General features: G+C 69.1%; 49 protein-coding genes (1 of these 49 running past the window's edge). 28 read left to right on the top strand and 21 right to left on the bottom strand.

The features are described 5' to 3' along the window. The 3 genes from G6048_RS10770 to G6048_RS10760 form a co-directional block, all read left to right on the top strand. A protein-coding gene (locus G6048_RS10770) for a LysR family transcriptional regulator (RefSeq protein ID WP_165339259.1) crosses the window boundary here: on the top strand, positions 1-328 show its 3' end. It extends 608 nt beyond the left edge of the window; the window shows 328 of its 936 coding nt (coding positions 609-936); its start codon lies off the left edge, out of view; the stop codon is at positions 326-328. Positions 329-707: 379 nt separating this feature from the next. Further along, a complete protein-coding gene (locus G6048_RS10765; RefSeq protein WP_165339258.1) occupies positions 708-2,240 on the top strand; it encodes an acyl-CoA synthetase in 1,533 nt (510 codons plus the stop codon). 99 nt (positions 2,241-2,339) lie between these two features. Next, on the top strand, positions 2,340-4,358 hold the full coding sequence (locus G6048_RS10760; RefSeq protein ID WP_165339257.1) for a sulfatase-like hydrolase/transferase: 2,019 nt from the start codon (positions 2,340-2,342) through the stop codon (positions 4,356-4,358). 24 nt (positions 4,359-4,382) lie between these two features. On the opposite strand, the gene G6048_RS10755 is transcribed toward G6048_RS10760, so the two are convergent. Continuing rightward, a complete protein-coding gene (locus G6048_RS10755) occupies positions 4,383-6,002 on the bottom strand; it encodes an acyl-CoA synthetase (RefSeq protein WP_165339256.1) in 1,620 nt (539 codons plus the stop codon). Positions 6,003-6,216: 214 nt separating this feature from the next. Here G6048_RS10755 and G6048_RS10750 point away from each other — a divergent pair, with 214 nt between their 5' ends. The 6 genes from G6048_RS10750 to G6048_RS10725 all read left to right on the top strand — a co-directional run bounded on the left by G6048_RS10750 (position 6,217) and on the right by G6048_RS10725 (position 11,717). Continuing rightward, positions 6,217-7,017, top strand: a complete 801-nt coding sequence (locus G6048_RS10750) for a crotonase/enoyl-CoA hydratase family protein (RefSeq protein WP_165339255.1) — start codon at positions 6,217-6,219, stop codon at positions 7,015-7,017. Positions 7,018-7,195: 178 nt separating this feature from the next. Then, complete coding sequence (locus G6048_RS10745; RefSeq protein ID WP_165339254.1) at positions 7,196-8,140, top strand: Zn-ribbon domain-containing OB-fold protein; 945 nt, start codon at positions 7,196-7,198, stop codon at positions 8,138-8,140. Continuing rightward, entirely contained in the window at positions 8,140-9,186 is a 1,047-nt protein-coding gene (locus G6048_RS10740; protein WP_206341435.1) for a thiolase domain-containing protein, read from the top strand. Before G6048_RS10745 ends, G6048_RS10740 begins: the two co-directional genes overlap by 1 nt. Then, positions 9,183-10,349 carry a thiolase domain-containing protein gene (locus G6048_RS10735; RefSeq protein WP_165339252.1) on the top strand — a complete coding sequence of 389 codons (1,167 nt, stop codon included), beginning with the start codon at positions 9,183-9,185 and terminating at the stop codon, positions 10,347-10,349. The genes G6048_RS10740 and G6048_RS10735 overlap by 4 nt, the downstream gene beginning before the upstream one ends. Positions 10,350-10,431: 82 nt before the next feature. Beyond that, entirely contained in the window at positions 10,432-10,674 is a 243-nt protein-coding gene (locus G6048_RS49380) for a DUF397 domain-containing protein (protein WP_165339251.1), read from the top strand. Between the two features lie 125 nt (positions 10,675-10,799). Further along, positions 10,800-11,717, top strand: coding sequence for a universal stress protein (locus G6048_RS10725; RefSeq protein ID WP_165339250.1), 918 nt, complete (start codon positions 10,800-10,802; stop codon positions 11,715-11,717). Positions 11,718-11,723: 6 nt separating this feature from the next. On the opposite strand, the gene G6048_RS10720 is transcribed toward G6048_RS10725, so the two are convergent. After that, a complete protein-coding gene (locus G6048_RS10720) occupies positions 11,724-12,449 on the bottom strand; it encodes a leucine-rich repeat domain-containing protein (protein WP_165339249.1) in 726 nt (241 codons plus the stop codon). 288 nt (positions 12,450-12,737) lie between these two features. Here G6048_RS10720 and G6048_RS10715 point away from each other — a divergent pair, with 288 nt between their 5' ends. Beyond that, a complete protein-coding gene (locus G6048_RS10715; protein WP_165339248.1) occupies positions 12,738-13,235 on the top strand; it encodes a hypothetical protein in 498 nt (165 codons plus the stop codon). A 301-nt stretch (positions 13,236-13,536) separates the two neighbouring features. Next, complete coding sequence (locus G6048_RS10710; protein WP_165339273.1) at positions 13,537-15,774, top strand: glycoside hydrolase family 95 protein; 2,238 nt, start codon at positions 13,537-13,539, stop codon at positions 15,772-15,774. Positions 15,775-16,021: 247 nt separating this feature from the next. On the opposite strand, the gene G6048_RS10705 is transcribed toward G6048_RS10710, so the two are convergent. Further along, on the bottom strand, positions 16,022-17,191 hold the full coding sequence (locus tag G6048_RS10705) for an aminoglycoside phosphotransferase family protein (RefSeq protein ID WP_165339247.1): 1,170 nt from the start codon (positions 17,189-17,191) through the stop codon (positions 16,022-16,024). Positions 17,192-17,424: 233 nt separating this feature from the next. On the opposite strand from G6048_RS10705, the gene G6048_RS10700 reads away from it, so the two are divergent. Continuing rightward, positions 17,425-18,921, top strand: coding sequence for a DNA-binding protein NsdB (locus G6048_RS10700; protein ID WP_165339246.1), 1,497 nt, complete (start codon positions 17,425-17,427; stop codon positions 18,919-18,921). A 40-nt stretch (positions 18,922-18,961) separates the two neighbouring features. On the opposite strand, the gene G6048_RS10695 is transcribed toward G6048_RS10700, so the two are convergent. From G6048_RS10695 to G6048_RS10685, 3 genes are all read right to left on the bottom strand, one after another. Continuing rightward, entirely contained in the window at positions 18,962-20,395 is a 1,434-nt protein-coding gene (locus G6048_RS10695) for a PP2C family protein-serine/threonine phosphatase (RefSeq protein ID WP_165339245.1), read from the bottom strand. A gap of 344 nt (positions 20,396-20,739) precedes the next feature. Then, the gene (locus G6048_RS10690; RefSeq protein WP_165339244.1) at positions 20,740-22,347 is read right to left on the bottom strand and encodes an alpha/beta hydrolase; all 1,608 of its coding nucleotides are present in this window, start codon (positions 22,345-22,347) and stop codon (positions 20,740-20,742) included. 128 nt (positions 22,348-22,475) lie between these two features. Then, on the bottom strand, positions 22,476-23,606 hold the full coding sequence (locus tag G6048_RS10685; protein WP_165339243.1) for an acyltransferase family protein: 1,131 nt from the start codon (positions 23,604-23,606) through the stop codon (positions 22,476-22,478). Positions 23,607-23,807: 201 nt separating this feature from the next. Here G6048_RS10685 and G6048_RS10680 point away from each other — a divergent pair, with 201 nt between their 5' ends. Beyond that, positions 23,808-24,587, top strand: a complete 780-nt coding sequence (locus G6048_RS10680; RefSeq protein ID WP_165339242.1) for a GNAT family N-acetyltransferase — start codon at positions 23,808-23,810, stop codon at positions 24,585-24,587. A 72-nt stretch (positions 24,588-24,659) separates the two neighbouring features. On the opposite strand, the gene G6048_RS10675 is transcribed toward G6048_RS10680, so the two are convergent. The 4 genes from G6048_RS10675 to G6048_RS10660 all read right to left on the bottom strand — a co-directional run bounded on the left by G6048_RS10675 (position 24,660) and on the right by G6048_RS10660 (position 27,173). Beyond that, positions 24,660-25,541, bottom strand: a complete 882-nt coding sequence (locus G6048_RS10675) for a GNAT family N-acetyltransferase (protein WP_165339241.1) — start codon at positions 25,539-25,541, stop codon at positions 24,660-24,662. A 119-nt stretch (positions 25,542-25,660) separates the two neighbouring features. Beyond that, the gene (locus G6048_RS10670) at positions 25,661-25,924 is read right to left on the bottom strand and encodes a GlsB/YeaQ/YmgE family stress response membrane protein (protein ID WP_165339240.1); all 264 of its coding nucleotides are present in this window, start codon (positions 25,922-25,924) and stop codon (positions 25,661-25,663) included. A gap of 71 nt (positions 25,925-25,995) precedes the next feature. Further along, positions 25,996-26,562: a GNAT family N-acetyltransferase gene (locus G6048_RS10665; RefSeq protein WP_165339239.1), complete on the bottom strand. Its 567-nt coding sequence runs from the start codon at positions 26,560-26,562 to the stop codon at positions 25,996-25,998. Between the two features lie 170 nt (positions 26,563-26,732). Continuing rightward, positions 26,733-27,173, bottom strand: coding sequence for an SPW repeat protein (locus G6048_RS10660; RefSeq protein ID WP_165339238.1), 441 nt, complete (start codon positions 27,171-27,173; stop codon positions 26,733-26,735). 302 nt (positions 27,174-27,475) lie between these two features. On the opposite strand from G6048_RS10660, the gene G6048_RS10655 reads away from it, so the two are divergent. Together G6048_RS10655 and G6048_RS10650 are read left to right on the top strand one after the other, a co-directional pair. Continuing rightward, the gene (locus G6048_RS10655; RefSeq protein WP_165339237.1) at positions 27,476-27,829 is read left to right on the top strand and encodes a YciI family protein; all 354 of its coding nucleotides are present in this window, start codon (positions 27,476-27,478) and stop codon (positions 27,827-27,829) included. Beyond that, positions 27,826-29,013: an RNA polymerase sigma factor gene (locus G6048_RS10650; protein WP_165339236.1), complete on the top strand. Its 1,188-nt coding sequence runs from the start codon at positions 27,826-27,828 to the stop codon at positions 29,011-29,013. Before G6048_RS10655 ends, G6048_RS10650 begins: the two co-directional genes overlap by 4 nt. On the opposite strand, the gene urtE is transcribed toward G6048_RS10650, so the two are convergent. From urtE to G6048_RS10620, 6 genes are all read right to left on the bottom strand, one after another. After that, positions 29,003-29,695, bottom strand: coding sequence for an urea ABC transporter ATP-binding subunit UrtE (gene urtE / locus G6048_RS10645; RefSeq protein ID WP_165339235.1), 693 nt, complete (start codon positions 29,693-29,695; stop codon positions 29,003-29,005). The genes G6048_RS10650 and urtE overlap by 11 nt on opposite strands. Continuing rightward, positions 29,695-30,483 (bottom strand): urea ABC transporter ATP-binding protein UrtD, encoded by a 789-nt coding sequence (urtD, locus tag G6048_RS10640; protein WP_165339234.1) that lies wholly within the window; start codon positions 30,481-30,483, stop codon positions 29,695-29,697. Before urtD ends, urtE begins: the two co-directional genes overlap by 1 nt. Next, a complete protein-coding gene (urtC, locus tag G6048_RS10635; protein ID WP_235989589.1) occupies positions 30,480-31,607 on the bottom strand; it encodes an urea ABC transporter permease subunit UrtC in 1,128 nt (375 codons plus the stop codon). Before urtC ends, urtD begins: the two co-directional genes overlap by 4 nt. After that, the gene (gene urtB, locus G6048_RS10630) at positions 31,604-32,500 is read right to left on the bottom strand and encodes an urea ABC transporter permease subunit UrtB (RefSeq protein WP_165339233.1); all 897 of its coding nucleotides are present in this window, start codon (positions 32,498-32,500) and stop codon (positions 31,604-31,606) included. Before urtB ends, urtC begins: the two co-directional genes overlap by 4 nt. A 98-nt stretch (positions 32,501-32,598) precedes the next feature. Then, a complete protein-coding gene (urtA, locus tag G6048_RS10625) occupies positions 32,599-33,822 on the bottom strand; it encodes an urea ABC transporter substrate-binding protein (RefSeq protein ID WP_165339271.1) in 1,224 nt (407 codons plus the stop codon). A gap of 381 nt (positions 33,823-34,203) precedes the next feature. Next, positions 34,204-35,226, bottom strand: coding sequence for a TerC family protein (locus G6048_RS10620; protein ID WP_165339232.1), 1,023 nt, complete (start codon positions 35,224-35,226; stop codon positions 34,204-34,206). Between the two features lie 410 nt (positions 35,227-35,636). Here G6048_RS10620 and G6048_RS10615 point away from each other — a divergent pair, with 410 nt between their 5' ends. Together G6048_RS10615 and G6048_RS10610 are read left to right on the top strand one after the other, a co-directional pair. Next, the gene (locus G6048_RS10615) at positions 35,637-37,109 is read left to right on the top strand and encodes a glycoside hydrolase (RefSeq protein ID WP_165339231.1); all 1,473 of its coding nucleotides are present in this window, start codon (positions 35,637-35,639) and stop codon (positions 37,107-37,109) included. A gap of 347 nt (positions 37,110-37,456) precedes the next feature. Beyond that, entirely contained in the window at positions 37,457-37,807 is a 351-nt protein-coding gene (locus tag G6048_RS10610) for a VOC family protein (protein ID WP_165339230.1), read from the top strand. Between the two features lie 22 nt (positions 37,808-37,829). On the opposite strand, the gene G6048_RS10605 is transcribed toward G6048_RS10610, so the two are convergent. Then, positions 37,830-38,696 carry an aldo/keto reductase gene (locus G6048_RS10605; protein ID WP_165339229.1) on the bottom strand — a complete coding sequence of 289 codons (867 nt, stop codon included), beginning with the start codon at positions 38,694-38,696 and terminating at the stop codon, positions 37,830-37,832. 862 nt (positions 38,697-39,558) lie between these two features. Here G6048_RS10605 and G6048_RS10600 point away from each other — a divergent pair. Then, a complete protein-coding gene (locus G6048_RS10600; protein WP_165339228.1) occupies positions 39,559-40,059 on the top strand; it encodes a GNAT family N-acetyltransferase in 501 nt (166 codons plus the stop codon). A 123-nt stretch (positions 40,060-40,182) separates the two neighbouring features. Here the strand turns inward: G6048_RS10600 and G6048_RS10595 are convergent, their stop codons facing one another. Beyond that, positions 40,183-41,901 (bottom strand): IlvD/Edd family dehydratase, encoded by a 1,719-nt coding sequence (locus tag G6048_RS10595; protein WP_165339227.1) that lies wholly within the window; start codon positions 41,899-41,901, stop codon positions 40,183-40,185. A gap of 324 nt (positions 41,902-42,225) precedes the next feature. After that, a complete protein-coding gene (locus tag G6048_RS10590; protein WP_165339226.1) occupies positions 42,226-43,152 on the bottom strand; it encodes a LysR family transcriptional regulator in 927 nt (308 codons plus the stop codon). Between the two features lie 176 nt (positions 43,153-43,328). On the opposite strand from G6048_RS10590, the gene G6048_RS10585 reads away from it, so the two are divergent. From G6048_RS10585 to G6048_RS10575, 3 genes are all read left to right on the top strand, one after another. Continuing rightward, the gene (locus G6048_RS10585; protein WP_165339225.1) at positions 43,329-44,684 is read left to right on the top strand and encodes a CitMHS family transporter; all 1,356 of its coding nucleotides are present in this window, start codon (positions 43,329-43,331) and stop codon (positions 44,682-44,684) included. 53 nt (positions 44,685-44,737) lie between these two features. Further along, on the top strand, positions 44,738-46,303 hold the full coding sequence (locus tag G6048_RS10580; RefSeq protein WP_165339224.1) for a CocE/NonD family hydrolase: 1,566 nt from the start codon (positions 44,738-44,740) through the stop codon (positions 46,301-46,303). A gap of 150 nt (positions 46,304-46,453) precedes the next feature. After that, entirely contained in the window at positions 46,454-47,827 is a 1,374-nt protein-coding gene (locus G6048_RS10575) for a PI-PLC domain-containing protein (protein ID WP_165339223.1), read from the top strand. Between the two features lie 6 nt (positions 47,828-47,833). Here the strand turns inward: G6048_RS10575 and G6048_RS10570 are convergent, their stop codons facing one another. Both G6048_RS10570 and G6048_RS10565 read right to left on the bottom strand, forming a co-directional pair. Next, entirely contained in the window at positions 47,834-48,544 is a 711-nt protein-coding gene (locus G6048_RS10570) for a dienelactone hydrolase family protein (RefSeq protein WP_165339222.1), read from the bottom strand. 86 nt (positions 48,545-48,630) lie between these two features. Continuing rightward, positions 48,631-49,530 carry a LysR family transcriptional regulator gene (locus G6048_RS10565; RefSeq protein ID WP_165339221.1) on the bottom strand — a complete coding sequence of 300 codons (900 nt, stop codon included), beginning with the start codon at positions 49,528-49,530 and terminating at the stop codon, positions 48,631-48,633. Between the two features lie 120 nt (positions 49,531-49,650). Here G6048_RS10565 and mgrA point away from each other — a divergent pair, with 120 nt between their 5' ends. The 7 genes from mgrA to G6048_RS10530 all read left to right on the top strand — a co-directional run. Continuing rightward, positions 49,651-50,640 carry an L-glyceraldehyde 3-phosphate reductase gene (mgrA, locus tag G6048_RS10560; protein ID WP_165339220.1) on the top strand — a complete coding sequence of 330 codons (990 nt, stop codon included), beginning with the start codon at positions 49,651-49,653 and terminating at the stop codon, positions 50,638-50,640. Positions 50,641-50,918: 278 nt separating this feature from the next. Continuing rightward, a complete protein-coding gene (locus G6048_RS10555; RefSeq protein ID WP_165339219.1) occupies positions 50,919-51,329 on the top strand; it encodes a hypothetical protein in 411 nt (136 codons plus the stop codon). Between the two features lie 92 nt (positions 51,330-51,421). After that, positions 51,422-53,764 carry an ABC transporter ATP-binding protein/permease gene (locus G6048_RS10550; RefSeq protein ID WP_165339218.1) on the top strand — a complete coding sequence of 781 codons (2,343 nt, stop codon included), beginning with the start codon at positions 51,422-51,424 and terminating at the stop codon, positions 53,762-53,764. 5 nt (positions 53,765-53,769) lie between these two features. Next, positions 53,770-55,170 carry a hypothetical protein gene (locus tag G6048_RS51330; protein ID WP_328825735.1) on the top strand — a complete coding sequence of 467 codons (1,401 nt, stop codon included), beginning with the start codon at positions 53,770-53,772 and terminating at the stop codon, positions 55,168-55,170. Beyond that, entirely contained in the window at positions 55,170-56,168 is a 999-nt protein-coding gene (locus tag G6048_RS10540) for a serine/threonine-protein kinase (protein ID WP_165339217.1), read from the top strand. The genes G6048_RS51330 and G6048_RS10540 overlap by 1 nt, the downstream gene beginning before the upstream one ends. A 189-nt stretch (positions 56,169-56,357) precedes the next feature. Continuing rightward, positions 56,358-56,996, top strand: a complete 639-nt coding sequence (locus G6048_RS10535; protein ID WP_235989588.1) for an antibiotic biosynthesis monooxygenase — start codon at positions 56,358-56,360, stop codon at positions 56,994-56,996. A gap of 28 nt (positions 56,997-57,024) precedes the next feature. Continuing rightward, positions 57,025-57,671 (top strand): anthranilate synthase component II (locus tag G6048_RS10530; protein ID WP_165339216.1); only part of this gene is annotated, 647 nt, incomplete at its 3' end.

The following is a 57,671-nucleotide window of genomic DNA, read 5'->3' as shown; positions in this document are numbered from 1 at the left end:
CGACGCCCCCGCCGCCCGCCAGATTGCCACGCTCGGCATCGAGCCGCGCGTGGCGGTCTCCGTCGACAGTTTCCAGCTGATGCCACTCCTGGTCGCGGGCACCCGCCGGGTAGCTCTCCTTCAGAGGCGTCTCGCCGACGAGTTGGACGGACTCGTACACGTCCGCATCATGGAACCGCCCTATGACGCCGTGCCGATCCAGCAGGCCTTGTGGTGGCATCCGGTCCACATGCACGACGCGGCGCACATGTGGCTGCGGGAGACGATGGCCCGGGTCGCCGAGATGATGGAGGCCGGGCGGCCCATGATCTCCAGTCCGTCGAGTTGAGGATGGCTGGGCCCTGCGAGGGCGAAGACACTGCCGTACTCCGCCGCTGCCCTGTGACTGCCGACGAGTGGGAGCCCTGGCGCGACGCCCGCGGGCTGTCGGGGTCTTGCCCTGGCATCACGGCCCATCACGAAGTCAGCGGCAGGGACGGCTGTTCAACGGTGGATGCACGACTCCACGGTCGACATCGCCGCGATTGCCGAGACGTTCACGCGGATGCTGGTGCCGGTGGCCGACTCGAGGCAGGATGCCAAGTCGGTTGACTGACCGGGTTCGACCAGATGCAGGGACGGAGCCCGGCACTCGCAGGGGCGCTGTCAACTTATCGAGTGCGTCGTCGGGTGAAGGTGTGCCGGGGCAGTGGGACGAAGGAGCGGGCATGGCGGAGGCGGCGGGACCCAACGTGACGGTCGACGGGGTGCTGCGGCGCAGTGCCGGCCGCACCCCGGCCCGCGTCGCGGTCCACTACGGCGAACGGACCTGGACCTACGAGGAGCTGGACGATGCCGTCTCCCGTGCCGCCCAGGTGCTGCGTGATACGGGGCTCGCCGCCGGCGACCGGGTCGGCGCCTACGGTCACAACTCGGACGCGTACCTGATCGGATTCCTGGCCTGCGCGCGGGCCGGTCTGGTGCACGTACCGGTCAACCAGAACCTGACCGGTGACGACCTCGCGTACATCGTCGGCCAGTCCGGCAGCACGCTGGTCATGGCCGACCCGGACCTCGCCGGTCAACTGCCCGACGGCGTACGGGTGTTGCCGCTGCGGGATGCCGACGACTCGCTGCTCGCGCGGCTGGCCTCGACGCCGCCGTACGACGGTGATGAGCCGCGTACCGAGGACCTGGTGCAGTTGCTCTACACCTCGGGCACCACGGCCGCGCCGAAGGGCGCGATGATGACGCACCGCTCCCTGGTGCACGAGTACCTGAGCGCGATCGCCGCCCTCGACCTGAGCGCCGGCGACCTGCCCGTGCACTCGCTGCCGCTCTACCACTCGGCGCAGATGCATGTGTTCCTGCTGCCGTATCTCGCGGTCGGCGCCCGGAACACCATCCTCGACGCGCCCGACGCCGAGCAGATCTTCGACCTGATTGAGACCGGACGCGCGGACAGCCTGTTCGCCCCGCCCACCGTGTGGATCGGGCTGTCGAACCGCCCCGACTTCGCCACCCGCGACCTGAGCGGGCTGCGCAAGGCCTACTACGGCGCGTCGATCATGCCCGTGCCCGTACTGGAACGCCTGAAGGAGCGGTTGCCGAAGCTGGCCTTCTTCAACTGCTTCGGGCAGAGCGAGATCGGGCCGCTGGCCATGGTGCTCGGGCCGCACGAGCACAAGGGACGGATGGATTCCTGCGGGCGTCCGGTCCTGTTCGTGGAGGCGCGGCTCGTGGACGAGTCCGGCAAGGACGTGCCCGACGGGGAGCGGGGCGAGATCGTCTATCGCTCACCGCAACTGTGCGAGGGCTACTGGGACAAGCCCGAGGAGACGGCCGCGGCCTTCCGTGACGGCTGGTTCCACTCCGGGGACCTCGCCGTGCGCGACGCCCACGGGTACTTCACCGTGGTCGACCGGGTGAAGGACGTGATCAACTCCGGTGGCGTTCTGGTCGCTTCACGGCAGGTCGAGGACGTGCTCTACACGCATGACGCGGTGGCCGAGGTCGCGGTGATCGGGCTGCCGGACGAGCGCTGGATCGAGGCCGTGACCGCGGTGGTCGTCCGCCGGGGCGAGGTGACGGAGGAGGAGCTTCTCGCCTACGCCCGTGAGAAGCTCGCCGGTTTCAAGGCGCCGAAGCGAGTCCTGTTCGTGGACGAGTTGCCGCGCAACGCGAGCGGCAAGATCCTCAAGCGCGAGCTGCGAGACCGGTTCCGTGACGAGACCGCCCGAACCATCGCCCCAGGTGATTGAACGGTCGAGACCGACGAGCCGTACACATTTCGGCGGACCCGACCACCCGGGCCCGGTTCGCCGTGCCACCAGCGGGAAACGCAAGGAAGGACCTCCGGGTTGTCGAGCACCACGAACTCACCTCAGCTGTCGGACACGGACCGGACAACCCCGGACAAGGACGAGACGCCGGAGGTTCCTCCTTCGGCGGAAACGCCTGATGACGTCGTTGCCGAGGCCTCTGGCGAGGACAGTGCGGCCGACGAAAGCCCGGCCGCCTCGAAGATCACCGCTGAGGTCGCAGCCGAACCGGCTGAACCCATCGAGGCCGACACCGAAGAGAAAGCCCCCGCTGAATGCGCCGAACCAGCTGAAGCCGCCACCGACGAGAAGGCCCCCGCGAGCGACGCCGAAGCCCCTGAGGAAGCTCCGGCCGACGCGACTCCCGATGCCCCGTCCGACGCCCCGGAAGAACCCGCCACCCCCCGCCGCTGGCGCGACAGAAACCCGATCGCCGCACGCTACGTCGGCTGGACGATCACGGCCCTCTCCCTCGGCCTCGTGTGCTTCGCGCTCCTCATGCCGACCTCGATGGAAGCCTTCCGGCCAGGAATTTTCGTACGCATCCCCGTGGAGGCGATCCTCGGCGCCGGCGTCCTGATCTTCCTGCCGCGCAAACCACGGATGGTCGCGGCCACCCTCGCCGGTCTGGGCCTCGGCGTGCTGACCGTGCTGAACCTCCTCGACATCGGCTTCAACATGTTCCTCGGCCGAGGATTCAACGTGGTCCTCGACTGGGTCCTGTTCGACGACACGAAGGCCTATCTCGAGGATTCGATGGGCAGCGCCGGCACGATCGCCGCCGTCATCGGGGTCGTCGTACTCATCATCGTCCTGCTCGCCGTGATGACCCTGGCGGTGCTCCGGGTGAGCAATGTCCTGGCCCGCGACCGCGACAAGGCCACCCGTACCACCGTGCTGATCGGAACCGCCTGGGTCACCTGCGCGGCTCTCGGCCTCCAGCTCGCCGGCACGCCGCTCGCCGCCAGAAGCACGTTCGCCCTGGTCGAGGACCGTGCGAAGCGGGTGCGCGCCACCATCAAGGACGAGGCGGCGTTCGCCAAGGAGGCCAAGAAGGACAAGTTCGGCAACACGCCGGGCGACCAGTTGCTCACCGATCTGCGCGGCAAGGACGTCATCTTCACCTTCATCGAGAGCTACGGCCGCAGCGCGATCGAGGACGATGACATAGCCCCCGGAGTCAACGCGACCCTCACCGCCAAGAACGAGGAACTGACCAAGGCCGGGTTCGCCGCCAAGAGCGGCTGGCTCAAGTCGTCGACCTACGGCGGCAACAGCTGGCTCGGCCACTCCACGTTCCTGTCAGGCCTGTGGATCAACAACCAGAACCGCTACCGCGTCGTCACCGCCGGCGAGCACCTGACCCTCACCGGTGCCTTCCAGCGCACCGGCGACTGGCGGACGGTGGGCGTCATGCCGGGCGTCCAGAAGAACTGGCCGGAGGGCAAGTTCTACGGCCTCGACCAGGTCTACGACTCCCGGGAACTCGGCTACAAGGGCCCCAAGTTCAGCTGGTCGACGATGCCCGACCAGTACGCCCTGAAGGCCTTCGAGCAGCTGGAGCACGGCAAGAAGCAGGACAAGCCGCTGATGTCGCAGATCATCCTGACGTCCAGCCACCAGCCCTGGGCGCCCCTGCCCGAGACGGTTCCCTGGGACCAGGTCGGCGACGGCTCCGTCTACAAGGACATCCAGAAGGCCGGCAAGAAGCCCGGGGACGTCTTCTACGACTCCGAGAAGGCGAAGGAGGAGTACGGCAAGTCCATCCAGTACTCCGTGACCAGCCTGATCGACTACGTGACGAAGTACGGCAGCAAGGACACCGTGCTCGTCTTCCTCGGCGACCACCAGCCGATGGCCAAGGTCAGCGGCAGCAAGGCCAGCCGGGACGTGCCGATCTCGATCGTGGCCCAGGACAAGTCCGTACTGAGCAAGATCGACGACTGGAACTGGACGGACGGCCTCAAGCCCGACACGGATGCCCCGGTCTGGCGGATGGACTCCTTCCGCGACCGCTTCCTGACCGCGTACGGCTCACAGCCCAATCCCTCCAAATAGGCCCTCCAAGCAGCGACCGGAGGCTCAGCGGTTCGCCTCCACCGCCACGTTCCGTGCCCACCGGTAGTCCGCCTTGCCGCTCGGGGAGCGTTGGATGGAGGCGGTGACCACCAGTTGGCGGGGGATCTTGTAGCCGGCGAGGCGGGCGCGGCAGTGGGTCTGGATGTCGTCCAGGGACACGGGCTTCGCGCCGTCGCGCAGTTGCACGACCGCCGCCACGTGGTTGCCCCACTTCTCGTCGGGGACTCCGGCCACCAGAGCGTCGTACACGTCCGGATGGGCTTTGAGGGCCTGCTCGACCTCCTCCGGATAGACCTTCTCGCCGCCGGTGTTGATGCACTGGGAGCCGCGGCCGAGGACGGTGACGATGCCCTCTTCGTCGACGGTCGCCATGTCGCCGAGGAGGACCCAGCGCTCGCCGTCCTTCTGGAAGAAGGTCTCGGCGGTTTTCTTGGGGTCGTTGTAGTAGCCGAGCGGGACGTGTCCGCGCTGTGCGACGCGGCCCGGTTCGCCGACCGCGACCGGCTCGTACGTCGCCGGGTCCACCACCTGCGTACAGGAGTTGACGCGCACCCTGAAGCCCTTGTCCGGGCCGGAGTCCTCGGTCGCCGTGCCGTTGAAGCCGGACTCCGAGGAACCGAAGTTGTTGAGCAGCATCACGTTCGGCATGAGCGCCTGGAACTGTTCGCGCACCGTGTCCGACATGATCGCGCCGGAGGACGAGACGCTGAACATGGACGAGCAGTCGGTCCCCTTCATGGGGCCGTTGAGGGCGTCGATCAGCGGTCGCAGCATCGCGTCGCCGACCAGCGACATGCTGGTGACCTTCTCCTTCTCGATGGTGCGCAGCACTTCCTCGGGTACGAACTTGCGGTGGATCACCACGCGTTGGCCGAAGTTGAAGCCGATGAAGGCGGTGAGGGTCGACGTGCCGTGCATCAGCGGGGCGGCGGGGAGGAAGGTGATTCCGTCTCCGCCGGCCGCGACCCGCTCGGCCAGTTCCTCGGCCTTCTTGACCGGCTCTCCGGTCGGGGCGCCGCCGCCCAGGCCCGAGAAGAAGAGGTCCTCCTGACGCCACATCACGCCCTTGGGCATGCCGGTCGTGCCGCCGGTGTAGATGATGAACTGGTCGTCGGCCGAACGTGGCGCGAAGCCCCGCTCGGCGGACGCGGAGGCCTCGGCCTTGGTGAAGTCCACCGCGGACAGCGGCGGAGCGTCCGGCGCGGGGGGCCCCACCCGTACCAGATGCCGCAGCTTCTCCGCCCGCGGCAGCGCCCCCGCCACCCGCTCGGTGAACTCCGCGTCGAAGACCAGGGCCACCAGATCCGCGTCACGGTAGAGGTAGACCAACTCCTCTTCCACGTAGCGGTAGTTGACGTTGACCGGCACGATCCGTGCCTTCAGGCAGCCGAGCACGGTCTGCAGATATTCGACGCTGTTGTAGAGGTGCAGCCCGAGATGCTCACCGGGGCGTACACCGTTGTCGATCAGGTGGTGCGCGATGCGGTTGGCCGCCGCGTCCAGTTCGGCGTACGTGAGGCGGCGCTCCGCTCCCGTGCCGGGGTGGTCGATGTACACGAGCGCCTCGCGGTCGGGCACCACGTCGACGATCGACTCGAACAGGTCGGCAAGGTTGTACTCCACCGCTCCTCCTGACCCCGGCAAACGATCGATAAGACGACTCAGCGACTGGACGACTAAGAGATGCGCGCGTCCTTCGGTTCGACGGTCATCAGAGCAAAGCCCGCCCCAACTGTGAAGGGCCCGCGCAGAAGAAATCTGACTGCGTGTCAGAAAACCCTTGAACTGCCCCGGCACCTACTGCAACCTGTTCTCGTCCCGAGACAGGAGGACCGCCATGGGTGGGACGGAACACCTCACTGTGCAGCGCGAAGGCGCCACACTGGTACTCACGCTCAACAGGCCCGAGGCCAAGAACGCCCTCTCGTTGCCGATGCTGGTCGGTCTGTACGACGGTTGGGTCGAGGCCGACGAGGACGACGCGATCCGCTCGATCGTGTTCACCGGCGCGGGCGGCGCGTTCTGCGCGGGCATGGATCTCAAGGCCCTGGCCGGCAAGGGCATGGACGGGCAGCAGTACCGCGACCGGCTCAAGGCCGACCCCGATCTGCACTGGAAGGCGATGCTTCGCCATCACCGGCCGCGTAAGCCGGTGATCGCCGCGGTTGAGGGCCACTGTGTGGCCGGCGGTACGGAGATGCTTCAGGGGACGGACATCCGGGTCGCGGGGGAGTCCGCCACGTTCGGTCTCTTCGAGGTGAAGCGTGGGCTGTTTCCGATCGGTGGCTCGACGGTGCGGCTCCAGCGGCAGATTCCGCGGACGCATGCGCTGGAAATGCTGCTCACCGGGCGGCCGTACTCCGCACGGGAGGCCGCCGACATCGGCCTGATCGGGCATGTCGTCCCCGACGGGACGGCCCTGGATAAGGCCCTTGCCATCGCCGAGCAGATCAACGCGTGTGGGCCGTTGGCCGTCGAGGCCGTCAAGGCGTCCGTGTACGAGACCGCCGAGATGACCGAGGTCGATGGGCTGGCTGCCGAGCTGAAGCGGGGGTGGCCGATCTTCGATACGGCTGATGCGAAGGAGGGCTCGCGCGCTTTTGCCGAGAAACGGCAGCCGGTTTATCGACGGGAGTAGCTCCTCTCGGAGCTGCTCCCGCGACCAGCTGCGCTGGAAGGCCGGTTCGACGCTGCGGGTCCGTTGTGGCTGGTCGTGCCCACGCGGCGGAGCCGCATATCGATACAGCCCCGCCCCTAAAGGGGCACTGGTCGCACCCCACGTTTCACAGCACCCCCCGTTCCCCCGAGGAGACCCCGTGCCCGAAGTGCTCAAAGCCCCCCTCGTCGTCGAGTTCCCCTTCACCCGTTCCCTCGGCCCCGTCCAGAGCGCCTTCCTCACCGGCCTGCGCGAACGCGTCGTCCTCGGAGTGAAGACCGGCGACGGCCGGACCCTCGTCCCGCCCGTCGAGTACGACCCCGTCACCTCCGAGGAGATCCGGAACCTCGTCGAGGTGGCCCCTACCGGCACCGTCACCACCTGGGCCTGGAACCACGCCCCCCGCCGCGGCCAGCCCCTGGACACCCCCTTCGCATGGGTCATGGTGAAACTCGACGGCGCCGACACCTCCTTCCTGCACGCCCTGGATGCCTCCGGCCCCGACGCCGTCTACACCGGTATGCGCGTCCGTATCCGGTGGGCAGAGGAACGCTCCGGCGCCATCACGGACATCGCCTGCTTCGAGCCGTACGACAACCTCGAGACGCCTGAACTCGCAGGCCATGACGGGCAGTTCGAGGACATGGTGACCGGCATCGTCGCCCCCGCCCGCCTCGACTACACCTATTCGCCCGGCCGCGCCCAGTCCGGCTACATCAACGCGCTCTCCGACCGGCGGATCGTCGGCGAACGCTGCCCGTCCTGCCGCAAGGTGTACGTCCCGCCGAGGGGTGCGTGCCCGACCTGTGGCGTGGCCACGGTGGAAGAGGTCGAGGTGGGGCCGGGCGGCACCGTCACCACGTACTGCATCGTCAACATCAAGGCGAAGAACCTGGATATCGAAGTCCCGTATGTCTACGGGCACATCGCGCTTGACGGCGCCGACCTCGCCCTGCACGGCCGGATCGGCGGCATCCCCTACGACCAGGTGCGCATGGGGCTGCGCGTCGAGCCGGTGTGGACGGACGGCGGCCGTTACCCCGACCACTACCGGCCGACCGGCGAGCCCGACGCGGACTACGAGACGTACAAGGAGCTGGTGTGATGCGTGAGATAGCCGTGGTCGCCTTCGGGCAGACCGATCACCGGCGCACCAGCGACGAGTTCTCCGAGGTGGAGATGCTCATGCCGGTCCTGCACGACGTTCTCGACCGGACCGGCATGAAGACCAGCGACATCGGCTTCACCTGCTCCGGCTCCACGGACTATCTCGCGGGCCGCGCCTTCTCCTTCACCATGGCGCTGGACGGGGTCGGCGCCTGGCCGCCGATCTCCGAGTCGCATGTGGAGATGGACGGGGCGTGGGCGCTGTACGAGGCCTGGACGAAGCTGCTTACCGGGGACGCCGACACGGCGCTCGTGTACTCGTACGGAAAGTCCTCGCCCGGCTCCGTCCGGGATGTGCTGACCCGGCAGCTCGATCCGTACTACGTGGCGCCCCTGTGGCCGGACTCCGTAGCGCTGGCCGCCCTTCAGGCGCAGGCGCTCATCGACGCGGGAGAGGCGGACGAGCCCGCGCTCGCCGGGGTCGCCGCCCGCAGCCGCGAAGACGCGCGCGTCAACTCCCATGCCCAGCTGAGGGGTTCGGTGCCGCAGGGGGAGTACGTCGTACGTCCGCTCCGTACCGGCGACTGCCCGCCCATCGGCGACGGGGCGGCGGCCGTGATTCTCGCGGCGGGGGAGCGGGCCCGTGAGCTGTGCGAGCGGCCCGCCTGGATCCGGGGGATCGATCACCGCATCGAGGCGCACGGTCTCGGCGTGCGCGATCTGACCGACTCGCCGTCCACGCGGCTCGCTGCCGAGAAGGCGGGTGCCTTCGAACGGCCGGTCGACACCGCCGAGTTGCACGCGCCCTTCACCTCCCAGGAGGTGGTCCTGCGCAAGGCGCTACGGCTGGGCGGGGACGTGGCGGTCAACCCCTCCGGGGGAGCGCTCGCCACCAACCCGATCATGGCCGCCGGCCTCATCCGCATCGGCGAGGCCGCCGCCCGTATCCACCGCGGCGAGTCCGAGCGCGCGCTCGCACACGCCACCTCAGGACCCTGTCTGCAGCAGAACCTGGTAGCCGTACTCGAAGGGGAGGCCCGATGAGCAAGGAGCCCGTGGCCGTCGTCGGGGTCGGCCAGACCAAGCACGTCGCTGCCCGCCGGGATGTGTCCATCGCGGGACTCGTCCGCGAGGCCGCCCAACGGGCCCTCGATGACGCGGAGTTGACGTGGGCGGACATCGACGCCGTCGTCATCGGCAAGGCGCCCGACTTCTTCGAGGGCGTCATGATGCCCGAGCTGTACCTCGCCGACGCCCTCGGTGCCGTCGGCAAACCCATGCTGCGCGTGCACACCGCGGGCTCCGTCGGCGGCTCCACCGCGCTCGTCGCCACGAACCTGATCGCGGGCCGCGTCCACGGCACCGTCCTGACCCTGGCTTACGAAAAACAGTCCGAGTCGAACGCCATGTGGGGCCTGTCCCTGCCGATCCCCTTCCAGCAACCGCTGCTGGCCGGCGCGGGCGGCTTCTTCGCCCCGCATGTACGCGCGTACATGCGGCGCACCGGCGCCCCCGACACGGTCGGCTCCCTCGTCGCGTACAAGGACCGCCGCAACGCGCTCAAGAACCCGTACGCGCATCTGCACGAGCACGACATCACGCTGGAGAAGGTTCAGGCCTCGCCCATGCTGTGGGACCCGATCCGCTATTCCGAGACCTGCCCGTCCTCGGACGGCGCCTGTGCGATGGTGCTCACCGACCGTGCGGGGGCGGCCCGTTCACCCCGGCCGCCTGCCTGGCTGCACGGCGGCGCGATGCGCTCCGAGCCGACCATGTTCGCGGGCAAGGACAGCGTCTCGCCGCAGGCCGGCAAGGACTGCGCGGCCGACGTGTACCAGCAGGCCGGGATCACGGACCCGCGCCGGGAGATCGACGCCGTCGAGATGTACGTGCCGTTCTCCTGGTACGAGCCCATGTGGCTGGAGAACCTCGGCTTCGCCGCCGAGGGCGAGGGCTGGAAACTCACCGAATCCGGGGCGACGGAACTCGACGGGGACCTGCCCGTCAACATGTCCGGCGGCGTTCTTTCCACCAATCCGATCGGCGCGTCCGGCATGATCCGGTTCGCGGAAGCGGCCCTCCAGGTGCGCGGCCAGGCGGGAGAACACCAGGTCGACGGGGCGCGCAGGGCGCTGGGGCACGCCTACGGCGGCGGTTCCCAGTTCTTCTCGATGTGGCTGGTGGGGGCCGAACCGCCCGCCTCCTGAACTGTGGCCCTCACGTGGCCTGTGCCTGGCGGGACCCGATCGCTAGGCTGGCCGCGGACGACGAACCGGGAGGAGCACGGACGTGGCCGAGAGCACCATCCAGCATCATCCGCTTGCAGGCTGGGACAAGCCCGAGCTTGACCTCAGCAATGCCGACTGGCGCTCCAGCAGCCGTGGGCTGGGGGATGTCCAGATCGCCTTTGTCGAGGGCTTCATCGCAATGCGCAACAGTGGCCGCCCCGAAAGCCCTTCCCTGATCTTCACGCCCGCGGAGTGGGGCGCGTTCGTGTCGGGGGCACGGGAGGGGGAGTTCGACCTCACCTGACGCACGGCAGAGGGGGGTTTTCCTCCTCTTTCCCGGACACGCGGTCTTCTCTCCTGTTCCGGGGCCACGCCTGAGCGAGGCTGGCTCCGGAGAACAGAAGGCGTTGTTCCGGAGGCGAGGATCCCATGAGCACCCTGCCCGTCATCGCGGCGGTCGACGGTTCGGACGACAGTCTGCGCGCTCTGGAGTGGGCGTTCGACGCCGCCCGGATGCGCGGGGCGCCGTTGTGCGTCGTCCATGTGCGGCAGTACGCGCCCTGGGCCACGCCCGAGGTCCTGCCCGCCTCTCCGCCGGAGCCGGACGAGGACCCGGTCCTGCAACAGGTACGCACCCGCCTGGAGAGCCGGGCCGAGCGGCCGGCGACGGAGTACGCCGTACTGGAGGGCGCCCCCGCGGCGGTACTCCCCGAACTGGGCTCCGCCGCCCAGCTGTTGGTGCTCGGCTCGCGTGGCCGCGGCGGCTTCGCCAGTCTGCTCCTCGGCTCGAACAGCATGGCCGCCGCGCGTGACGCGGAGTGCCCCGTCGTCGTGGTGCCCCGGCCCGGACGCCAGGTGGACGCGAACGGTCCCGCCGAACCGGGCCCGCGCGTGGTGGTCGGTCTGCACGTCGACGGCCCCGACGAGGCGAGCCTCGCCTTCGCGTTCGCCGAGGCCGCCCGCCGCGCGGCCCGCGTGCAGGTGGTCGCGGCCTACGCGTGGCCGCTCCAGATGTGGGCCGTCCCCGGCGACTTCATCACGACGTCGACCGTCGACCAGGAGGCCATCGAGACCAGCACTCGAACACTGGCCGACGGCTTCGTGGGCCCGCATCGCGAGCGCCACCCCGACGTCCGCGTCGAGGTACAGGTGCCCCCGGGCGACGCCGCCGGACACCTGGTCGCGGCCTCCCAGGACGCCGACCTCGTGGTGGTGGGCCGCCACCGCCGACGCCTGCTGGCACCCATCCGCATGATCGGCTCGGTCACACAGGCGGTCCTGCTGCACGCGGCGAGCCCGGTGGCGGTGGTGCCGCCGGGCGGCGAGCCGACCGGCGAGGAGAGCTGAGCCGCCTCACCGCAGCACCACGCACCCGCGTGCTTCGAGGTCCCGCCGCACTCCGGCCGGGACCTCGACGTCGTTCCACCGCAGATCCAGCTTCTCCAGCGACGGCAACTGTGCGACCCAGGACGGCAGTTCGCCGAGCCGGTTGGCCCGCAGGTCGAGCCGCCGCAGCAAGGGCAGCGCGCGCAGCACCTCGGGCACTGCCGCGAACTCGTTCTCGCGCAGCTCGAGTTCACGCAGTTCCCGCAGATCGCGTACGGAGTCGGGAAGCGCCGTGAACTGATTGCCGCGCAGCCACAGCTCGCGCAGCGAGGCCAACTCGCCGACTGAGGCGGGCAGTTCGGTGAGCAGGTTGTGCTGGGCGCGCAGCTCCGCCAGGCCCGTCATCGATCCCAGTGACTCGGGCAGCGCTGTGAGCCGGTTCTCGCCGACGTTGAGGTAGGCGAGCCGGGTGAGACGGCCCAACGACTCGGGGAGCGAGGTGAGTTGATTGTCGTGCAGGTAGAGGAAGCGCGTGAGGCCCGTCAGGTCACCCAGCTCCTCGGGGACCTCGGTGAGGCGGTTGTGCCCGAGATCCAGCGTGTGCAGCGTGCTGAGGGTGCCGATGCGGGCGGGCACCTCGGTGAGCGCGTTGTCCGCCAGCAGCAGGACCTCCGGCGCGGGATGCTCCCACACCTCGTCGGGCACGCGATCGAGCCCACCGCGCCAGTAGTCGAATACACCCTGTCTGATCATGGCCACGGCAACTGTACTCAGTCTCGCTGCCGCTGGCCGGCGGTACGCCCCGTCAGGGGCGCGAGGCTGTGACATGTGCGGCTCCGCCGCGATGGGGGTCCGCCCGCTCTGGGGCCCCCAGGCCCTTAAGGCACTGAGGGAGCAGCCGAGAGTGGGGGAGCGACCGGCCACATCCGGCCCGCAGCCGAGAAACGACCGGTTTCAGGGGCCGAGGGCGGAGCCCTCTGGCCTCTCCCCGCCCCCCAAGCGGAGCGTCGTCGCGCCCCGACTTGCACGTACCATGGCGACATGTCCTTCCTCCGCCGCCGCAGCGCCACACCCGCCGGGCCCGACTTCGATGTTCTGGCCATGGACCCGGGGGACTGGCCGGGCAATCTCGGCGCGGGCCTGCTGCCCGCCCCCGACGGCAGCTGCCAGGGTGTGTTCCTGCGCTACGACCTCTTCGGCGGCCGCGGGCCCGCGATGATCATCGGCAACCTGCCGGAGGGCTCTCCGGCCCGGGACGTCGCCGAGGACGAGATCCCGTTCGAGGTGGCTCAGCTACTGCTGGCGCTGGAGAACGACGAGGAGGTCACCGTCGTCGGCGCCGAGGACACGCCGGTGATGCAGGGCGACAACCTCCTGATCGTGCGCCGCCTCAAGCTCTCCGAGGCGCGTATCTCCTGTGTGCAGTTCGACCGCAGTGACGGCGTCCTGGTGACCATCGCCGCCTGGGACCGCCCCATCACCGACGATCTGTACGCGCTGCTGAAGCCGCTGCCCGCGGAGCTGTTCCAGCAGGGCTGAATCGACGGCCCGCTTGTCCCTCCTGTACGGGCTTATACGGGACTTGTTCTACGGGACTCGTTCGGGATTCCGCACGCTGCGTCATGACTCTTGTCACCCGGTGATCGGACCTTTAGCGTCCTGAGTCATGTCGCATGAGCTGCACGGGCCGCACGAGCCGCATGAGTCACATGATGTATCCCGAAGAACCACGCTGAAGACGACAATTGGCGGAGCGGCCGGTCTCGCTCTGGGCGGGGGCCTCGTCACCGGTGGAGTGGCCGCCGCCGATTCCTCCGATGTATCGCGCGAGGAGTCGATGGTGCTGTGGTACGCCTCACCGGCCGCCGACTGGGAACGCGAGGCCCTGCCCATCGGCAACGGCGCCCTGGGTGCCACGGTATTCGGCACGCTCACCTCCGAGCGGCTTCAGTTCAACGAGAAGACCCTGTGGACCGGCGGCCCGGGATCGGCCCAGGGCTACGACCACGGCAACTGGCGCGAGGCACGGCCGGGCGCGATCACCGCCGTACAGGACGAGCTCGACGCGAAAACCAGACTCGACCCGGAGCGCGTTGCCGACGAGCTGGGGCAGTCGCGCGTCGGATACGGCGCCTATCAGACCTTCGGCGACGTGTACCTCGACATCCCGGACGCGCCCGCGTCCCCGCCGGACTCGTACCGCCGGGAACTCGACATCTCCAGTGCCGTCGCGAAGGTCGGCTACACGCACCAACAGGTCGGCTACCAAAGGGAGTTCTTCGCCTCCTACCCCGATGGCGTGATCGTGGGACGGCTGACCGCGGACCGCCCCGGCAAGGTCACCTTCACTCTCCGCTACACCTCTCCCCGCAGCGACTTCACGGCCACCGCGGCGGACGGGCGGCTCACGGTGCGCGGCGCGCTCAAGGACAACGGGCTGCGCTTCGAGACCCAGGTCCAGGTACGCAGCGAAGGCGGCACCGTCACCTCGAACGCCGACGGCACGATCACCGTGACGGGGGCCGACAGCGCCTGGTTCGTGCTGGCCGCGGGCACGGACTACGCCGACACGTACCCCGAGTACCGCGGCAAGGACCCGCACGCCGCCGTCACCCGGACCACTGACAAGGCCGCCGGCGAGCGCTACCAGTCATTGCTCGCCCGCCATCTCCGCGCCCATCGCGCCCTGTACGACCGGGTCACCCTGGACATCGGCCAGAGCGTCCCCGCCGATGTGCCCACGAACCGGCTTCTGGCGAACTACACCGGCGGAGCGAGCACCGCGGACCGCGCCCTGGAAGCTCTCTACTTCCAGTACGGCCGCTACCTCCTCATCGCCTCCTCGCGCCCCGGCTCGCTGCCTGCCAACCTCCAGGGCGTCTGGAACCACAGCACCTCGCCCCCGTGGTCGGCGGACTACCACACCAACATCAACATCCAGATGAACTACTGGCTCGCCGAGGCCGCGAACCTCGCCGAGACGACGGCCCCGTACGACCGCTTCGTCGAATCCCTGCGCGCACCCGGGCGCCGAACCGCCAAGGAGATGTTCGGCTCGCGCGGCTGGGTCGTGCACAACGAGACCAACCCCTACGGCTTCACCGGCGTGCACGACTGGGCAACCGCCTTCTGGTTCCCCGAGGCGGCGGCGTGGCTCACAGGGCAGATGTACGAGCACTACCGGTTCGGCGGCTCCACGGACTACCTCCGCAGGACCGCGTACCCGGTGATGAAGGAGGCCGCCGAGTTCTGGCTCGACAATCTGCGCACCGATCCGCGCGACGGCACGCTCGTCGTCACGCCCAGCTACTCGCCCGAGCACGGCGACTTCACGGCCGGCGCCGCCATGTCGCAGCAGATCGTGTACGACCTGCTGAGCAACACCCTTGAAGCGGCCGGGATCCTGGGCGACTCGCCCGCCTTCCGCCGGTCACTCGAGAAGACACTGGCCGAGCTGGACCCCGGTCTGCGCATCGGCTCCTGGGGCCAACTCCAGGAGTGGAAGGCCGACTTGGACGACCCGGACGACGACCATCGGCATGTCTCGCATCTCTACGCCCTGCACCCCGGGCGGCAGATCGAGCCCGGCACCAAGTGGGCCGACGCCGCGAAGGTGTCGCTCACGGCACGCGGCGACGGCGGCACCGGCTGGTCCAAGGCCTGGAAGATCAATTTTTGGGCGCGGCTGCGCGACGGCGATCACGCCCACAAGATGCTCGGCGAACAGCTCAAGTTCTCGACCCTGCCGAACCTCTGGGACACCCATCCGCCGTTCCAGATCGACGGCAACTTCGGGGCCACCTCCGGGATGGTCGAGATGCTGCTGCAGAGCCAGTACGACGCGATTGAGGTACTGCCTGCAGTGCCCGCCATCTGGCCGGAGGGCTCGGTCCGCGGCCTGCGGGCCCGCGGCGGCGCCACGGTCGATATCGACTGGGTCGATGGGCGCGCGACTCGCGTCGCGCTGGTCGCGTCGCGGACGCGGCGGCTCACTGTCCGCAGTGACCTGTTGCCGGGCGGCGAGACGACGTTCAAAGCGGTTGCTGGGCGGCGGTATGTCTGGGGCGAGGAAGGCTGAGCGCTCGCTGGGAGTTCGGTCGACTGCGGGTCTGTTGGGGCTGGTTGCTCCCCGACTCTCGGCTTCGCTCGAGCGGGGTGACCCCATCGCGGCGGAGCCGCAAATGTCACAGCCCCGCGCCCCTGACGGGGCGCTGCCCTGCACCTGACTTCAGCAAGTGCGCTCAGCGATTGCTGGACAAGCGGCCGCACCCATGACGCAGTCCGCGGTGGCCTGAGCCCAGGCCACCGCGGACTGCGTCCCCCGTTCAGCGCGTGCCCACCGCCGCCCGAACCGCCCTGCGCGCCAGCTGGCAATCGTCGTGCAGCCGCCTGAGCAGCAGCCGCTGTTCCTCGCCGGACGGTGCGGCACCCGGGTGGGCGGGTCCCGGTGGCACCGGGGTCGCCTCGTGCATCGAACGCTGCACGGCCGTCTCGTACGTACGGATCTCACGGGTCAGTACGAGCATCAGGTTCACCAGGAACGCGTCCCGTGCTGCGGGCCCCGCCTGCTGTGCGAGCTGGCTGATCTGCCGGCGGGCCACCGGGGCGTCGCCGAGGACGGACCAGAGCGTCGCCAGGTCGTAGCCCGGCAGATACCAGCCCGCGTGCTCCCAGTCCACCAGCACTGGACCGGCCGGTGAGATCAGGATGTTCGACAGCAAGGCGTCACCGTGGCAGAACTGGCCCATCCCTTGGCGCCCCGCCGAGTGCGCGATGCCGTGCACGAGCTTCTGCAGATCGCCCATGTCCCGGTCGGTGAGCAGCCCCAGCTCGTGATACCGGGAGATCCGCGCCGCGTAGTCCAGCGGGGTGTCGAACGCCCCGGCCGGCGGGCGCCACGAGTTGAGCCGGCAGACCGCGCCCAACGCCGCCCTGATGTCCGCGCGCGGCGGGGCCTCCGCCGGATGCCGCTGCAGTGCCGCCACCCGTCCGGGCATCCGCTCGATCACCAGCGTGCAGTTGTCCGGATCCGCCGCGATCAGCCGTGGCACCCGTACCGGAGGCCGGTGCCGCACGAACGAGCGGTATGCCGCTATTTCATGGCGGATCCGCTCGGCCCAGACTGGAGAATGGTCCAGTAAGCACTTGGCGACTGCGGTGCTGCGTCCTGTCGTTCCGACGAGGAGCACCGCTCGGCCGCTGCGGCGCAGCACCTGCACCGGAGCGAACTCCGGACAGATCCGGTGCACCGAGGCGATCGCCGTGCGCAGCTGCGCGCCCTGAGGGCCGGACAAGTCCAGTCTCCCGCTGAGGGGTTGGGTGCCGACCCCTGGTACGCGCTGCGTGCGGCCGGCGCCGAGCACGGGTGACCCCTGACGCGCGGGGTCCAGATAAGGGCCGCCGCCCGCCCTCGGCGACTCCCCAGCTCGAGGAGCCTGTGGACGCGGGCGCAGCGACCGGGGCGGGGCGGACACGGAGGACGATGCTGCGTACATGGGTGATACGGATCCCTTCGTGTGCCTGCGAGTTACTGCGCTACCCGCCCCGGCCGCCTCGGTGCACCCTGGGGAATGTCCCTACGGCGACCGGGTCGGGGTGGCGCGTTCCTACCCGACACCCGATGCGCACTGGCACACCATCTGGCGCACCCTGGCGAACCCTGGCGAATAGTCCCGCAGCAACTGACACGGGGTTACTGTCAACTCAGCCGAGAACCTGGGGGCTTGACGTGAGCGGACAACCCAACACCCGTCTGGCGGATCTGTTCGGCCTGGCCGGCTGGTCCAAGGGCGAGCTCGCGCGGATGGTCAACCGGCAGGCGGCGGCCATGGGCCACCCCCAGCTGGCGACCGACACCTCGCGGGTGCGGCGCTGGATCGACATGGGAGAGATCCCGCGCGATCCCGTGCCGCGGGTGCTGGCAGCGCTGTTCACCGAGCGTCTCGGCCGTGTCGTGACCATCGAGGACCTCGGTCTGGTCCGGCACGGGCGTACGGGGAAACGGCCGGGCGGCGGGAGTGCGGAACATCCCGACGGAGTGCCGTGGACGCCCGAGCAGACTGCCGCGGTCCTCACCGAATTCACGGGAATGGACCTCATGCTCAACCGACGCGGCTTGGTGGGCGCGGGCGCCGCGCTCGCCGCAGGATCCGCACTCAGCAGCGCCATGCACGACTGGCTGCACTCCGACCCGGCTCTTTCGGCCGACGCTCCCGTAATCCACGACCCCCTGCACGCCGACCCCGCCGGGTACGACCGCTATGAGGCCGCCCCCATCGGGTCACAGGAGATCGAGGAACTGGAGCGCTCGGTCGAGGTGTTCCGGGCCTGGGACGCGGCCCGCGGCGGCGGGCTGCAACGCAAGGCTGTCGTGGGACAGCTCAACGAAGTGGGCGGCATGCTCGCCTACCGACACCCCGACCATCTCCAGCGGCGCCTGTGGGGCGTCGCCGCCAACCTCGCCGTCCTCGCGGGCTGGATGTCGCACGACGTCGGCCTGGAGCCCACGGCCCAGAAGTACTTCGTCATCGCCGCCCACGCCGCCCGTGAGGGCGGTGACCGGCCCCGTGCCGGCGAGGCGCTCTCCCGCGCCGCACGCCAGATGGTGCACCTGGGGCGGCCCGACGACGCACTCGACCTCATGAAGCTCGCCAAGTCGGGCTCCGGTGACGAGGTGCTGCCGCGCACCAGGGCCATGCTCTACACCATCGAAGCCTGGGCTCAGGCCTCGCTGGGCAGGGGCCAGGCCATGCGGCGCACCCTCGGCGAGGCGGAGGAACTCTTCGTCTCGGACAAGGACGACGTACCGGCGCCCAGCTGGATGCAGCTCTTCGACGAGGCGGACCTGCACGGAATGCAGGCCCTGGCCTACCGGACGCTCGCGGAGCACGAACCGGCGGCTGCCGCCGTCGCGCAGCGCCACGCGAAGGAGGCGCTCAAGCTGCGCGAGAAGGGCAGGGACCGGTCGCAGATCTTCGACCACATCTCGCTCGCGTCCGCCTGCTTCATCGCCGACGACCCCGAACAGGCCGACCGGTACGCACGCCTGGCCCTGACCTCGATGGGCTCGAACTCATCCCATCGCACATGGGACCGGCTGCGTGAGATGTACCGGCTGACGGGTCAGTACTCCAGCTATCCGAAGATCCAGGAACTGCGTGAGGAGATCAAACTGTCGCTGCCCAAGGGCCCGAACACCCGGGGTGGCAACAGCGCACGGGCATAGGGAGCCGTGCGCGGTGAACTGAACGCATGTGTACGCGTGGTCAGTTGGTGACTCTGGCGATGAGTACGCAGGCGTCGTCCTCGCGTTCCCGCTCGCCGAACTCCTCTACGACCGTCCGTACGCAGTCCTGTGCGGAGCGGGCCTCGCCGAAGCGGGGGGCCAGGTCGAGGAGGCGGTCCACTGTCGCGGCGCGACTGCGCCCGGGGACCAGTCCATCGGTGTGCAGGAGCAGCAGGTCGCCCGGTTCGAGCGGCTCTTCGGCCTGCCCGTAGGCGGCGCCCGAGGTGGCGCCGAGCAGGACACCGTCGGGCGGCGCGAGCGCGCGCCCCGTCCCGTTGCGGAACAGCAGGGGGGCGGGGTGTCCCGCCTGCGCCCAGAGGAGCGTGCGGGTGTCGGGCCGGTAGCGGCAGCACATGGCGCTGCCGAGGGCCGGCTGGACCGAGGCGTCCAGTAACTGGTTGAGCCAGGCCATGAGTTGGCGGGGTTCGCTGCCCGCCATGGCCATTCCGCGCACCGCGCCGAGGAGCATCGCCATGCCCGAGGTGACGGTGGTGCCGTGCCCGGTGAGTTCACCGACGCTCAACATCGTTTCGCCGCCCGGCAGTTCGAGGGCGTCGTACCAGTCGCCGCCGATCAGCGCGCTCGTCGAGGCAGGCAGATAACGGGCGGCCACATCCAGGGCCGGCGCCCCTTGTTGCGGGAGCCGCAGGGAGCCGCGCCACGGCGGCAGCACAGCCTCCTGCAGCTCGACCGCGAGCCGGTGCTCGGTCTGCGCGATGTGCCGTTGGCGTTGCAGCGAGTCACGGGTCTCGCGCACCGTCCGCTGGCTGCGGCGCAGTTCGCTGACGTCCCGCAGCACGGCCCACATCGAGGCGGTGCTGCCGTCGGCTGCGAGCACGGGCTCGCCCATCATGTGCACGGTCCGTACGCCGCCGTCCGGGTGCACGATACGGAACTCCCCGTCGATCGGCTTGGCGTCGATGAGGCAGTCCGTCACCATCACCGTCAGCCTCGGCCGGTCCTCGTCGAGCACCACGGACGGCAGTTCGTCGAGGGTCAGCGCGGGAGCGGCGGGGTCGCGGCCGAGGATCTGGTAGAGCTCGCCGGACCAGCTCGCCTCGTCGGTCAGCAGGTTCCACTCGGCGCTGCCGACCCGGCTGAGCAGCGAGCTGGGCCGGGGGGCCGGGGGCACGGTCCGTACGACGGGAGCCGCCGCGTCCGGTGTCGCGGGCACCGGCGGCGGGCCGTCCCGCAACTGCGCCAAGTGCTCGTCCAGATCGTTCAGTTGGTGCAGGGCGAGGTTGTACAGCGCGCGCTGCCAGCGCCCTTCGGGGTCTGTGTCGTCTTGCTGTGCGTCACGCCGCACGGCGTCCACGTCGCCGCGCAGCCGACGCGTCTGCGAGATCAGCGCGTCGACCGAGCCGCGTGGGGGCGGCTGGGCGGCTGGGTGGTCCGCCGAGAGATGGGACGGCATGACGTACTCCGATACAGGCCCGGTACGACCAAGGCTGAGGGAAGGACCGTTACGACTCTTGCACAGCCCGCGACGCGCTGTAAGGGATTTGGCAAGACGCGATGCACTGGTGCCTGTGGCATATGCCTACGTCCACTCGGAGGGCTCGACTCGGACGAATCGATTACGTGGGAGATCCACCAAGTCGTAGATGGAGTAGGCGAGTTGGTGGAGTTATGACAGTAGGCCCGGACTCCTTCAAGCGCGTGTTCGACGAGTGTTTGAGCGGGTGTCGATGCCGTGCCCCGGACGAGAGATGTGGGGCATATGTACGGGGCCGTGCCGTGGCCGGCAGTGGTCCGTGGTCAGGAAGGCGGTGGCTCCTCGGCCCCGCAGGAGCTCCCGGCGTCCGCGAGCGAGCCGTACAGCAGGAAGTCGTCGACCTTCTCGTGCACGCACTTCGACGAACCGTACCCCGTGTGGCCCTCGCCCTTGTTGTCGAGCACCACGGCCGACCGGCCGAGCCGCTTCGCGGTCTCCACCGTCCAGCGGTACGGGGTCGCGGGGTCGCCGCGGGTGCCGACGAGGAGCATCTTCGGGGTGTCCACGTCGCGTACGTCCTCGCGGATGAAGTCGGTGCCCTTGGGGCGGCCGTAGCACATGAGCACCTGGGTGAGCCGGGAGCGGCCGAAGACCGGTGAGGCCTCCTCGTACTCGGCGCGCAGCCGGTCGAGATTTCTGGTGATCCGGGCGGCGGTGGGGCGGTCGGGGTCGTCCGCGCAGTTGATGGCTGTGAGCGCGGACTGGAGGTTGTCCATGGGGATGTCCGCCTCGTCGACGAGCCCGCCGTTGCGGGGCGCCGTGATGCCGCCGCCGCTGAACCGCAGGAGCCCTCGGGGGTCACCGTCCTCGATCAGCGATCTGAGCGCCTGCGAGAGGGCCGGCCACAACTCCTTGCTGTAGAGGGCCTGTCCGAGGGCGCCCGCGAGGTCCTGGCCGGAGAAGGGGGCGCCGAACTCCGTCGGCAGGGGATTCTCGTCCAGCGAGCGGACCAGGTCGACCATCTCCTCCCTTGCCGTGCGCGGATCCTGGCCGAACGCGCAGCTGATGTCGTCGGTGCACCAGGTGAGGAAGTCCTCCAGCGCGGTCTGCAGTCCCTCGGTGTTGGCGAGGGCCTGCTCACTGAGCGGCTCGGTGAGGGTGTCCACGCCGTCGAGCACCAACCGGCCGGTCCGGTCCGGGAACTGGGCCGCGTAGACCGCACCCAGCCGTGTTCCGTACGAGAAACCGAGGTAGTTGAGCTTCTTGTCGCCGAGGGCATCGCGCATGATGTCCAGGTCCCGGGAGACGTTGACCGTGCCTATGTGCGGCAGCACGGGCCCGGAATGCTTGGCGCAGGCGTCGGCGGACTTCCTGAGCAGCTTCAGCGCGGCCTGCGGATTGTCGCTGTCCGGTTGGGTGTCCTCGGTGGGGGCGTCCGTCGGATCGGAGGTTGGCCCGATTCCTTCGCCGCAGCTGACCGGCGAGCTTCTGCCGACGCCGCGCGGGTCGAAGGTCACGACGTCGTAGCCGTTCGTCAGGCCCATGAAGTCGTCGCCGCCGGCGGTGAGTTCACTGACCCCCGAGGCGCCGGGGCCGCCGAAGTTCAGCAGTACGGAACCCCTGGACTCGCCCGTCGCCCTGAAGCGGGCCATGGCTATGTCGAGCGTTTCGCCACCAGGTTTCGCGTAGTCGAGCGGAACGGTCACCTTGCCGCACTGCAGATCCTCGGGCACTCCCATCCCGGCGTCCTCGCACTTGGTCCAGTCGATCTTCTGGTCGTAGAAGCGGGACAGCCCGGGTTGATCGGGCCGGTCGGCCGCGGTCACCGTCCGCACCCCGGCTCCCAGCAGAGCCTGTGGCGGCAACGCGACTCCCAGCAGGACCAGCGTCACAGCGCCGGCGAAAGCGCAGCGGTGGTGCGTGAACAGCATGGGAACCCTCCAGGGACGCCCCGGTCCAGGACCGGGGATTCCCCCTGGCTCACGATAAGGGCCCACCTCCGACCACGCCTCTGGGCGAGCGCGACGCGCGCAGGGCGTTTATCCTGCGCGCGTCGCGCTCAGCGCGTCGGTGCTGTGGCCTCTGTGGGCGCTGTGGCCTTCCCCGAGGCGTCTCTCGGCTCGCCGAAGGCCCACGCCATGCGCGGCTCGACGACGAAGCGGAAGACGGAGCGGACCGGCCAGGAACACAGGAACGTGATGAGACCGACGGCGGCCACCGTGACCGCCAGCTCACCAAGCGGGGAATGCAACCACGGGCGGTCGTACCAGTCGAAGAAGCGGGACGACTTGATGATGAAGCCGTGCAGCAGGTAGCCGTACATCGTGCCCGCACCCAGCGCCGTGAACCACATATGCCGCCTCGGCACCCAGGCCAGGAAGCAGACGGTCAGCACCAGTGCCACGGCGAGCAGCGCCGGCGTGGTGATCAGGCCCGCCCAGTGCGGTACACCCTGGCTGGCGACGCTGCTGCGGTGGTAGAACCACTTGGCGTCGAACCAGGGCGCCACCGCGTACGCCACCCCGCACGCGGCCACGCCCACCGGCAGCGCGATCAGCCGCACGCGCCGCGTACGCAGCCGCTCGAAGTGCTCGGCGCGGAGCGTGAGGCCGAGCACGAAGAACGGCAGGAATTGCAGGGTCCGCTGGATCGAGATGTCCCCGCCGAGATCCGGCGAGACCGAGGCGAACACCGCGAGCCCCACCGCGATCGGCACCGGACGACGCAGAGCCAGCCACACGGGAGTGGTCAGCCGCCAGATGAACAGCGCGACCAGGAACCACATCACATACCAGGGATCCAGCAGGCTGAACGGATACGTCCAGTCGTCCTGCGCCCAGCGGTAGAAGATCGTGTACGCGCACTCGAAGACGAGATACGGCACGACGACCCCCGTCAGCAGCCTGCGCACCCGGCCCGGCGCCATGTCGAAACTCCGCGAGAAATAGCCGGAGATCAGCGCGAACGCGGGCATGTGGAACGCGTAGACGACCAGATACGCCGCTGTCGCGAACCTGCCGCTGTGCGTCAGCGGCTCCCAGGCGTGACCACAGCACACCAGCACGATGGTGAGGTACTTCGCGTTGTCGAAGTACGGGTCCCGACGGGCCTGCGGAGGCTTGGCCGGCGATCTGGGCGGCGGCTCCGACACCGCCACGGGTGCGGGGGCCGACAAGTCCTGCGCCACCATGTCTCCAAGCCTCGACTACGTGAAACTGATTCCTCCCGCCCGCCACTGTCACATACGGCGCGGTCGTGTGAGACGTTCACTTCTGGCTCGGCAGACACAGCTGGCTGAAACCGTGTCCCCTGGCTCCGCCCGGTCGAAGACCGCCTCCGGAGGTCAGGTAATTCCGTTGCCCGGCCGGGCCGACCGTGGTGTCGTGCCGGTATGGATCATGCGGAGGTACTGGCCCTGTTCGACCGGGACATGCGCGATGGCGCGCGGCCCGACGGCCCGGGGGCCGTGGTGGATCGTGCCGGTTCGGTCGTGCGGCAGGTCGGAGCCGAGCAGGGCTGGAGCGGCGTCCTCTGGTCTCAGCTCGAAGGGACCGACGTGGACGCGGTGATCACCGAGCAGGTGCGGTACTTCACAGGCCTCGGCCGCGGGTTCGAGTGGAAGCTGTACGGGCACGACCGGCCGGCGGACCTGGGCGGGCGGCTTCGCGCGGCGGGGTTCACCCCCGAGCCGGAGGAGACGCTGATGATCGCCGAGTGCGGCGAGCTCCGCCTCGATGCCGAGCCGCCGGAGGGCATCGAACTCCGCCCCGTCACCGACCGCGCGGGCGTCGACCTCATGGTGGACGTACACGAGCAGGCCTTCGGCACGGACAGCTCCCCGCTTCGCCACCAGCTGCTGGCCCAGCTCGACGCGGACCCGGACACGGTCGTCGCCGTCGTGGCCATCGCCGGTGACGTGCCGGTGAGCTCGGCCCGCATGGAGCTCACACCGGGCGCCCGGTTCGCGGGTCTGTGGGGCGGCGGCACCGTCCCCGCCTGGCGTGGCCGCGGCATCTACCGCGTCCTCGTCGCCCACCGGGCCCGCATCGCCGCCGACCGCGGCTACCGCTACCTCCAGGTCGACGCCTCCGACCAGAGCCGCCCCATCCTCGGTCGACTCGGCTTCGTACCGCTGACCACGACGACGCCGTACGTGTACGACCCGCGCTGACACCCTTCGCGGGTGGGTGCCGCGAGGCCGGTGAGGGCCGTGAGGCGGTGAGAGCCGTGACACGTCGCCGTCTCACAGATCGAGTTGGCACTCCACGGCCTTGCGCGTCGGCACATAGCCGAGGGAGTCGTTGACGCGGCGCATGGGCGTGTTGCTGTCCACCGTGTCGGTGAGCAGGGCGCCGAGCTCCGGGTGGCGTCGGCGGGCCAGGCGGATCGAGTGGGCCTTCATCCACCGGGCGAGGCCGTGTACCCGGTGCTCGGGGAGTACGGCGGTTCCGTAGTGCTGAGCGTCGCCCCGTCCGTCGCCGGGCACGACCAGCTCGGTGAAACCGACCACCGCACCGTCCCTCGTGTCCACCACGGCGACGGTGTGCAGCAGATCGCCGCGCTTGGCGATCGCCTCGGCCGCCGACACCACGCGTTCCACGTCCCACACCACCGTGCCGTAGTCGGTTCCCTCCATCGGCATGTCGTCCATGGCCCGCCGCGACTCGGCGTACGTGCGCGCCAGTTCGGGCGGCACGGTTCCCTCCCACTCGGTCAACCGGTAGCCGTCATGCGCCTGTTCGGTGATCGCGTCGATCCGGGTGAGGTCGGCGTCGGCCAGCGGCAGCCGGGCGTACGTCAGCGTCAGCACCCGGCGGAAGCCGCGCGCCGCCAGGAACAGATCGCCCGCCGAGCCCTCCTCGGCCTGCGCGAGGACCGACCGGCGCCCCTCTTGCCGTGCCGTCGCGACGGCAGCGTCCAGCAGCGCGGTCCCCACGCCCCGGCGCCGTTCGGCCCGGTGTACGGCGACTTCGAGCTCCGCGAGATGCCGCTGCCCCTCCTTCACGAAGAGCCGCAGAAAGGCGGACCCGACCGGCATCCCCTCGTCGTCGGCCGCGAGCCAGGCCCGCCGCCGGCTGGACGGGGTGGGTTCGGGGTCGGTGAGCGCGGTGATGCGAGGCGGCACGTGGTCTCCGTCACGGTGGGCTACGGGTGGTGAAGTCCATCAATCCCGCAGGAGCCAACCGTGACGGGGACCGGCGTGCAACAGGTTTTGCGCTGGTTCTGTGCGGCAGACCGTTGGTGTCAGCGGCGTGCCTTGGACCGGTCCAGGGCCGCGACGCCCACCGCCGCGAGGCCGATCTGGATCAGCCACTCGACCCAGTCCACCCCTTCGGTCTCCGCCACGTCGAACGCCGAGGCGATGCCCGATCCGACGAGCGCGGCCGCGATACCGACCAGAATGGTCCACAGAACGCCGATGCGCTGACGGCCCGGAACGACGAGCCGGCCCAGCACACCAATGATGATGCCGATCACGATGGCACTGATGATGCCCGAGATCTCCATCTCAGCCCCTTTTCGTCATACTCCCTACTGCCATGAGTGCCCCGTGACGGTGAGTGCACTCCCGGCTCCGTCTACGAGCCACCCGTATGGTTCGTGCGCGCCCAGGTCTGCAGAGGGACCTCTCGTCCCCTCGACATGCGCAGCACCGGGTCGGTGTCGACGAGGGCGAAGCCGGTGGCCTGCGCGACCGCCCTGCTTGCCGTGTTGCCCTCCTCGATGCACAGGACCAGGCGCCGGGCGCCGGTGTGGCGCAGGGCGTAGTCCGATACGAGGCGTACGGCTTTGGAGGCCAGGCCCCGACCGCGGTGGGCGGCGCCGACGCCGTAGGCGAGTTCGACGTCCCGTTCGTCTTTCTGGTTGCGGAACAGCAGGACCTCACCGCGCGGAACGACACCGTCCGTGGTGATCGCGAGCTGCACCTTGCGCCCCTGAGCACGCGCCGCGAACGCCTCGGCGAGATACGTATGAGCCGCCGCGATGTCGAACGGCGAGGCCACGGGCGTCCAGCGGGCCATCTCCGGGTCGTCGTACAGCTCGACCAGAGCGAGCACATCGTCCTCCGACCACTCGCGAAGCCGGATCCCTTCCCCTTCGAGGCGAAGTTGTGGCGGCAGGGCAAGCGACGGTCGGATGTCCATGCGTGGATCATGCCGCACGCCGCGTGGGCGGCCAAGGGCGAAAGTCGGTGACCCGGCGTCGCCTGAGACGCGGGCCTGTACGGAGGCTTCACACGGAGACCGGCCCGCGACGTGTACGTGCGGGCCGGCCGATTTCCCTCCTCCGTGCAGACGCCCTCCAGCGCCTGCTCCTACGCCTTCGGTGTGCTCTTCGCCGATGCGGCCGCGCACACGAACCCCAGCACGACGGCGAGACCGCCGATGATGATGTTGCTGACTATGACGCCCGCGTCGGGGCTCTCGCCCACGATCCATGGCGAGATGATCAGCCACACACCTATGGCGGACATCGCCCAGCTCAGGCCGTACATCCGCTCCGGAGCTCTGGTGAATCCGAGTGCCAGCAGGCCTATCGCGATGCCCATGATGAGGTTGTGCGTCACGAGTGCGGGCTGGCTTGTAGTGAAGTGGAGAATCCACGGGGATGCGGCACAGTACAGACCGAGCAGGAACACCGGTCCGTCCACGAGCGCCACATCGCGACCACCAAGCATGCGGGCATATCGATCCCGCATTTCGCCTACGTCTGGGTGAGTGGTGATGTCACCTCGGGTGCGTGAGACGTCGGCCATGACTCGTCTCCTTTGCTCTCTGCAGGCCCGACCGCTCTGGTGCGGTATGCGGTAAGAGCCGCCTACGTTCATTCTGCGCTTATTTGTTCTTTATGTGTAGTGGTCGGCGGGGCCGGAGGGGAGGAAGCAACAGTGGCTGACATTCTGGCGCGGATACCCGCGGACCGGACCCTGCTCGGCTTCAAGCGGATGCGCTGAACGCCAACGAGAAATTCTCGCGGCCGGGCGGCGCGGGGTGTCGAATCGGGGGTGTGTCGTTCGTGTAGGAGGTGGAAGGACACCACGACGCCAAGGAGGCCGTGATGAAGTACTACCTGCTCAGCGTGATGCAACCGGTCGGGGGCACGCCCGCCCCCGAGGTCCTCGAGGAGATCGGCAAGAACCTCGACGTCTTCCACCAGGAGCTGCGGGAGGCAGATGCCTGGGTGTTCGCCGGGGGACTGCACGGCTCGGAGTCCTCCACTGTGCTGCGGCCTCGCGATGGTGACGTCCTGATCACCGACGGCCCGTATGCCGAGGGCAAGGAGATGCTCGGCGGGATCTGCCTCATCAAGGCGCCCGACCTGGACGCGGCCCTGGAGTGGGGACGCAAGGCGGCCCTGGCGACGACCCTGCCGATCGAGGTGCGGCCCTTCATGGGCGAAGCCGACGGATGACCACGGACATCGAGGCCGTGTTCCGCGCGGAGTACGGCCGCGCCGTCGCCGTCCTCGTCCGCTTCCTCGGCGACATCGACCTCGCCGAGGAAGCGGTCCAGGACGCCTTCACCACGGCCGTGCTGCGCTGGCCGGAGACCGGTGTGCCGCCCAGCCCGGCCGGATGGATCATCACGACCGCCCGCAACCGGGCGATCGACCGGCTGCGCCGTGAGTCCTCCCGGGAGGCCAGGCATGCCGAGGCCACCCTGCTGCACGCCCCGGACGCACCGCCCGAGGAGGGCCCCGTGCGCGACGACCGGCTCCGCCTCGTCTTCACCTGCTGCCACCCCGCCCTCGCTCTCCAGGCCCGGGTCGCCCTGACTCTGCGGCTGCTCGGCGGGCTGACCACGGCCCAGATCGCGCGCGCCTTCCTTGTGCCCGAGCCGACGATGGCACAGAGACTCGTCCGGGCCAAGGCGAAGATCCGCAACGCCGGAATCCCGTACCGGGTGCCGCGCGACGCCGACCTACCGGACCGGCTCACCGGAGTGCTGGCCGTCGTCTACCTGATCTTCAACCAGGGGTACGAGGGTGCGGAGGAGTTGTGCGCCGAGGCTCTGCGTCTCGGCCGCCTCCTCGCCGAGCTCATGCCGGACGAGCCCGAGGCCACCGGCCTGCTCGCGCTGATGCTCCTGATCGAGTCGCGCCGGGACGTCCGGCGGGACGACGACGGCGTGCTGGTGCCCCTGCTGGATCAGGACCGTGCCCGCTGGGACCGTGACCTGATCGCCGAGGGGCAGGAACTCGTCCGCCGCTGCCTGCGCCGGAACCAACCGGGCCCATACCAGATCCAGGCCGCCATCCAGGCCGTCCACAGTGAGGCTCCGACCGGAGACGCCACGGACTGGAATCAGATCCGGCGCCTCTACGACCAGCTCCTGGCTCTGGCCCCGAGCCCGGTCGTGGCCCTGAACCGGGCCGTCGCCGTGGCCGAGACCGAGGGCCCGCGGCAGGCGCTCGGCCTCGTGGATGCCCTCGACCTCGACGACTACCGCGTCCTCCACGCCGTCCGCGCCGACCTGCTGCGCCGCCTGGGCCGCGACACGGAGGCCGTACGGGAGTACGAGGCGGCCATCGCGCTCACCGAGAGCGCGGCGGAACGTGCGTTCCTCGACCGTCGCCGGAGGGAACTCACACGCTGAGCGCCTCCCGCACCGCCGCCACCGACTCCTTCCCGCCCGCACCGGACGAGGTGACCCGCCCGGCCTCCAGGACGAAGTACCGCTGCGCCGCCCGCATCGCGAAGCCCACGTGCTGCTCGACCAGGAGCACCGAGAGCCCGCCGCGGGCGGCCAGCGCGAGGATCGTCTCCTCGATCTCGGCCACGACCGACGGCTGGATGCCCTCGGTCGGCTCGTCCAGGAGCAGCAACCGTGGCTCGGTCACCAGCGCGCGGGCAATGGCGAGCTGCTGCCGCTGACCGCCCGAGAGCAACCCGGCCCGCCGGTTCGACAGCGCCCGCAGCGCCGGGAACAGGTCCAGCGCCTCCGCGATCGCCGCCTTTCCGCGCTTGCGCCCGTCCGCCACCAGCTGAAGGTTCTCGGCGGTCGTGAGATGCGGGAAAGCCTGCTGACCCTGCGGTACGTACGCCATGCCGCGCGCCACACGCTCATGCGGTTTGCGGCGCGTGACGTCCTCGCCGTCGAAGCGAACAGTGCCGCTCGACGGGGTGAGCAGCCCGACGGCCGCCCGCAGCAGGGTGCTCTTGCCGGCGCCGTTGTGCCCGAGCACGGCGGCCACGCCGTCCTTCGGGACCTCGACGGACACCCCGTGCAGGACGGTGCTGCGGTGGTAGCCGACACGGACGTCGTCGATCTCCAGCATCACGCCTCCTGTACGGCAGCAGGGGCCGCCGCGGTGTCGAGTACGTCCCCGGCGGCGGCGTGCCCGAGGTACACCTCCTGCACCCTGCGATCCGCCTGCACCTCGGCCACCGTTCCCTCGCTCAGCACCTTGCCCGCGTGCAGCACGCTGACGCTGCGCGCGAAGGACCGCATGAAGTCCATGTCGTGCTCGATGACGACCACGGTCCGCTCCTCGCTGATCCGCTCCAACAGCTCGCCGGTGGCCTGCCGTTCGTCATGGCTCATCCCCGCGACCGGCTCGTCGAGCAGCAGCAGCCGTACGTCCTGCACGAGCAGCATGCCGATCTCCAGCCACTGTTTCTGCCCGTGCGCGAGGGTCCCGGCCGGACTGTCGGCCAGCTCCGCGAGCCCCACCGTCTCCAAGGCCCGCGCGACGGACTCCGGAACGTCCTTGCGGCGCCGCAGCATCGTCAGCATCCCGCGTCCTGCGCCCGCCGCGATGTCCAGGTTCTGAAGGACGGTCAACTCCTCGAAGACCGTGGCCGTCTGGAACGTACGGCCGATGCCCGACCGGGCGATCTTGTGGACGCTGCGCCCGAGCAACTCCTCGTCCCCGAAGAGCACCGAACCCTCCGCCTTCACCAGACCGGTGACCGCGTCGACGAGCGTCGTCTTGCCCGCCCCGTTCGGCCCGATGAGGAAGCGCAGATCGCCCGGCTGTACGTCCAGGTCCACGCCGTCGACGGCCTTGAACCCGTCGAATGACACCCGCAGTTGCCGTATCCGAAGACCCGAGAGCTCACTCATGCTGCTTCTCCCACAGGAAGGGCGGGTGACGGTTCCTCACTCGCACGTGCCGCCCTGCGCCGCCGTACCATCCCCACCAGCGAGGCCAGACCGCCCGGCAGGAACGCCAGGGCCACGATGAACAGCAGCCCCTGGAAGTACGTCCAGGCCGCCGGGAACTCCTCCGACAGCGCCGTCTTGGCCCAGGCGACCCCGATCGCGCCCAGGACCGCGCCGACCAGACTCGCCCGGCCGCCGACCGCCGCGCCGATGACGAACTCGATGGACGGCACGATCCCGATCATCGCGGGCGAGATGATGCCGACGGCCGGGACGAACAGTGCGCCCGCCAGTCCCGCCATGCCCGCTGCCACGACGTATGCGACGAGCTTCACGTTCGCCGGGTCGTACCCGAGGAAGCGCACCCGTTCCTCCGAGTCCCGTACGGCGACGAGGAGTTCGCCGTACCGGCTGTGGATCAGCTGCCGGGCGAGCGCCATCAGGAGCAGCAGGGCGGCGGCGATGACGAAGTAGACCATCCGCTGGTTGACGGGGTCGTTGAGGTCGTAGCCGAAGAAGCCCTGGATGTCGGTGAGTCCGTTGGTGCCGCCGGTGGTGGCCTGCTGGCCGATGAGCCAGATCGCGAAGGCCGCGGTGAGCGCCTGGCTGAGGATCGCGAAGTACGCGCCCTTGACCCGGCGGCGGAAGATGAACGAACCGAGCAGCGCGGCGACCAGCATCGGCAGCAGTACGGTCGCGGCGAGCGCGAAGAGCGGGTTGGCGAACGGCTGCCACCACCAAGGGAGTTCGGTGGCCGTGCCGTACAACTGCATGAAGTCGGGGAGGTTGCCGGGCCCGGCGTCGGCGATCTTCAGGTGCATCGCCATGGCGTAGCCGCCGAGCCCGAAGAAGACACCCTGTCCGAGCGTGAGCAGCCCGCCGCGCCCCCATGCCAGGCAGATGCCGACCGCGACCATCGCGGTGCACAGGTACTTGGCGAGCAGCCCGAGCCGGAAGTCGGAGAGGGCCAGTGGCGCCAACCCGAAGAGGGCCACGGCGGCCGCGGCGAAACCTGCGCGCGCCCGCGCGGAGTGTCCCTTGACCAGGGGGATACGAGTGAGAAGAGGCATACGAGAGTCGGTCATACGAGGCTCCTCGTACGCAGGGTGTACAGCCCTTGGGGCCGCCACTGGAGGAAGGCGACGATGCCCACGAGGACGAGCACCTTCGCGACGCTGACGGTGGTGGAGTACTCGAGGACGGACTGCAGGACGCCCAGCACAAAGGCGACGATCACGGTGCCCTTGAGCTGCCCGATGCCGCCGACCACGATCACCAGGAACGCGTCGATGATGATGTTGGTGCCCATCGTGGGACCGATCGGACCGACCAGCGTCAGCGCGACGCCCGCGACTCCGGCCAGTCCGGAACCGATGAAGAAGGCCGTCCGGTCCACGCGTTCGGTGGAGATCCCGGACACCTCGGCCAGGTCGCGGTTCTGTACAACACCGCGGATCCGGCGGCCCAGCGAGGTCATCCGCAGCGTCAGCGACAGCGCGACGACCGCCGCGATCGCCAACCCCAGAATGAACAGACGGCTGTTGGCGACCGTGAGCGGATCGTCGCCGCCGATGAGCGTGATGTTCCCGGTGAGCAGGTCGGGCGCACGGGTCTGCACGTTCGGCGCGCCGAAGATGTCCCGGGCGAGCTGCTGGAGCATCAGCGAGACGCCCCAGGTGACGAGCAGCGTGTCGAGCGGACGCAGATACAGGCGGCGGATCAGCAGCCACTCCAGCAGCGCGCCGAGCGCTCCCGCGACCAGGAAGGCGACGGGCAGCGCGATGAGCAGCGACAGACCGGCGCTGGTGATGGACTTCTGGAGGACGTACGTGGTGTAGGCGCCGGCCATGATGAACTCGCCGTGGGCCATGTTGATGACGTTCATCTGGCCGAAGGTGAGCGAGAGACCGAGCGCGATGAGCAGCAGGACGGCACCGATGCTGATGCCGGTGAAGGTCTGACCGAGGATCACGGTCATACGGCGGCTCCGGGAGACGGCGGCGGGGCACGGGGCACCCGCTTCGAAGTCTTCAACTCCTCGAAGCGGGGCCCCGCGTGGCGGACAGACAGGGATCGTCAGGAGAGGCCGGAGGCCCAGTCGTAGCCCTTCAGATACGGATCCGGCTTGATCGCCTTGCCGGAGTCCCACACCTGCTCGATCAGCCCGTCCGTGCCGATCTTGCCGATCCGGGCGGTCTTGTAGATGTGCTGGGACGCCCCGTCGACGGTGACCTTGCCCTCAGGGGCGTCGAAGGTGATGCCGTCCGAGGCCGCCTTGACCTTCTCCGGGTCGAAGGAACCGGCCTTCTCCACCATCGCCTTCCACAGATAGACCGAGGTGTACGCCGCCTCCATCGGGTCGCTGGTCGGCTTGCCCTGGCCGTACTTGGCCTTGTACGCCTTCACGAACTCGGTGTTCGCCGCGCCCGCGGTCGTCTGGTAGTAGTTCCAGGCCGTCAACTGGCCCGCCAGATACTGCGATCCGATCGACTTGACCTCTTCCTCGGCGATCGACACCGAGACCACCGGCATACTGGTGGCGGTCAGGCCCGCCGACTTGTACTCCTTGAAGAAGGCCACATTTGAATCGCCGTTGAGGGTGTTGAAGACCGCGTCGGCCTTCGACGCCTTCACCTTGTTGGCGATCGTGCTGAACTCCGTGGAGCCCAGCGGCGCGTAGTCCTCGCCGAGCACCTTCATGCCGTTGGCCTTCGCATAAGCCTTGATGATCTTGTTGGCGGTGCGCGGGAAGACATAGTCGCTACCGACGAGGTAAATCGACTTCTTACCCTGGTTCTTGAGGTAGTCCAGCGCCGGCACGATCTGCTGGTTGGTGGTGGCCCCCGTATAGAAGATGTACGGGGACTCCTCAAGTCCCTCGTACTGAACGGGATAGAACAGCAGGGACTTGTTCTTCTCGAATACGGGCTTCACGGCTTTGCGGCTCGCGGAGGTCCAGCAGCCGAAGGTGGCCACGACCCGGTCCTCGCGGATGAGCTTGCTCGCCTTTTCCGCGAAGGTGGGCCAGTCGGAGGCGCCGTCCTCGCTGATCGGCTGGATCTTCTTGCCGAGTACACCACCCTTGGCGTTGATCTCGTCGATCGCCAGCTTCAGCGAATCGCGTACGGTCACCTCGCTGATCGCCATCGTGCCGGACAGCGAGTTGAGCAGGCCGACCTTGACGGTGTCACCGCTGGTGTCCGCCTTGGCCGCCTTGTCGGACGAGCCGCCCGCGTCGGTCTTGGCGCCGCACGCGGACAGCGCGACGGCAGCCGCGAGTGCGGCGGCGCCCGCCACCATCCGACGTCGGAAAATACTGGAACCGCTGGACAAATGGACCTCCTCGTCCCATGAAGGACAAGCTCGTGAAGTGCGGTCCACAGCTTCAAGTCGACTCGTTTCCGAGGTGTTTCACTCGACGGTCCCGTTTGTATCTTCCGGCTCTCAGGGGGAACAAAAAATGCCCGGAGGCGGAATTCGTTCCACGAATTCACGGTTCGCCCAAGGAATTCCCATGACACCGGCACCGCGTTGCTGACCGAGTCGTCGCATCCTTCAGGCCCGCTACGCCTTCGAGTACGAGAAGCACGACGGCGAGTGGCTGAGCGTCAACTCACCACTCCTCGGTGTCGCAAGGCTCAAAGGAAGCGACTTCCGGCGCGCGGCCGGGGGCGTACCGGATCAGGCCGTGTGGTCCGGCTGACCCGAGGTCTCGGAGCCGTCCGCCTTCCGCCCCGCCACTTTCGCGGCTTCCTCCTCGAGTGCCTGCTTCTTCGAGGCGCGCAGGCTGGTCACCGTCGTCACGGCGAGGACCAGGACGATGAAACCGAGCGAGAACGGGATGGAGATCTCGGGCACGTGCACGCCGGACTCGTGCAGGGCGTGCAGCACCAGCTTGACGCCGATGAAGCCGAGGATGATCGACAGGCCGTAGCTGAGGTGCACCAGCCTCTTGAGCAGGCCGCCGATGAGGAAGTACAGCTGACGCAGGCCCATCAGCGCGAAGGCGTTGGCGGTGAAGACGATGTACGGATCCTCGGTCAGACCGTAGATCGCGGGGATCGAGTCCAGCGCGAACAGTACGTCCGTGGAGCCGATCGCCAGCATGACGACCATCATCGGAGTCATCACGCGCTTGCCGTTCTCCACGATGAACAGCTTGGTGCCGTGGTAGCGGTCGGCGACGCCGAAGCGCTTCTCGACGGCCTTGAGCAGCTTGTTCTCCTCGTACTCCTCCTCGTGCTGGTCGTGGCGGGCGTCCTGGACGAGCTTCCAGGCGGTCCAGATCAGGAAGGCGCCGAAGATGTAGAAGACCCAGGAGAACGTCGAGATGATCGCCGCGCCGGCCGCGATGAAGATCGTACGCAGCACCAGCGCCACCAGTACACCGACCATCAGCACCCGCTGCTGGTACTTGGCCGGTACCGAGAACTTCGCCATGATCAGCACGAAGACGAAGAGGTTGTCGACGCTCAGCGACTTCTCCGTGATGAATCCCGCGAAGAACTCACCGGCCGGCTGACCACCGCCGAACACCGCCACAGCGAGCCCGAAGGCCACGGCGAGGGCTATCCACACCGCCGACCAGATGCCGGCCTCCTTGATCGACACCTCGTGCGGCTTGCGCCCGATGAAGAAGTCCACGGCGATCAGCGCACACAGGGCTGCGACGGTCAGCAACCAGACATTGAGAGTGACATTCACGGTTCGTTCCTCCGGAGAATTACTCGTGAGAATCATTCTCATCAGGAGGGCGTTCTGGCAACGCCCGCTCATCCTTCGGAACGGGTGGCGCATTGCTGTGACCTGGGGCTCCTTGACCTCATTGTCCTGTTCGTCAGGCGCCGAGCCTGGCCGCGATGACCGGTGAGCGCCTGTCGGCGATCGCGCGGTGACCTGGTCATGGGGATGGACCGAGTCCGTGAGGTCGCCCGAGCCCAGCCAACCCGTCGTATCGACGAAGGAGCCCCGGGAGTCACCGCCGTCGACAGCCCCCTTCGCGGCCGCCTCGGTCTGCGGATGGAAAGCGCTGTCATAACTCTCGACAAGCCCTATGGCCGCACCTCATCCTTCAGCAGACGCGTGGCATGAACGCGACAGGAGAGGGGCTCTCCATGATCAGACGCAGGTCACTGCTGGCTGCGGCGGGCGGTACGTTCCTCGGTGGTGCCCTGGCGACGGGCACCGCACGGGCCGACGCGACCATCGCGGTCAACCCCGGTACGACCTACGGGCGTTGGGACGGCTGGGGCACCTCCCTGGCCTGGTGGGCGAACGTGTTCGGGGCGCGCGACGACTTCGCCGACGCCTTCTTCACCACCAAGTCCGTTGCCTACAACGGCCGTACGCTGCCGGGTCTGGGCCTGAACATCGCCCGCTACAACCTCGGCGCGTGCAGCTGGAACAGCGTGGAGGGCGACAGCATGGTGGCCTCGCCCAACATCCCCCGCTTCAAGCAGATCGAGGGCTTCTGGCAGGACTGGAACAACGAGGACCCGGCGTCCTCCGCCTGGAAGTGGTCCGCGGACGCCGCCCAGCGCGCCGCGCTCGTCAAGGCGACCAGCCGCGGCGCGGTCAGCGAACTCTTCGCCAACTCCCCGATGTGGTGGATGTGCCTCAACCACAACCCTTCGGGCGCCGCTGGCGGCGGCAACAACCTCCAGTCCTGGAACTACCGCCAGCACGCCTCCCACCTGGCCGCCACCGCCCTGTACGCGAAGAACAACTGGGGCGTGAACTTCGCGAGCGTCGACCCGTTCAACGAGCCCTCGTCCGACTGGTGGACGGCCACCGGACGGCAGGAGGGCTGTCACATGGACGCCACGGTCCAGTCGGCCGTCCTCCCGCACCTGCGCAGCGAACTCGACAAGCGCGGACTGACCGGTACGCGGATCTCCGCCTCTGACGAGACCAGCTACGACCTGGCGCGTACGACATGGAACTCGTTCAGCGCGTCGACCAAGGCGCTGGTGGGCCGCGTCAACGTGCACGGCTACCAGGGCTCCGGCGGCCGACGCGACCTCCTCTACACCGACGTTGTCACTACGGCACGCAAGCAGCTGTGGAACTCCGAGTACGGCGACAGTGACGGTACCGGCCTCACCATGGCGAGCAACCTGTGCCTGGACTTCCGCTGGCTGCACCCCACGGCCTGGTGCTACTGGCAAGTCATGGATCCGACCGTCGGCTGGGCGATGATCCATTACAACGAGAGCACGCTCCAGGCCGGCGCCGTCCAGACCAAGTACTACGTGATGGCCCAGTTCAGCCGCCACATCCGCCCCGGCATGACGATCCTCGACACAGGCGTCGGCTACGCGGTGGCCGCCCTCGACACGGCGGCCCGACGCCTGGTCATCGTGGCCGTCAACACCGGCGCGGCCCAGACACTCACGTTCGACCTCTCCCGCTTCGGCACGGTGACCGGCGGCACGGGCGGCCTGGTCCGCCGCTGGAACACGGTCACCGCAGGGGGCGGCGACCTCTACACAGAGCGCGCGGACACGTACCTCAGCGGCAAGCTGCTGCGGGTGCCGTTCGGGGCGGGCGCGGTGCAGACGCTTCAGGTGGAGGGTGTGGCGGTGTGAGGTGCTGCCGGCGCAGGGCACAGAAAAGACCTACGAGACGGGCTCCCTGCGCCGGCATTGTCCGGATCAGGTTCTAGGGGTCGCCGTCCAGTCCACCTGCTCGACTTTTCAGCCTCTCAGCCCGACAGTCGCAGTCGGCCCGAGCGGAAGCCGAAGCTTTCCGCCGAAGTCGGCTACTCCGGTCGAACTCCCTCGCTCGTCCCGTAGGCACTTTTAGTTTAGCGCGGCCCATAGCATACGTAACCCCCCAAATCAAGATTTTTTCGGGCACTCTGTCGCAGTCGGGCTACCTCCTCGCCTGTGCCCCTTCAGAGGCGCAGGGCTCTGTAGCCGCCTAGCATGACCGGATGTCACTCGACCTTTTCGCCGGAATGTACGTCCGCGATTACGAGGCTGCGAAGGACTGGTACTCGCGGCTTCTGGGGGAGCCGACCTACATCGCATCCGAGACGGAAGCCGTGTGGGAGCTGGCCGACAACCGGTTTGTGGCCATCGAGCAGAATGCCGAGCGCGCTGGTCACGGCATTCAGACGATCTTCGTCGATGACTTCGACGACCGTGTCGCGCAGATCGCCGAGCGCGGGATCGAGCCCGTGAAGCGGGAGACCTACTCCAACGGCGTGCGAAAGGCGCTGTACCGCGACCCCGACGGCAACGAGATCGGCTTCGGAGGAGCCCCTTCCCAGCCACGGCCCTAGTCGCGGCTTGGCTGCCTTGGGCCTACGCCGTTGCCCGCTCGGCCAGCTGGTCGAGGCGGTCGCGTTGGGACGAGGTCAGCTGGAGTTGTTCCGCCGCGAGGTTCTCCTCGAGGTGGTCGATCTTGGCTGTGCCGGGGATCGGCAGCATGACCGGAGAGTGGCCGAGCAGCCACGCGAGCGTCACTTGCGTGGGGCTGGCGTCGAGCTCGGTCGCAACGGCGGCGATCTCGGCCCTCTCGCCCGACGAACCCCACGCGACGGGCCGCCACGGCAGGAACGCGATCCCCGCCGCCTCGCAGGCCGCGAGCACCGGCTCGTGCTCGCGGTCGAGCACGTTGTAGCGGTTCTGCACGCTCGCGACCTCGATGATCTCCCGCGCCTGTTCGAGTTCGGCGACGGTGATCTCGGACAGTCCGATGCGGCCGATCTTGCCCTCGGCCTGGAGTTCCCGCAGCGTGCCGAGCTGGTCGGCCAGAGGTGTCTCCGGGTCGATTCGGTGCAGCTGGAGCAGTTCGAGCCGCTCGACGCGCAGCCGGCGCAGGGCCTCGTCGACCTGAGCGCGCAGTACGGAGGGCCTCCCGTCGAGCCCCCACTCACCCGTCTCGGCCGAACGCGCGACGCCGACCTTGGTGGTGATGAGCAGGCCCTCCGGGTACGGGTGCAGGGCCTCGGCGAGGAGCTCTTCGTTGGCACCTCCGCCGTACAGATGCGCCGTGTCGATCAGTGTGACGCCCAGCTCCACGGACCGCCGGGCGACCGCGATGGACGCTTCACGATCCGGGGCGGGCTCGGTCGGTAAGTGCATGGCCCCGAACCCGAGCCGTCGTACGTCCAGATCCCCGCCGATGCGAAACGTGGTCGCTGTCAACTGCTGTCTCCGCCTACTCATTTAAGGGGCAACGCCAAGTCTTACGCTCATGACCTGGCGCCTCACCCGCAAGGCCCCCGCACCAACAGCTGGGCGAAGAAACCCCGGTCTGCCGGTTCACCGGCCGCTCCGGTCAGCCCGTGATCATTCACCCGCGGGCATGGCCCGGGCTGCGGCGCCGCCGTCGGCGGATCGCACCGCGCGAACGGGCCGAGCCACCGGGCAACTTCACGACAGCAGCTCGCGCAAGCCGACACCTGACTATTCGTCGACCTGAGCCCGCAGACCAGCGCGCTTTGCATTCCGGCGTCGCCGAAGTCGGTCACTAAGCTCACCCAAGACGATCATGATTGCAGAAGCCGCTGCACACCCTACGAGGCTTAGGGACTGATCCGTAACCTTGCTGAGCAGCCAAAAGCCGACGGTGACAACCGCCCACCACGCCATCCACGCGCCGATCGCGAACCAATGGACTCTCTTCACAGCGTCACGATAGGTCGACGTCACCCTCTCTCGGGATCAGAAACAGGCACTGATCGTGATCAGGGCACGCTTTCGTACGGCACGGAACGAGGCCGTCCACCGCGACGCCAACTCCGGCGCCCTCACCACGAGTCAGCGGTAGGCACTTGCCGGTCTCCCGTGTCGGAGGCGAGCCGTGCGAAGTGTTCGGCCTGCGCGAACTCGCCTGCCACGCCTGCTGCTTCCAGGTGTTTGGCGCAGACGCGGTGCCCATCCCAGGGCCTCGTCGTAGGCCCGCTGGGGGCGGGCTACTCTGGCGTTCTTTCGTTTGCGGGGGTTGGGGGTCTGCGTGAGCCGTGCGCGTGTTGCCGGTGATCTCCGTTGCCCCTGGCTTGGGGAGTGGCGTCGATAGAGTGTCGCCATGCCGTATACGCCGATGCCGCTCCAACTCAACACCGCTCGGCTGACGTTGCGTCCGTGGTCTGAGTCCGACGTCGACGCCCATCGCGTGCTGGTCGCCGAACGGGGTGGTGGCATGCCGTCGATCGAGGACAACCGGCGGATGATCGAGGATCAGCGCGCTGCGTCGGCACTGACAGGGATTGCTCTGCTGCCCGTCATCCGCCGCGATGTGGGTGACTTCATCGGGTATTGCGGGCTCACTGTCGGTCGGGCTTCCGTTGACGAGCCGGAGATCGCCTACGAGCTGTACCGGCGCGTGCACGGACAGGGCTATGCCACCGAGGCGGCGTCCGCGGTGCTCGACGCGGCGATCGCGACTGGGCGGAAACGGCTCTGGTCGACGGTGCGTCCCTGGAACGCGCCATCGTTTCGCGTCCTCGAAAAGCTTGGATTCCAGCGCGACCACGTCTCGACCGAAGACAGTGGCGAACTGGTGTGGCTCACCCGTTCCCTGCCGTAGGAGACGCGCTGCGGCCAGTCCGAAGTGGTTCCGCCACATCGGAGGTACCACCGCCGAGCCGGTTCTCGATGGTCGTCATGATCCGCACCTTGGATGATGCCAGCTTGGGATACATCGCCTGGATCAGTGCGATTCCCGGCTCACCGCCGACCCCGAGGAACCGGTCAGGAAGTCGAGGTCGGCGCCGGTGTCCGCCTGGGTGACATGGTCCACGTACAGGCGCTCCCAGCCGCGTCCGGGGTTCGCGAAGCCGTCCAGGGTCGTCTTGGTGGGCGTGCGCAGGGCCAGTTCGGTGGCGTCGACCTCGAGGGTGACGGTGCGCGCGGGGACGTCGAGAGTGATCCAGTCGCCGTCGCGTACGAGCGCCAGTGGGCCGTCGGCGGCGGCTTCCGGGGCGACGTGGAGGACGACCGTTCCGTACGCCGTGCCGCTCATCCGGCCGTCACAGATCCGCACCATGTCCCGTACGCCCTGCTCCAGCAGCTTGCGCGGCAGGGGCATGTTCGACACCTCGGGCATGCCGGGGTAGCCCTTGGGGCCGCAGCCGCGCAGTACGAGTACGGAGTCCGCGTCGACCGGCAGATCCGGGTCGTCGACGCGGGCGTGGAAGTCCTCGATGTGGTCGAACACGACCGCCCGGCCCCGGTGTTGGAGCAGTGCGGGCGAGGCGGCGGCGGGCTTGATGATGGCTCCGCTCGGGGCGAGGTTGCCGCGCAGTACGGCGATGCCCGCGTCCGGTTGCAGCGGCGTCTCGCGCGGGCGGATCACTTCCCGGTCCCAACTCTCCGCGTCGTCAAGGAAGTCGACGAGGGGCCGCCCGGTGACGGTGATCGCCGTGGGGTCGAGCAGGTCGCGGACTTCGCGGAGCACCGCGAGGAGTCCGCCCGCGCGGTGGAAGTCGTCCATGAGGTGGGTGCCCGCCGGCAACAGGTCGACCAGGAGCGGGACATGGGATCCGATCCGGTCGAAGTCGTCCAGGCTCAGGGGTACGCCGAGCCGGCCCGCGATGGCCAGCAGGTGCACGACGGCGTTGGTGGACCCGCCGGTGGCAGCGAGCGCGACGATCGCGTTGTGGAAGGAGGCGGCGGTCATGACGTCGGCCGGCGTACGCTGCTCGGCCACCAGCTCGACGGCCAACTGCCCTGTCTCATGGGCGGCTTCGAGCAGGCGGCTGTCGGGTGCGGGCGTTCCGGCCAGTCCGGGCCGCGTCATACCGAGCGCCTCCGCGACGACGGCCATCGTCGAAGCCGTTCCCATCGTGTTGCAGTGCCCCCGGCTGCGGATCATGGACGACTCGGAACGGGTGAAGTCCTCCTGCGACAGCGTCCCCGCGCGGACCTCCTCACTCAGCCGCCACACATCCGTCCCACAGCCGAGCGGCTTGCCGCGGAACGTGCCGGTGAGCATCGGGCCGCCGGGTACGACGACCGCGGGCAGGCCCACGGAGGAGGCCGCCATGAGCAGGGCGGGGATCGTCTTGTCGCACCCTCCGAGGAGTACGACACCGTCGATCGGGTTGGCGCGGAACATCTCCTCCGCCGCCATCGCGGCCATGTTCCTCCAGAGCATGGCGGTGGGCCGCATCTGGGTCTCGCCGAGCGAGACCACGGGCAACTCCAGCGGAATGCCGCCGGATTCGTGCACACCGTCCCGTACGGACTTCGCGACCTCACCGAGATGGGCGTTGCAGGGGGTCAGATCCGACGCGGTGTTGGCGATGGCGATGTGCGGCCTGCCGGAGAAGGCGTCCCGGGGCAGGCCGCGCCGCATCCACGCTCGGTGGATGTAGGCGTTGCGGTCCGTCCCCGCGTACCACTGTGCGCTTCTCAGTTCAGGGGGCATCCGGTCGTCCCTCCGGCACGCTTGCGGGCGTTGGTCTGGAGCGGTTCACGCTAACTCAGTGCCCTGCACACTGAACAGCGTCAGCGTGTGGCCGTCCCGCCCGAACCATGCCGCTTCAGCACCAGCCGTGCCGTCGCGGCCAGGCCTCGTCGGGGGCCCATTGCGCGGGCGGCGTCGCCTGTGCTGTTTGTTGTGGCTGGTCGCTCCCCCACTCTCGGCTGCGCTCGAGCGGGGGGACGCCCAATCGCGGTGGAGGCGCAAATGCCACAGCCCCGCGCCCCTTACGGGGTGCGGTCCCCGCGGCCCCAAAAAAAGGGGGGCGCTCTACTCGGACCATGCGACCCCGTCCGGCAACTCGTGTCCCTGGACTCGCAGAGCGTCCAGTGTTTCCAGGAGGTGGTGGGCCGCTCGTGGCACGGTTCGGCGGGCTCGTAGGGCTATGTCCAGGCGGCGGTCGATCACTGGGCCGACGAGGGGGCGGCAGGTGACCTGGGCTGTGCCAGTGAGGGGGAGTACCAGGGCGGGTAGGGCGGAGACTCCCAGGCCTGCTGCCACCAGGCCGCCCACCGTGGCGATGCTGCCTGCCTCGGCCGCCGGCTCCGCGTGGGCGTCTACCTGGGCGAAGGCGGCGTCGGTGAGTCTGCGTACGCTCGAGTCGCGGCCCACGGCCAGGAAGGGTTCGCGGGCCAGGTCCTCCCAGGAGACCTCGGCGTGCTCGGTGAGCGGATGGTGCGGTGGGAGCACCGCCACGAACCGGTCGTGTACCAGCGGGCGTTGCTCCAGTTGGTCTGATGGCCTGCCTACCGTGGTGATCGCGAAGTCCGCGTCGCCGGTCAGGACGCGGTCCAGTACCGATCGCTCCAGGCCGTCGAGGATGCGCACGGCCACCTGCGGGCGCTGCGTACGGAATTGGGAGATCACCCGTGGCAGCAGGACGGCGGCCACGGACGGCAGGGTGGCCACCGCTACGGTTCCCGACTCGCCCAGCAGGAAGCGGCGCAGTTCCTTCATGCCGGCTTGATGCGCGTTCACGATCTGCTCGGCTATCCGCAGGGCCTCGACGCCCGCGGCGGTCAACTGCACGTTGCGCGTGTCGCGTTCGAGCAACTGGGCGCCGAGCAGCCGCTCCAGATCCGCCACGGCACGGCTGAGCGACGACTGCGATACGTGCATCTGTGCGGCCGCGGCGGTGAAGCTGGCCGCCCGGGCGACGGCCGCGTAGGCCGCGAGTTGACGCAAGGTGGCATCCATGGCCGGAGGATAGGCACACGCTTCCGCAATTGATGCGGAGATCGCATGAGTTGATCCCGGTTCGATGCTGGACACCGATCTGTTGCTGCTCGGAAACTCTCCCGCGACAGACCGATGCTCCAGGCCCTCGCTTTTCCGCCGTCAGGAGCCGTCCCCCGAGAAAGCGAGCCGACTGCATGCTGGCAGCCCTGGGCTTCACCACGATCGGCCTCTTCTTGTTGCTGACCATGACCAAGCGCGTCTCGGTCCTGGTCGCCCTGGTCCTGCTCCCGGTCCTCGCGGCACTGGCCGGCGGCTTCGGGGGCGAGTTGGGCGACCTGATCCTGGAGGGGCTGACCACGGTGGCCCCGACGGGCATCATGATCGCCTTCGCCGTCCTGTACTTCAGCCTGATGGTGGACGCGGGCCTCTTCGATCCGCTGATCCGCGGCATCCTGCGCATGGCGCAAGGAGACCCGCTGCGCATCACGGTCGGCACGGCCGTCCTCACGATGTGCGTGGCACTGGACGGTGACGGGGCCTCGACGTTCCTCATCACCGTCTCCGCCCTGCTGCCCGTCTACAAGCGGCTCGGCATGAGCCCGCTGGTGCTGTCGGGAGTCGTCTGCCTGGGTGCGGGAGTCATGAACATGGTTCCCTGGGGCGGTCCGACCGTGCGGGCCATGGCGGCGCTGAAGCTGGAGAGTTCGGAGGTCTTCACGCCGGTCCTGCCCGCGATGGGGTTCGGTATCGCGTGGGTGCTGGTGGCCTCGTACCTGATCGGCCGTCGGGAGCGTCGCCGTCTCGGCCAGCTCGACGCGAAGAACCCCGGCCCCACGGAGGGCGGCGCCGAAGGCCGGACCGAAGCGGACACGCGTCCTACGGCGGGCGCGGGAGACGGGCCGGGAACCGTCCGCGTGCAGGCGCCTGCCCGGCCCTGGCTGACCGTCTTCAACCTGGTGCTGACCATCGCTCTCGTCGTGGGCCTGATCCTCGAAGTGATGCCGCTCCCCGTGCTGTTCGTGCTCGGGTTCGCCATCGCCATGCTGGTCAACCACCCCACGTGGGAGCAACAGCAGGATCTGCTGGACAAGCACGCCAAGAGCGTGGTCCTCGTCACGACGATGATCTTCGCGGCCGGTGTGCTGACCGGTGTACTCACCGGCACCAAGATGATCGACTCGATGGCCGGGTCGCTCGTCGACGTCATCCCGGACTCGCTCGGCGGGCATCTGCCCGTCCTGGTCGCCGTCACGTCCATGCCGCTCAGCCTGGTCTTCACCCCGGACGCCTACTACTTCGGCGTACTCCCCGTCCTCGGCCACACCGCCGACGGCTTCGGTGTCCCGCCCGCCGAGGTCGCCAGGGCCGCCATCCTCGGCCAGATGACGACAGGGTTCCCGCTCAGCCCGCTCACCGCCTCCACCTTCATCCTCGTCGGCATGAGCGGCGTACAACTCGGCGAGCACCAGCGCTTCATCTTCCGCTGGGCCTTCGCCACCACCCTTGTCATGACCGTCGGCGCGCTCGTCACGGGCGCCTTCTCCCTCTGATTCCTCTCCCTTGATTCCTCTCCCGCTGACGCGGTGCCAAGGAGCGCGTGCGCATGAACTCACAGCGAGACAATCGGCGGCTGTCCCGACGAACCTTGTGCTCCCTGGGGCTTGCGGCGCCCCTGGCCGCCGTTCTGGCGTCACCGGCCGGCGCCGTCAGCGGGCCCGGACTCCCGCCCGACCCCTTCTTCGCCTACGACCGCCCCGCCCGGTACGAGGTCGTACGCGAGGACGTCAAGGTGCCGCTCCGCGACGGCAGCCACCTGGTGGGCCAGTTGTACCGGCCGGGAACCGCCGCCGGACGGCCCGCCGTCGGCACCTTCCCCGGCATCGTGTACGAGTACACGGCGTACGCGGACAGCGCCGAGGCCTTCGGCGAAGGAGCCGCCTACTTCGTGCGCCGTGGCTACAACGCCCTCGTCTGCCAGGTCCGGGGATCGGGCGAATCACCGGGCACCGTCGACCCGTTCAGCCCCCAGGAGCAACGCGACAACCACGACGTCATCGAGTGGCTCGCCCGCCACCCCGCCTCCACCGGACGCATCGGCCAGATGGGCGTGAGCTACGGCGGTCACACCGCACTCCTGGCCGCGGTGAACCGACCGCCCCACTTGAAGGCCGTCATCCCGGTGAACGGCATCCATGACTGGTACGAGAACACCATCTACCGAGGCGGCATCTACTCGCCGCGCATCCGCGAATGGCAGCAGGCGGTGGCACCCGACACGCTCCGCACCTACGCCGAGCACCCCCTCTACGACGACTACTGGCGGGGCCGCAGCGTGATGTCCCGCTGGGAGAACCTCACCGTCGCGACGCTCGGGATCAACGGCTGGTACGACCGCTACCGCGACGGCATGGTGAAGAACTACCGTGCCCGCCCGCACAACGTCTGGCTCGTGTCCGGTCCCTGGGAGCACGGCTCGCCCGAAGAGCAGCACGCGGGGATCGGCAACGGCGCCTACCTCGCCTGGTGGGACCGCTGGCTGGCCCGCGACCGACGCGCGCCGCTCCCGGCCACCCACGTCACCTCCTACGAAGTGCCCGGCCCCGGAGCGGGCAGGGGCTGGCAGCAGTTCGAGCAGTGGCCACCGCGCGACGCCCGGACGCTCACCCTCCGGCTCGGACGGAACGGAACGCTGCGCCCTTCACCAGCAGCCCCCGGAGTGGCGGCGTTCGACGTCAACACCGGCACCGCACCCCCGGCGGAGCATCAGCAACTGCGGTTCAGCACACCGCCGTTGCGCCACGACCTGGTGCTCGCCGGAGATGCGCTGGCCGACGTCCATGCCGCGTTCACCGCCGCCGACGGCAACATCGCGGCCGTGCTGTACGACCAGGCGCCCGACGGCACCAGCACCCGGATCACGGAGGGCTGGCTCAAGGCGAGCCACCGCGACACGCACACCCGGCTGTCCCCGGTGAAGCCGGGCGCCACGTACGCACTTGGCGTGCATATCTGGCCGGTCCACTACAGGCTGTCCGCCGGTCACCGGCTGACGCTGCGCGTCTCCAGCGACGACTATCCGCAGATCGACTCCGACGTACCCGCGGGCCGTGTCTCGGTGCGGACCGGTGCGGCCGGATCCACGCTGCGCCTCACTGTCAGGGCGCGTTGAGCCTCTAGCACCCGCCGACCGGATACGGCACTATGTCGGCCCGTACCGCGAGGATCACCAGCGTTGGCGTCGCCGATCGCCAACTGTGCGGCCGCGTACCGGAATTGACCGGTATGCGGCCGCCCCCTCGTGCAGCGGAAAGGGACCCCCATGCTCCGGAACCGTCGCCCCCTGCTCGCCGCCACCATCGCGGGCGCGGCGCTGGCCGCCGTCCTCGTCGCGCCCTCGTCTGCCCCCGCCGCGGAGGTCCCGGGGGTCGGTGCGTACTACGTACAGAGCGCGACCACGGGGCTGAACGCGGCCGACAGCGGGGGAGCGGTCGTCCAGCGCAACCCCAAGGGCAACGAGGACCGTCAGCAGTGGACGCTCCGGGCAAGCGGCGCTTCGTACGTGCTGGAGAGCACCGACACGGCGGGCAGTTGTCTGGGGCGCTCGGGCGACCAGGCCAGAACCGTCGGCTGCGCGAGCGCCGACGCCGCCTGGGAGGTGAGACCGAACGGAGCCGACCAGTACACGCTCAAAGTCCCCGGCGCCGAGCGCTACTTGACGGTCGGCGCCAAGCCCTCAGGCGCCAACTACCCCGCCCAGCTGGCCGTGGGCGCGGCGGGCGGCCTGGCCAACTGGTACCTCACCCCGGTGACGTCACCGACCGCACCCATGCCGTCGCCCGACCAACGCACCCTGGACCAGGTCACGTTCCTCACCTCGCACAACGCGTACGCGAACGGCGTCGACGGCGGCTTCGCCCCGCCCTTCGTGAACCTCGTGCCGAACCAGACCCGCGGCATCAACCAGCAACTCACCGACGGCGTACGCGGGTTCATGCTGGACATCCACCAGACGCCGGACGGCGCGATCCTGTGCCACAACAGCTGCACGCTCGTCAGCAGCCCCGTCGCACTGTGGGTCGACCTCCAGCGCATGGTGGACTTCCTGAAGCAGAACCCGAGCCAGTTCATCACCGTGTTCCTCGAGGACTACGTCGATCCGGGTGTCCTGCGCGGTGAACTGGCCCGCGTGAACGGCCTGTCCGATGTGCTCTACCGCCCGGACCACACCGGCGTACGCACCAACGGCTGGCCTCGGATGGCGGACCTGATCGCCGACAACGACCGGCTGCTCATCTTCAGCGACCGCAGCCGCTCCGCCGACCAGGCCGCGGGGCTCACCCGGGACAGCTTCGGTGTGATGTACCAGCGTGAGTGGACCGTCGAGAACTACTGGTCCATGGGTTCCGGCGTCGGCAGTTCCGACTGGTCCTGCCACAGCCGCTGGTACGACGCCAACACCAACATCCCGCTGACCCGCACCGAGCCGCCCTTCCGCCCGCTCTTCGTCATGAACCACTTCCGCGACGTCCCGATCGCGGGCACGGCCACCACCGACAACACCAAACTCACCGACCGCGCCCAGCGCTTCTGCCAGCCGGCCGCCCGCAAGAAGCCCAACTTCCTCGCGGTGGACCGCTATGACCTCGGTTCGCCTTCGTCGGCGGTGGCCACCTTGAACTCGTATACGTACTAAGGGACTTCAGCCCAGCCGGGCGTGCAGGAACTCGACGGTGCTGCCCCAGGCCAGGGCCGAGGACTCGGGGTCGTGGGCCTCGGGGCGGCCGTCGTTGAAGAAGGCGTGGTCTGCTGGGTAGAGGCGGAGGTCCGGGGTGATGCCGGACTGCCGCTTGATCGTCTCGCGGAGGGTGTCGAGGCTCTCGGCCGGGATGGCGGCGTCGCGTTCGCCGTAGTGACCGAGGACCTCGGCCTTGAGGCCCGAGAAGTCGGGCAACTCGCCGAGAATGACGCCGTAGAAGGGAACCGCCGCGCTCACGCGCGGGTCGACGGCGGCCTGGTAGAGGACGAAGCCGCCGCCCATGCAGAAGCCGACCGAGCCGACGGAGTCCGAGGTGACCGCGTCGAGCGACAGCAGATGGTCGACCGCGCCGGAGAGCAGCTCGACGCCGCGGGAGACCGGCAGGTCCTGCATCATGCGCAGGGCCTCGCCGCTGTCATGGGCGACATTGCCGCCGTACAGGTCGGGAGCGAGCGCCACGAAACCCTCCGCAGCCAGCCGGTCGGCGACATCCGCTATGTGGTCGGTCAGGCCCCACCACTCCTGGATGACGATCACGCCGGGGCCCTGGCCCGACGGGGGCAGTGCCAGATAGCCGTGCGCGGTGGTGCCGGCACTCGGGAAGGTCACGTTCTGATGGGCAGGGGCCCCGGTCGATTCAGGCGTCTCGGACATGATGCGTCACTCCTGTCACTCGATCTTGCCTCCAGCATGCAGGAGGCGTGCGAAGTGACAGCGGGCGGGCCCCTGCCCGGACGGGCTCACGTCCCCTCAGCCGTGGCCTCTGCTTCGAGCAGATCCATCAGCGCCCGCGCCGCCGGGCTGGTCGCGTCCGGCGGAGGAAGCATGGCGACCGTCTCGTACGAGGTCTCGGCGGCGTCCTTCAGGGGGAGTGCGGTGAGTGCCGACGCCTCGCGCTTGTGGCCGAAGTGGCGTGGTACGACGGCGATGCCGAGGCCCTCCTGGACCAGATCGAGGAGGCTGTGTACGTCGTTGACCTCGAGGGCGACCGTGCGGTGCACGCCCGCAGCTGCGAAGGCCGAGTCCGTGGTGCGCCGGGGACCCCAGTCGGGGTGGAAGTCCACGAAGTCCTCGCCGCCCAGGTCCTCCGGCGTGACCGCTCCGCCTCGAGCCAGGCGGTGCGCCGGATGACACAGCACCGTCATCGGCTCACTGGCCAGGGGCAGACAGCGCAGCTGGTCGGTGTCGGCCTGCGTCGTCACCGCGAAGGCCAGGTCGAGACGGCCGGCCGCGACCTCCTCCGCCAGTGCGCCCGAACCCGCCTGCCGCAGCCGTATCTCAACATCGGGGTGGCGCCGCCGGAACGCGGCGAGGAGCGGGGCCGCGCACACTCCGGCGATGCACTGCTCGGTGCCCACGGAAAGCGTGCCGCGCAGCACGCCCTGCACCGCGGCAACGGCGTCCCGGGCCGCCCTGACCTGGGCGAGGATCCGCTCCGCCTCGGTCAGCAGGGCGCGGCCGGCCTCCGTGAGCGTGACGCGGCGGGTGGTGCGGACGAACAACGGGGCCCGCAGCTCACGCTCCAGGGCGCGGATCGAGGCGGACAGGCCTGACTGCGACACCATCAGCCGCTCCGCGGCACGGGTGAAATGCTGGTCCTCGGCGACGGCGACGAAATGCTGTAGGTGGCGCAGTTCCATGATTGAGAAGCGTATCCGCTGAATCCCATCCGATTCTCCTGTTGGACCACTGCTCGGTGCCCGCGCGAGAGTAGAGCCGTCTTTGCCCTTTTCCTTGCTCCCCGGCCCAATGGAGTACGCGTGTACACCGCACACCCCGACCGCTACACGGACATGCCCTACCGGCGCACCGGCCGCAGTGGTCTGAAACTGCCCGCGCTGTCGCTCGGCCTGTGGCACAACTTCGGCCCGGACCGGCCGGTGGACACCCAGCGGCAGATCCTGCGCCGCGCCTTCGACCTGGGGGTCACCCACTTCGACCTGGCCAACAACTACGGTCCGCCGCCCGGCGCCGCGGAGTCGGCCCTCGGTGAGGCGCTGACGGCGGACTTCGCGCCGTACCGCGACGAGCTGGTCATCTCCACCAAGGCCGGCTATCTGATGTGGCCCGGCCCGTACGGCGAGTGGGGCTCGCGCAAGTACCTGCTGTCCTCGCTCGACCAGAGCCTGGCCCGGATGGGCCTCGACTACGTGGACATCTTCTACTCGCACCGCCCCGACCCGGACACGCCCCTGGAGGAGACGATGGGGGCGCTGCACTCGGCGGTCGTCCAGGGCAAGGCGCTGTACGTCGGCGTCTCCAACTACTCGCCGGAGCAGACGCGTGAAGCCGCCCGCATCCTGGGCGAGTTGGGGACCCCGCTGCTGATCCACCAGCCGCGCTACTCGATGCTCGACCGGCGTCCCGAGGACGGACTGCTGGACGCGCTCGACGAGCTCGAGGTGGGCTCCATCGTCTTCTCGCCGCTGGAGCAGGGCCTGCTCACCGGCCGCTATCTCCACGGGATCCCGGAGGACTCGCGGGCCGCGAGCGACAGCCCGTTCCTGAGCGCCGACACGGTCACCGAGGACCTCGTCCACCAGTTGCGCGCCCTCGACGACATCGCCAAGTCGCGCGGTCAGACGCTGGCCCAGATGGCGCTGGCCTGGGTGTTGCGTGGCGGCCGCGTCACGTCCGCGCTCGTCGGCGCGAGCAGCCCTCAGCAGATCGAGGACAGCGTGACGGCGACTCGTCATCTCGACTTCGCCGAGGACGAGTTGGTCAGAATCGATGCGATTGTCAACCCGTGAGGCGATTTCGCAATGTTCAAGCCAATGTGCGCCTTGAATATGCCAAGAGGCTGGCTGAAATGGCGTAGTGACAGAGGGTCAGGAGTGACGATACTGAAACTCTGAGTACTCGGAGTACTCGGACTCTGAGTACCCGCATCTCGCGAGCACTCGCATCCCGAGCACTCGCACCCTGAACTCCTTCGGCCACAGGTCGATCAGCTCCATCGTGCACGACCAGCACAACGCAAGGAAAGAGAGGCCGGACCGGCGGCAGGCCGGGCAACGGGGGAGATATCGTGCACGACGAGTTCCTTTGCCATGTCACGGCGTACGGAATATGCGGCGGGCGCCGGGTGGGCGTACCCCTGGGAACCTATCGGGCGCCCACCCTGGCGTTAGCCATGTGGTGGTTACGGGACCGGGCCTCCTGGATCGCCGAACGGCTCGACCCGGATCCCGAGGCCCCCTACTTCCCGCCGAACTCGGTCGCACCGGTCGCCGACACCACGCCCGACGTGCCCGGCATGTTGCGTTCCTGGTGCGGCGACATGGCCCGACAGGAGCTGACCGCCGAGTTGTTGGCCGCCGGGCAGCTGGTCCGCATCGCCACGAGTGACGACACCACCGAGTACGAGTTGCTGGCCGAGTCGGTGGACGCGCTGCGGATGCAGCGGACGATTCCCCTGCTGACCGTTCCCGCCGCCTGACCTCGGCCTGTCTGGTCGTCCGAGCACGGTCCGCGGCTTGGACGGCTGTCTCCGGCCAGGCGCATATATGAGCGAATCGATAGAATTCGGGCATGCGAGAGCGGTTCACTGCGCCCGAGCTCGTCCTCGAGACCGAGACGGGTTCCCTGGTGATGAGCCCGAGCCGGGCCTATCACGTCGGGCGTGACCCACTGAGCGACATCGTCATCGATGATGCCCGGGTGTCCTGGCACCACGCGGTGCTGCGGCCCGAAGACGGTCACTGGAAGCTCGAGGACGAGAACAGCACAAACGGCACGTATGCCGACGGCCATCGCGTCCGCGCGGGGGACGTCGGTGCCGGCAGTGTCCTGCGCTTCGGCCACCCCGCCGACGGCCCGCGCGCCGTACTCACCAGTGGGGCCCCGCCCGCCGCCGAGCCCGCCGAGCGCCCGTCCGCCGTCTCCGTGCCCGCCGCGACCGGCACCTTCCGGCAGCCCACGACCGTACGCCCGCTGCCCGCCCGTACCGTCCGCCTGGGCCGCGGTGGCGACAACGACCTGGTCGTCGACGACCTGGTGGTCTCCCGGCGGCACGCGGAACTGCGCGCCCACGCGGACGGTACGTACGAGATCGTCGACCTCGGCAGCCACAACGGAACGTTCCTCAACGGGCAGCCGGTGACCCGGGCCCTGATCTCCGAGGGTGACATCGTGGGGATCGGCCACTCGGCGTTCTGCCTGGTCGGCGACCAGCTGCAGGAGTACGTCGACACCGGTGAGGTCTCGCTCGACGTGCAGGATCTGACGGTCGCCGTCGACCGTGGCCGTAAAACGCTTCTGGACCAGGTGTCCTTCCCGGTCGGCGAGAAGTGCCTGCTGGCCGTCGTGGGTCCCAGCGGCGCGGGCAAGTCCACGCTGCTGAACGCGCTGACCGGGCAGCGCCCCGCCGACAAGGGCACGGTGCTGTACGACGGCCGCGACCTGTACCGCGACTACGCCGAGCTGCGCCAGCGCATCGGCCTCGTACCGCAGGACGACATCCTGCATGCCCAGCTGACCGTGCACCGGGCCCTCGGATACGCCGCCGAGCTGCGGTTCCCGCAGGACACAGCGAAGGCCGAGCGCCGCGAACGTGTCGACGAGGTGATCCGCGAGCTGGGCCTGGAGGAGCGGACGGGGCAGCCCATCCACAGCCTCTCGGGCGGCCAGCGCAAGCGTGTCAGTGTCGCCCTGGAACTGCTGACGAAGCCGTCGCTGCTCTTCCTCGACGAACCGACGTCCGGCCTCGACCCCGGCATGGACCGCTCCGTGATGCACATGCTGCGCGGTCTCGCGGACGACGGGCGCACCGTCATCGTCGTCACGCACAGCGTGCTCAGCCTCGACGTCTGCGACCGGCTGCTCGTGCTCGCGCCCGGCGGCCGGATCGCCTACTACGGGCCGCCCGAGGACGCCCTCGCCTTCTTCGGCTTCGAGCAGTGGCCCGAGGCGTTCGAGGCCTTCGAGCGGGACCGTGACCGGGACTGGGCAGGGGACTACCGGGCGTCGCCGTTCCAGCGGCGGTACATCACCCACTCCAGCGCGCAGCCGCATCGTCCGGTGCGCGCCCGCGGTCAGGCCGTCGCGCCGCCGCCGAAAGCGCAGAGCTGGGGCGCGCAGGTGCGCACGCTGGTGCGCCGGTACGCGGCCGCGCTGTCCGCCGACCGGACCTTCCTCGCCATCATGATCGCGCTGCCGTTCGTGATGGGCGCGATGGCCCGGGCGCTCGCCGGAAGTCGGCTCGACCGGGAGTCCGTGCTGAACACGCTGCTCATCCTGTGCGTGGGAGGAGTCCTTACCGGCGCGGCCAACGCCGTACGGGAGTTGGTGAAGGAACGGGTGATCTACCAGCGCGAGCGCGCCGTCGGCCTGTCCAGATCGGCGTATCTGATGTCCAAGGTCGTCGTCCTCGGCACGATCACCGTGCTGCAGGCGGTCGTACTGACCTTGGTGGCGCTGTTGGGCGTCGATCTGAACGCGCCGGGCGGTGAGGGGGTGCTCATGCCGCCCCTCGCCGAGATCACGGTCGCCGTCGCTCTGCTCGCGTTCACGGCGATGACGCTCGGCCTCCTCGTCTCCGCGCTGGTGCGCAAGGAGGAGGTGACGATGCCCCTGCTCGTGCTCCTCGCCATTGTGCAGGTCGTGTTCTGCGGTGCGCTGCTGAAACTGGACGGGGTGCCCGGGATCGAGCAGTTGGCGTGGCTGGTGCCGTCGCGGTGGGCGCTCGGCGCCATGGCGGGCACGGTCGAACTGGCCCGGCTCTCCCCGGGCGACCTGACCTCCGACCCCTTGTTCCGGCACGAGACGGACGTATGGCTGCTCGACATGGGCATGCTCGTCGTTCTGTCGCTGGTCTTCGGGTACCTGGTCGCCCGGCTGCTCAGGCGGCACGAACCCGAGGTCATGCGGAAGTAGGCGCGATGACGACTCCCGGCTTCCACCCCACGCACGTCGTCCCCCGCGACGGCATGCCGGCCTGGGAGGCCCCGGACCCCGGCCGGCCCACCGTGCCGCTCGACGCGCTGCTGCCGGTCCGGCTCGTCGACCGCCGCGGCGACTGGGGCCACATCGTCTGCGCCAACGGCTGGTCGGCGTGGGTCGACGGCCGCCTGCTGGTCGCCGTCCCCCAGGAACCGCCCGCCGCCGCGCACCCACTCGCCCGCACGGCGGACCCGCGCCCACTGCTCACGCGCGTCGAACAGGCCGTCGGCCGCTACCGCGAGGCGGTCGAGGACCTGACAGAGGGCCGCCTCGACGGAGAGTCCTTCCGCGCGCGTACGCAGGGCTTGCGGGTCGGAATCGTGGCCGACGGCGAGTCCGTATGGCTGTACGAGGCCGAACACGAGCGCTGGCTCTACTGCGACGGCACGCACTTGACGACGTACGCGACACCGGCGCCTCCGGCGACGGAACGGGGGGAGCCGCCCGCCTCGGCCGGGCAGCCGCATCCCCCGGCCGGGGCGGAGTCGCCGGCCCCATCCGGGCCGGAGCGGCCCGCCCCGGGGGCGGCGGAGCCGACGCGGGTGGTGGGCGCGCGCGGCGCGTCCGGGGTGGAGCAGACCCATGGCGTGGGGGAGGCCCGTGTGGGGTCTGAGCCGGATCCGACGCGGGTCGTCGCAGATGTCGGCGCTGCTCCGGCGGAGCCGACGCAAGTTGTGGACACCACCGATGGTGCCGCCGGGCCGGAACCCACGCGGGTCGTGGACGCCTCTGAGTCGACGCGGGTGGTGGACGCCCGCGGCGTGTCTGGGGTGGAGCAGCCGCGGGTTGTGGGGGACGCCGGTGCGAGGTCCGAGCCGGAGCCCACGCAACTCGCTAAGGATGCCGGCGCCGCCGTCGGCGCGGAGCCGACGCGGGTCGCGAGAGAACGCGAGCCGACGCCGGTCGCGGACAATCGCGAGCCGGCTCGAGTTATGAGAGGTACCGGTGCAGCGTCCGAGCCGGAGCGGACACGAGTCGTGGAGGACACCGGCGCCGATGCCGAGGCGAAGCCCACGCAGGTCGTGGACGCCACCGACGCTGCTGCGGGACCGGAACCCACGCGGGTCGCGGAAGCCCCCGAGCGGACGCAGGTCGTGCGGGATCGGGAGGAGACCCAAGTCGTGGGCGACCGGGAGGCGCCCCGTGAAGTGGAAGCCCCCGAGCCGACGCAGGTCGTGCGGGACGGGGAGGAACCACGAGTCGTGGGCGACCGGGAGGCGCCCCGAGTCGTGGAAGACCCGGAAGCGCCCCGACAAAGGGAAGACCCGGAGGCGACTCAAGTCGTCGGAGACCCCGGCCACGCCCCCACCCGCATCGTGACGAGCGACGGTGAACCTTGATGCCGCCCGACGCGAACCCCTACTCGGGGCGGCCCTCCGAGCTGATCGGCCGGCAGATCGCGGGGTACCGGATCGAGTGCGAGATCGGTCGCGGTGGGATGGCCGTGGTGTACCGCGCCAAGGATCTGCGGCTCGAGCGGACCGTCGCCCTCAAACTGCTCGGCCCGGAGCTCGCCCGCAACGACACCTTCCGCCGGCGCTTCACCCACGAGTCCCGGGTGGCCGCCGCCATCGACCACCCCCACATCGTGCCGATCTTCGAGGCGGGCGAGACCGACGGCGTGCTGTACATCGCGATGCGGTACGTCTCCGGTCGCGATCTGCGTCATCTGCTGGACCGCGACGGCCCGTTGCCCGTCGAGGTCGCCGCGCGAATCCTCGGTCAGGTGGCGTCCGCGCTGGACGCCGCGCACGACCACGGTCTGGTCCACCGGGACGTCAAGCCGGGCAACATCCTGGTCGCCCAGGGCACCGACAGTGACCACCCGGAGCACGTCTACCTCACCGACTTCGGCCTCACGAAGAAGTCGCTGTCGCTGACCGGATTCACGACGGTCGGTCAGTTCGTCGGTACGCTCGACTATGTGGCGCCCGAGCAGATCTCCGGCCGCCCCGTCGACGGCCGCTGCGATGTCTACAGCCTCGCCTGCGTCACCCACGAAACCCTGTCCGGCAAACCGCCCTTCCAACGCGACGACGACATGGCCCTGCTATGGGCGCACCAGTTCGACGAGCCGTCCCGCCTGACCGAGTCGCGCCCCGATATCGCCGCCCCCGTCGACGGCGTACTGGCCAAGGCACTCGCGAAAAGCCCGGAGGGCCGTTACGAATCCTGCCGCGCTTTCGTGGCCGCGCTGCGGGCGGCGGCGACCGGCGCCACACCGACGGGCCACGCGCCGACTCAGGTGGATCTCCGGGTGGCCGGTGTCGGAGCGACGGAGAATCCGGGGCCGCCCCCTGAACCGCCGGAATGGGCCCTGCCGGTCTTCCATCGGTAAAGGGTTTGCGTGGTCGTTGTTTTTGGTAAGCAGCGGTAAGCAGAATAGCGATCGTGCCCATTTTTCGGCCCGCTCTGCAAGCGCTCTCAAGGAAACCGTCAGAATTCCGTAATAGTTACCCCGGGGTACCCGTCGGCAAATGATGCCAAGGTGCGCGAAAGAGTGACTTAAGCGTGCGTATCGGACAGCTTGAAAAATCTCGTTGAAGATTTGAGCGTGCTCGGGTTTCTTTCCGTACCCGGAGGAGTGACCAGGAATCCCGTTACCGTCACCGTGGCGTATCGCGTGGTGCCGGGCTGTGAGTCCGCCTTCCATCGCTGGGGGTGGGCAGCGCTGCGCGCGTGTGCGCGTGAGCCGGGCTTTCTCGGGGGTGGCGTGCTCGTCGACGGAGAGGCTGATTGGCATGTGGTCTACCGCTTTGACAGCGAGGATTCGGCCCGGACCTGGGAGAACTCGCTCACCCGGGTCGAATGGGCGGCCCAGGCGGAGGGACTCGCGCAGGAGACCGGGCGCCGCAGCGTGCAGGGCTCCAGAGCATGGTTCGAAGCCCAGGCCGCCACGCCGGCCACTCCGCGACCGCCACCGAAATGGAAGCTGTGGCTGATCAATATGAGCGCGGTCTTTCCGCCGGTGCTCTTATTCAATCTCCTCGTGCTGCCCTATATCGGCGACCTCAACCCATTGCTCCGCACGCTGCTGCTGTGTCTGTGCGTGACGGCCATCGTCACCTGGATTCTCATGCCGCGGCTGCAGCGCTTCTTCAAGAAATGGCTGTACCCGCCGATTCAGACGATGCTCCGCGGACGGCACAAACGTCGGGCCGCATAGGCCCGGGAACGATAAAGGAGGTGGGCGGGTGAAGACCCTGCTCATCGACAATTACGACTCGTACACGTACAATCTGTTCCAGCTGATCGCCGAGGTCAACGGCGAGGAGCCGGTGGTGATCCTCAATGACACCCCGGCCGGCGAAATCCCGGATCTCCGGGAATTCGACAATGTGGTGGTATCGCCGGGACCGGGACACCCCGCCGAATCACGTGACTTCGGCATCGCGGCCAGGGTGATCGCCGAGGCCGAGATCCCCGTGCTGGGCGTCTGCCTGGGACATCAGGGCATCGCGCTGGGGGAGCGGGGACTGGTCGAGGCCGCCCCCGAGCCCCGCCACGGCCACCTCTCCACGGTCCGGCACGACGACCGGGACCTGTTCCAGGGGCTGCCGCAGCACTTCACCGTGGTCCGCTACCACTCGCTGTCCGTGCGCGAGCCGCTGCCCGAGACCCTGGAGGCCACCGCCTGGGCCGAGGACGGTGTCCTGATGGGGCTGCGGCATCGCACCCGGCCCCTGTGGGGGGTGCAGTTCCACCCCGAGTCCGTCCTCACCGACTACGGCCACCGCATGCTGGTGAACTTCCGCAACCTCACCGCGGAACGGGACCGCAGGCCGCGTACGAAGAACACCGCTGTCACCCCGTCCGCGGCGGCGATCCCCCGCCCCCGGCG

The organism is Streptomyces ureilyticus, from assembly GCF_011045025.1.
GTDB classification, from domain to species: domain Bacteria; phylum Actinomycetota; class Actinomycetes; order Streptomycetales; family Streptomycetaceae; genus Streptomyces; species Streptomyces ureilyticus.
Note: the sequence above shows the minus strand (reverse complement) of the source record. Positions and strands in the feature narration are given on the sequence as shown.

Coding starts and splice junctions, on each gene's coding strand:
- G6048_RS10765 (WP_165339258.1), top strand. CDS start 708: ATGGCGGAGGCGGCGGGACCCAACGTGACGGTCGACGGGGTGCTGCGG.
- G6048_RS10750 (WP_165339255.1), top strand. CDS start 6,217: ATGGGTGGGACGGAACACCTCACTGTGCAGCGCGAAGGCGCCACACTG.
- G6048_RS10740 (WP_206341435.1), top strand. CDS start 8,140: ATGCGTGAGATAGCCGTGGTCGCCTTCGGGCAGACCGATCACCGGCGC.
- G6048_RS10735 (WP_165339252.1), top strand. CDS start 9,183: ATGAGCAAGGAGCCCGTGGCCGTCGTCGGGGTCGGCCAGACCAAGCAC.
- G6048_RS10725 (WP_165339250.1), top strand. CDS start 10,800: ATGAGCACCCTGCCCGTCATCGCGGCGGTCGACGGTTCGGACGACAGT.
- G6048_RS10720 (WP_165339249.1), bottom strand. CDS start 12,449: ATGATCAGACAGGGTGTATTCGACTACTGGCGCGGTGGGCTCGATCGC.
- G6048_RS10715 (WP_165339248.1), top strand. CDS start 12,738: ATGTCCTTCCTCCGCCGCCGCAGCGCCACACCCGCCGGGCCCGACTTC.
- G6048_RS10705 (WP_165339247.1), bottom strand. CDS start 17,191: ATGTACGCAGCATCGTCCTCCGTGTCCGCCCCGCCCCGGTCGCTGCGC.
- G6048_RS10695 (WP_165339245.1), bottom strand. CDS start 20,395: ATGCCGTCCCATCTCTCGGCGGACCACCCAGCCGCCCAGCCGCCCCCA.
- G6048_RS10690 (WP_165339244.1), bottom strand. CDS start 22,347: ATGCTGTTCACGCACCACCGCTGCGCTTTCGCCGGCGCTGTGACGCTG.
- G6048_RS10685 (WP_165339243.1), bottom strand. CDS start 23,606: ATGGTGGCGCAGGACTTGTCGGCCCCCGCACCCGTGGCGGTGTCGGAG.
- G6048_RS10680 (WP_165339242.1), top strand. CDS start 23,808: ATGGATCATGCGGAGGTACTGGCCCTGTTCGACCGGGACATGCGCGAT.
- G6048_RS10670 (WP_165339240.1), bottom strand. CDS start 25,924: ATGGAGATCTCGGGCATCATCAGTGCCATCGTGATCGGCATCATCATT.
- G6048_RS10665 (WP_165339239.1), bottom strand. CDS start 26,562: ATGGACATCCGACCGTCGCTTGCCCTGCCGCCACAACTTCGCCTCGAA.
- G6048_RS10660 (WP_165339238.1), bottom strand. CDS start 27,173: ATGGCCGACGTCTCACGCACCCGAGGTGACATCACCACTCACCCAGAC.
- G6048_RS10655 (WP_165339237.1), top strand. CDS start 27,476: ATGAAGTACTACCTGCTCAGCGTGATGCAACCGGTCGGGGGCACGCCC.
- G6048_RS10650 (WP_165339236.1), top strand. CDS start 27,826: ATGACCACGGACATCGAGGCCGTGTTCCGCGCGGAGTACGGCCGCGCC.
- urtE (WP_165339235.1), bottom strand. CDS start 29,695: ATGCTGGAGATCGACGACGTCCGTGTCGGCTACCACCGCAGCACCGTC.
- urtD (WP_165339234.1), bottom strand. CDS start 30,483: ATGAGTGAGCTCTCGGGTCTTCGGATACGGCAACTGCGGGTGTCATTC.
- urtC (WP_235989589.1), bottom strand. CDS start 31,607: ATGACCGACTCTCGTATGCCTCTTCTCACTCGTATCCCCCTGGTCAAG.
- urtB (WP_165339233.1), bottom strand. CDS start 32,500: ATGACCGTGATCCTCGGTCAGACCTTCACCGGCATCAGCATCGGTGCC.
- urtA (WP_165339271.1), bottom strand. CDS start 33,822: ATGGTGGCGGGCGCCGCCGCACTCGCGGCTGCCGTCGCGCTGTCCGCG.
- G6048_RS10615 (WP_165339231.1), top strand. CDS start 35,637: ATGATCAGACGCAGGTCACTGCTGGCTGCGGCGGGCGGTACGTTCCTC.
- G6048_RS10610 (WP_165339230.1), top strand. CDS start 37,457: ATGTCACTCGACCTTTTCGCCGGAATGTACGTCCGCGATTACGAGGCT.
- G6048_RS10605 (WP_165339229.1), bottom strand. CDS start 38,696: ATGAGTAGGCGGAGACAGCAGTTGACAGCGACCACGTTTCGCATCGGC.
- G6048_RS10600 (WP_165339228.1), top strand. CDS start 39,559: ATGCCGTATACGCCGATGCCGCTCCAACTCAACACCGCTCGGCTGACG.
- G6048_RS10595 (WP_165339227.1), bottom strand. CDS start 41,901: ATGCCCCCTGAACTGAGAAGCGCACAGTGGTACGCGGGGACGGACCGC.
- G6048_RS10590 (WP_165339226.1), bottom strand. CDS start 43,152: ATGGATGCCACCTTGCGTCAACTCGCGGCCTACGCGGCCGTCGCCCGG.
- G6048_RS10585 (WP_165339225.1), top strand. CDS start 43,329: ATGCTGGCAGCCCTGGGCTTCACCACGATCGGCCTCTTCTTGTTGCTG.
- G6048_RS10580 (WP_165339224.1), top strand. CDS start 44,738: ATGAACTCACAGCGAGACAATCGGCGGCTGTCCCGACGAACCTTGTGC.
- G6048_RS10575 (WP_165339223.1), top strand. CDS start 46,454: ATGCTCCGGAACCGTCGCCCCCTGCTCGCCGCCACCATCGCGGGCGCG.
- G6048_RS10570 (WP_165339222.1), bottom strand. CDS start 48,544: ATGTCCGAGACGCCTGAATCGACCGGGGCCCCTGCCCATCAGAACGTG.
- G6048_RS10565 (WP_165339221.1), bottom strand. CDS start 49,530: ATGGAACTGCGCCACCTACAGCATTTCGTCGCCGTCGCCGAGGACCAG.
- G6048_RS10550 (WP_165339218.1), top strand. CDS start 51,422: ATGCGAGAGCGGTTCACTGCGCCCGAGCTCGTCCTCGAGACCGAGACG.
- G6048_RS51330 (WP_328825735.1), top strand. CDS start 53,770: ATGACGACTCCCGGCTTCCACCCCACGCACGTCGTCCCCCGCGACGGC.
- G6048_RS10540 (WP_165339217.1), top strand. CDS start 55,170: ATGCCGCCCGACGCGAACCCCTACTCGGGGCGGCCCTCCGAGCTGATC.